Origin of the sequence: Streptomyces sp. NBC_01261, from assembly GCF_036226385.1 — a bacterium.
GTDB lineage: Bacteria > Actinomycetota > Actinomycetes > Streptomycetales > Streptomycetaceae > Streptomyces.
Map to the genome: position 1 here is coordinate 5,892,724 of NZ_CP108463.1, position 55,872 is coordinate 5,948,595.

Sequence of the window (55,872 nt, forward strand, 5' to 3'; positions counted from 1 at the left end):
TCACCAAGCCGTTCAGCCCCCGGGAACTCGTCCTGCGGGTGGAGTCCGTGCTGCGCCGGTCCCGGTCGCCCGTCGGGTCCGCCGTACCGGTGAGCGCCGGGGGACTGGGCGTGGACCCCGCCGCCCGCCGCGCCACCAAGGACGGCGTCGAACTCGCCCTCACCCACCGGGAGTTCGACCTTCTCGCCTTCTTCCTCCGGCATCCGGGGCGGGTGTACGGGCGGGAGGACCTGATGCGCGAGGTGTGGGGGTGGGACTTCGGTGATCTGTCGACCGTCACCGTCCATGTACGGCGGTTGCGCGGGAAGGTCGAGGACGATCCGGGCCGGCCGCAGTACATCCAGACGGTGTGGGGGATCGGGTACCGCTTCGATCCCACCGGCACCGAGGGGGACTGACCGCCCATGCGCGACGCCCTCCTCATCGCCCTGTTCGCCTTTCTCGGAGCCGCCGCCGCCGGAGTGCTCGGCGCCGGTGCCCTGTGGTTGCTGCGGCGGCGGTCGCTCACCGCTTCCGTGTCCGTCGTCGCAGCGGTCGCCGTGACCGCCATGCTCGCCGGGACGCTCGCCGTGGCACAGGCGATGTTCCTGTCCCGGCACGATCTGTCCGTGGTGACGACCGTGGTCGCGATGGCCGCCGTCGTCTCCCTGCTCACCGCCCTGCTGCTCGGCCGCTGGGTCGTCGCCCGCAGCCGTGAACTCGTGCTCGCCGCCCGCGACTTCGGCGACGGCGGCGACTACTCCGCCCCCGCCCGCCCCGGCAACGCCGAACTCGCCGACGTCAGCCGCGAGTTGGCCGCCACCAGCGCCAAGCTGGCCGAATCCCGCGACCGCGAGCGGGCGTTGGAGTCCTCGCGGCGCGAACTCGTCGCCTGGATCTCGCACGACCTGCGCACCCCGCTGGCCGGTCTGCGCGCCATGTCCGAGGCCCTGGAGGACGGGGTCGCCGCCGACCCCGGCCGCTACCTCCGCCAGATCCGCACCGAAGTGGAACGCCTCAACGACATGGTCGGCGACCTCTTCGAACTCTCCCGCATCCACGCCGGCTCACTCGCCCTCACCCGCTCCCGCATGTCCCTGTACGACCTCATCGGCGACGCCCTCGCCGGCGCGGACCCGCTCGCGCGCGAGCACGGCGTACGGCTGGTCGGCGACCGCATCGAACCGGTGCCCATCGAGGTCGACGGCAAGGAGATGAGCCGGGTGCTGGGGAACCTGCTGGTCAACGCGATCCGGCGGACGCCCGCCGACGGCACGGTGGCCATCGCCGCCGAGCGGTCCGCCGACGGGGTCGTGCTGTCCGTGACCGACGGCTGCGGGGGGATTCCCGAGGACGACCTGCCGCGCGTCTTCGACACCGGGTGGCGTGGCACCCACGCCCGGACCCCGCCTGCCGGGGCCGGATTGGGGCTCGCGATCGTGCGCGGGATCGTCGAGGCGCATCAGGGCCGGGCCGCCGTACGGAACGTGTCGGGCGGCTGCCGGTTCGAGGTGACGCTGCCCGCGGCGGAGGTGTGAGCCGACCCCAGGGCGAACCTGCACGGTGCACCCCCGCACCCGCGGACCCCTGGGTCAGGTCACACGTGGCCTATGCCGCCCCCGCCGAAGGAACCGCTCCTCCCGGGCAGCCAGCGCAGCCTGCTCTGGTCCTTTCCCGTTCTCGTCCCGGAGTGATGGAGCTGGTACGGCATCAGCCGTTCCTTCTCCTCCGAGGCGACGGGCATCTCGTCGGGTTCCCGCATCTCGCGCATCTCGTGGACGGCGCCGCCCGCGGGGAGGTGGGGCTGCTCCTCGGGGAGCGGCCGTGGAAGTTCCTGGTCCCGGATCTTCATACCGAAGTGGATGGCCCAGACCAGCGCGCCCGCGATCAGCAGGCCACCGAGAAAGGCGGCGCCCACGTCGAGGGTGTTGTGCGACGCGGCCAGCAGTTCGTACGTTGCCATGCTCATACTCCGAGTATCACTCTTTCGGGGTGAATGTGGTGATTCGGGTTAGATAGTCCGCCACTTCGACCGGGTCCCGGGTCAGCAGCGCTATGTGGTTGTCGGGGCGGACCAGGACGAGGGCGGGGGCGGAGGTCCGGATGCCGTACGCGCGTCGGGCGTGACCCTCGTGGTCCCGCAGGTCGCTGCCGCCGCCGTCCACCGTGAACGCCTGGAGCAGATCGTCGTGCTCGGCCCCCAACTTGCCCACCGCGCCCGCCACTTCGGCGCCGAAGTCGAGCAGGGTGAAGCGCGGGTCCGCGTACACCTCGAAGAGCCGGACCGGGTTGCCGGACGCGTCCAGGCAGGGGGCGTCGGGGGCACGGTCGCCGGGGCGCAGGACGGCGGGGTCGCCGGTGGCCGCGGGAGTGGCGGTGGCGGCGAGGGAGCTCCAGCGGTAACCGGTGCCCATCGGCGGCGGGGCCGCGGCCTCCACGCCGGTGCCGGGCTCTTTGACCGCCTCGCGGACCCGGGCGTACAGGTCGGTGCTGATGCCCAGGGTCCAGGCGGCCACCGGGAGGCGCTCCTCCTCGTAGGTGTCCAGGAGTCCGGGGCCCGCCTGCCCGGCGGTCGCCAGGGCGAGTTTCCAGCCCAGGTTGTAGGCGTCCTGGATGCCGGTGTTCATGCCGAGGCCGCCGGCGATCGGGTGGATGTGGGCGGCGTCCCCGGCCAGGAGGACCCGGCCGACGCGCATCCGGTCGACCATGCGGACGTTGACCCGCCAGAGGGAGAGCCAGGTCGGGTCGGTCAGCGTGATGCCGGGCACCTGTGCGTACCGGTCGAAGATCCGCTGGAAGCTCTCCAGTGACGGCGGCAACGGGTCGCCGCCCGCGTCGAGTTCGGGGCCGGCCTGGAACTGGAAGGAGTTCGTGCCGGGCATGGGGCAGAGCATCACTCCGCTGCCGTCCGACGCGAACCACTGGTGCCAGACGTCCCGGCTGATCCCCTCGGCCTCGACGTCACCGACGACCATCGACTGCGTCTCGTCCGTCGTGCCGTCGAAACGCACCCCCATCGCCTTGCGCACCCGGCTGCGCCCGCCGTCGCAGCCGACGAGATAGCCGGCCCTGACGCGCTCGCCGTCGGCGATGACGGCGGTGACACCGTCCTCGTCCTGCTCGAACCCGGTGACCTCCGTGCCGGCCTCGACGGCGATCCCGAACTCCGCGAGCCGTTCGCGCAGGAGTCTCTCCACCTGCCACTGCCCGATGAGGACCCCTCGCTCGTACGGCGCGTCGGGTGTGGGGCGGGCCTCCGCGAAGGGGTCGGTGTCGTTCACGTGCGCGCCGTCGAAGTACTTGCGGAACGGCAGCCGTGTCGTCCCGGCGGCGAGGGCGCGCCCGGTGACGCCGACATCCTCCAGAACCTCCAGGGTGCGCGGCTGCAGACCCTTGCCCCGGGACTCCCGGTGCGGGGCCGGGGCCGCGTCCACGATCCGCACCCCCGCACCGCGCCGGGCCAGCTCGATGGCGAGCGTGAGGCCGGTCGGTCCGGCGCCCGCGATCAGCACACCTTCGTTCCGTACAACGTCGTCGGTCATGAGGGTCCTCTCGTTGTCCCTGTCCATGGAACATCGGCCGACGAGAAAATGCAACCCGGTCTCAGAAGATTCTCGGTCTCATCCAATCCCGAGTCTCATTATTCTGGTAACGTCGACGGCATGGACGAACCCGCCGGTCTGCGCGAGCGCAAGAAGGAACGCACGCGGAACCTCATCGCTCAGGAAGCCCTGCGTCTCTTCCGCGCGCAGGGTTTCGACGAGGTGTCCGTCGTCGAGGTCGCGGCGGCGGCCGAGGTCTCCAAGGCCACGCTGTTCCGGTACTTCCCGACCAAGGAGGACCTGGTCCTGCACCGCTTCGCGGACCACCTCGGCGAGGCGGCCCGCGTGGTGCGGGAGCGCCCGGCAGGCCTGACCCCGACCGCGGCCCTGCGCGACCACTTCCTGGCCGGACTCGCCGCCCGGAACCCGATCACCGGCCTCAACGACCACCCCGAGGTGCTGTCCTTCCAGGACCTCGTCTACCGCACGCCCAGCCTCCACATCGGCATGAGACAGCGGTACACCAGCCAGGACATCGACGCGCTCGCGGACGCCCTGCCGTCCGGCGGCGGCTCCGGCTCCGGCGGTGCGCCACCGATCGTCAGACGCCTGGCCGCGGCCCATCTGATCGCCGTACAGCAGGAGTTGGGGCAGGAGAACTGGCGGACGATCACGTCGGGACGGACCGCCGACGAGGCGTACGGCGACGCGGTCCTGGCCGCGGAGGGGGCGTACGGGCAGCTCATGACGGGGCTGGACGCGGTGTAGCCGGCGAACACGCGAGCAGCCCCGCCCGGAGGACACACGGTCCTCGGAGCGGGGCTGGCCTGCACCCGGTGAACCCCAATGCCTGGGGAAACAGGTACTAGTTGGAGAAGTACAGGTACTTCCAGCCGGTGTACGTCGTCGAGTTGACGTTGTCGCCGGACGAACCGTTGACGTACGCGGCCCGGATGCGGGCCTTGATGCCGGACTCGCCGGGGGCGCCGAGGCTGACCGCGACCTTGCCGTTCGTGTTCAGGGCGAAGTACTCCGAGTCGGAGTCGTACCACTGGCCGTTGTAGTAGACCTGCAGGTCGAGCCGCTCCTCGCGGTTCTTGTAGTAGGTCATCGTGGTGGTGACGACCGGCGCCGAGTTCTTGTGGAACCAGTAGTACGACGTCGAGCCGATCTTCGCCTTCTTGTAGTGCTTGGTGATCGCGGTGGAGACCTTGACCTTGGCGTACGCCGTGACCTTCACCGTCTTGGACGCGTTGCGGGCGTCACCGGCGAAGACCGCGCTGACGGCGGTGTCGCGGCTCATGTCCACGGTCACCGTGATGTTGCCGCTGGAGTTGACCTTGCCGGTCTTGACCAGCTTCTTCGGCTTGTCGCCGCCGAAGGGGTCCGAGTAGATCGCGACCGTGCGGTTCTTGTACGTCTTGCCGAGGTGCGCGGTGAACTTCACGTCGGCGCCGTAGGAGTACAGCTTGCCGTTGTTGTTCAGGCTCAGGGTCGTGGCCGAGCGGGAGACGGCGACCTTGTCGGAGGCGCTGACCGCCGCGTGCCCGGCGTCGCCCGCGTAGGCCACCTTGTAGGTGACGGTGCCGCCGGCCGGCGGGGTGTCCGTGAAGGAGTAGGTGCCGTTCGCCTTCACCGTGACGGCGGGCAACGCCTTGCCCTTCGTGGACTCCAGGTCGGTGCGCGTGACCTGGAGCTTCGCACCGGCGGGCAGCGCGACCGTCGCCGAGAGCTTGCCGGTGACGGTGAGCTTCTTGGCACGGGGCGCGGAGGAGGGGGCGTTGACCGTGAGGGTCGGAAGGTTCTTCTCCGGGTCGGTCAGCGCCTTGAGGGTGTAGCCGCTGTCGGACGTTCCGGCCAGTACGAAGAGGCGCGACGAGTCGGGGGCCCAGGCCAGGCCGGCCGTGCCGTAGGAGCCGACGGTGTACGTGCGGATCGCCTTCGTGGCGCTCGGACGGTACGTCGTGACCGTGTTGCCGTTGGCCTGGGCGACGAACCCGTCCCGGGCGACGTCGGCCCGCTCGGCGCCCGGGAAGGGGCTGGTGGCCTGGGTGAACCCGCCGTCCGCGTACGCGTCCACCACATGGCCGTTGACCAGCACCCGGTCCGCGCCGGCGAGGAGGTCGATGTCGGCGATGCCGCTGTTCAGCGTGTAGTCGCCCCAGTACCAGGCGGTGAGCGCGGGCGTGCCGCTCGACACGTCGACCACGGCCATCGAGTCCGTGGAGTCGCCGCCGGTCTGGCCGATGGCCAGGACACCGGGCCGCAGCGGGTCGGTGTCCAGCAGGGCCGGCCCCCAGAGACCGAACGAGGTGCCCTCCGTCGGGAACTGCGCCAACGTCACGGGATCGGTGCCGCTCGCCGGGTCCACCGAGGGATCCACGGAGCCCAGGTCGCCGTCCCACTGGTCGCCGTAGGTGAACCAGAGCCTGCCCGCGGTGAAGGCGAGGTAGCGCGGGCCGGTGGTGGTGGCGACCGGATAGCGGGCCTTGACGTCGAGCGTGGCCGCGTCGAGCGCCACGATCTCGTGCGTGCCCTGGGCCGCCGCGTACACGGTCGCCCCGTCGTCGGACACGGCCAGGTCGGAGACCCCGCTGATGCCGCCCGCCGAGGCGAGGACCTTGCCCGAGTAGTCCGTGGCCGCGACCGTCCCGGCCGAACGGTCGCCGACGAACACCCGCTTGAGGGCGCCGTCCGCGACGAGACCGCCGGGCGTGATCACGTTGGCGGTCGCCGCCGAGGCCGTACCTGTCGCTACGACGCTGAGCGCCGCCGAACCGAGAAGGACCGCGAGCGCTGTCGCGGTCGAGATGCTGCGCATCCGCACGTGCTGTTCCCCCCACAAGGAAAACCGGTCAGGAGACCGGGAGTTGAGAGCGCCGCGCAACACCCGGACGTGACCGCGGATGAGAGACGCGGTGACGCGCGGGGCGCGGCTGCTGAGAGCAGCGTATGACATGGCTGTGACAGCTGGGAAAGGAGTTATGGGGTTGTCGTGTACGCGCGCTGTTCGGGGACGGCGACCCCGGGATCGCGCTGCCGGACGGCCTGTGCGGCAAGCCGCTGCGGGGCCCGCCCGGCAGTACCGCTCGACGGCCGCCGACGGCACCCGCGTCGACGTCACCGTCGAGGTGTCCACGGTGTACGACGCCGCGTACCGGCCCGGGGCGTGGTCGCCTCCACCACGTCCTGAGCCGGTCCTCCGACGTCGGCATACGTCAGTTCTGGTGGACGACGTTCCGCCCCGGCCCGCCCGACAGGACGTCCGTGCCCGCGCCGCCCCACAGGGTGTCGTTGCCGGAGTTGCCGTAGATCGTGTCGGCGCCCGCGTCGCCGTGGAGGACGTCGTTGCCCGTGCCGCCGTAGATGAAGTCGTTCCCGGAACCGCCGTGGATCCTGTCGTTCCCGGTGCCTCCGGTCAGGCTCTGGGCGCCCGCGCCACCGGTGATGACGTCGTTGCCGGCCCCGCCGTCGGCCGCGTCGCCCACGGTGGTGATCGTGTCGTTGCCGTTGCCGCCCTGGGCGATGGTGCCCGCGGCGGCCTTGAGGGTGTCGTCGCCGTCGTCGCCCCAGCCCACCGAGTACGCGCCCAGGGTGAGGGTGTCGTTGCCGGTGCCGCCCGCGATGTAGTCGCCGTCGACGCCGCCGTCGTCGGTGGCCTTGTCGTTGCCGGCGCCCAGGTCGACCGAGGCGAAGTTGTAGGTCTGGTCGGTCCTGTTGTGGTAGGCGAGGGTGTCGTCGCCGTTGCCGAGCGTCAACTGCAGGGTGGGGTACGGGTCTTGGCTGTCCAGGGTGGTGACCGTGCAGAGGACCTTGGTGTGGTCCGAAGCGCTGGGATACGTGCAGCCCGTGCCCGCCTTGACGGTGACCACGTCGTCGATGAGATACGTGATCTTCTCGGTGCCGGTCACCCTGGTCGCGGTGACGGCCACCTTGTTGGCCTGGCCCGCGGCGGCCGTGTAAACGACCTCCTGGCCACCGGAGTTGAGCGCGGCGGTGGCCGGTGCCGTGGCCGCGTCCGCCGTCCCGGCGAGGAACAGCGGGGCGGCCAGCGCGGTGCCGAGCGCGAGTGTCAGCGCCGAGGCGGAACGCGGCGTACGGCGACGGCAGGAACGAGAGGACATCGCACAACCTCCGTGGAGCGTAAGGGGAGTTGACGGAAATCGAGGTGCCCGAAACCGGTGGGTCCGGATCCCGGCACAGCGTCTGACCGCCCCTCCGCTTCCTTGGTTGTGCGTCCTTACACTCGGGTGCCGTATCCCCGTGAAGTGTCAGCCGTGATTCAGCGCGAGTTCACGAACTGGCCCGCCGATCCACCACAACCATCGCTACGGGCGCGCCAGTTCGGTCGCGTCGCGGCGGAACGCCCACCGCAACTCCGGTTCCATGGCGAAGCGGAAGACCCGCCGCACGGGCGGGGTGCACAGCGCGGTCACGACGACGGCGGCGACCACGGTCACCGTGACCTCGCCGAGGGGGCCCCGCATCCACGAAGGGTCGTACCAGCCCCAGGACTTGGCGCCCTGCGCGACGAACCCGTGCAGCAGATAGCCGTAGAGGGTGCCCGCGCCCAGGGCGGTGAACCAGGTGCGGCGGCGCGGCACCCAGGCGAGGAAGCAGGCGACCAGGAGCGTCGAGCAGGCGAACAGGGCCAGCGTCATGAGCGGCCCTTCCCAGTCGGGCGCGCCGAGTTGCTCCGCGCTCGCGTTGTGGAACAGCCAGGCGTAGTCGAAGCGCGGCACCGACCAGTACGCCGCCGCGAGCGCGACGACGAACACCGGCACCGCCAACTGCCGTACCTCCGGCCGTCGTACGAGCTGGAAGTGCTCCGGCTTCAGACACAGCCCGAGCACGAAGTACGGCAGGAACTGCAACACCCGTTGCAGATCGAGGTCGTTGCCGATGGAGGGGGAGAGCGTCGCCAGCATCGCGATGACCAGCGCCACCGGCAGCGGCCGGCGTACGTGCTTCCAGATCGGCGTGGTCAGCCGCCAGACGAGGAGCGCCGCGAGGAACCACGTCAGATACAGCGGGTCCAACAGGCTGATGGCGCGGTCGGGTTGGTGGTCCGTCCAGCGGGTGTAGAGCGTGTACGCCGTCTCGAACACGACGTACGGTACGACAACTCCCCCCAGCAGCCGCCTGATCTGCGACGGGGTCGCCCGGAAGCTGCGCGAGAAGTACCCGGAGACCACGATGAACGCCGGCATGTGCACGGCGTACACCAGCGTGTACAACGCGGTGACGCTACGGCTGCTCGACCGCAGCGGCTCCCAGGAGTGGCCGATCGCGACCAGCACGATCGCCAGGTACTTGGCGTTGTCGAAGAAGGGGTCGCGTTGCTTTCCGGGTGCGCGCTCCGACGCGGTGGGCTCCGCCGCGGGGGCGGTGGGGCTGGGGGACGGCCCGGTACGACCGTGGGCCGGGGTGGAGCCGGGGCTCCCGGCGGAGGCGGCGGAGGCGGTGGGAGAAGCACGCATCCGTCTCGCCTCACCGCTCCGAGGTGGTTCAAACATCCCGCACGCCTCTTTTTTCTCACCCTCTTCTCGCCCTCTCCTCGCCGGGAGGCCGAGGACACCGCCGACGTGACCACTTGGGCGGCCGGCCCTACCTGGCGGTCAGGAACCGACCGCCAGGACCTGGCGGTCAGGAACCGCCCGCCAGGACCGGACGGTCAGGGCGGAGCCGCTGGTCAGCCCTCCTTGGGACCCGCCTGCTGCACGACCTCGAACGTCCACAGCGTCGAGTCCGTCGCGGCGGGCCTCGGCCGCTCGCCCTGCGGGGCACCCTCGGCAGCCGCTCCCTGGGGCCCGCCCCGGTGCGCGGCCTGCCCCATCCCCGACATCCAGTTCTGGAAGTCCTCCTCCGCGCGCCAGCGCGTGTAGACGAGGTAGGTGTCGGTGCCCTCGACGGGGCGGAGCAGCTCGAACCACTCGAAGCCGTCCGAGCCGTCCACCGTCCCGGCCCGGTGCGCGAAGCGCTTCTCCAGGGTCTCGCGCTGCTCTTCGGGGACGGTGAGTACGTTGATCTTGACGATGCTCATGAGCCCATTCTTCAACAGGCGGAGCCTCAAGGCCGTAGGCCCTCCCGGAAGGTCCGCCGGTACGCCTCCGGCGGCACCCCCAGCACCCGGTTGAAGTGCCGCCGCAACGTCGCCCCGCTGCCCAACCCACAACTCGCGGCGACCTGGTCGATCCCGTGGTCGGTCCGTTCGAGCAACTCCTGGGCGCGGTTGACCCGTTGGACGAGGAGCCACTGGAGGGGGCTGGTGCCGGTGACCGCGTGGAAGTGGCGGGTGAGGTTGCGCGGGCTCATCGCCGCGTGCCGGGCGAGGTCGGTGACCGTGAGCGGTTGGTCGAGGCGGGCCGTCGCCCAGGACAGCAGTTCCGTGAGGGCGTGTTCCGTGCCGTGGTGCGTGCCGTGCGACACCGGTGCCGGGATGAACTGGGCCTGCCCGCCCAGCCGGTGGGGCGGTACGACCAGTGTGCGGGCGAGCGTGTTCGCCACCGCAGCGCCATGGTCGGTGCGTACGACGTGCAGGCACAGGTCCATCGCCGCCGACTTGCCCGCCGAGGTGAGCACGGTGCCCTCGTCGACGTAGAGCACGTCGGGTTCGACCTGGACCTCGGGATGGCGGGCGGCCAGGACGTCGGTGTGGGCCCAGTGGGTGGTGGCGCGGCGCCCGTCCAGCAGTCCGGCGGCGGCCAGCACGAAGGCACCCGTGCAGAGCGAGACGATCCGGGCGCCGGCCTCGTGGGCATTCCTGACTGCCTCTACCAGTGCGGGTGTTGGCTCCTCGTCCACGTCGTGGCAGGCCGGGACGATGACCGTGTCGGCGGTGGCGAGCGCGTCGAGGCCGTGGCGGGTGTCCGCCCGCAGCCAGCCCCCGACCCCGGCTGCGGCCGGACCGCACACGGTCAGCTCGTACCAGGGCTCGGCGATATCCCGGTCCACGCCGAACACCTCGTAGGCGGAGGCCAGTTCGAAGAGCGGGGTGCCGTCCGCGACGGCCAGGGCCACCCTGTGACCGGCCGGCTTGTCGTCTGTACCCATGTCCGAAACTGTACGGGCATCGTCATTCCAGCCACTGGAGCGCGGAGCGCCCGACCGCCACCCTTGATCCATGCCCACGGATCACCGCACCCAGCCGAGCACCACCCCCGCAACTCCCTTCCACGTCACAGTCATTGGCGCCTACGGCCACACCGGCCGCTTCGTCGTCGCGGAACTCCGGCGTCGTGGTCTCGTCCCGATCCTGTCCGGGCGCGACCCTCGACGACTCGCCGCGCTGGGGGAGTCGTACCCGGACCTGGAGACCCGCCCGGCCACGGTCGACGACCCCGCCTCCCTCGACCGCGCCCTCGCCGGTGCGGCAGCGGTGATCAACTGCGCGGGCCCGTTCGCCTCGACGGCGGCCCCGGTGATCGACGCGGCACTGCGCGCGGGAGTGCCGTATCTCGATGTCACGGCCGAGACGGAGGTGGTGCTCGACACGATCGCCGCCTACGGCGACCGTGCTCGCGAGGCCGGTGGCCTGGTCGTCCCGGCGGTGGCGTTCTACGGCGGTCTCGGCGACCTCCTCGCGACGGCGGCGATCGGCGACTGGAAGACCGTAGACGTAGACGTAGACGTAGACGTAGACGGGCATGGGCATGGGCACGGGCACGGGCACGGACACGGACACGGACACGCGGACAGGATCAGCATCGCCTATGCCCTCAGCGACTGGCGCCCCACCGACGGCACGCGCGTCACGGGCCAGGTGTCGTCGGGCCGTCGCTCCGGCGGCCGCATCCTCTACGCGGACGGTCGTCTCCAGACCCGGGCCGGTGACGCACCCCGCGCCGAGTGGACGTTCCCGGACCCCATCGGAACCCGGCCCGTGGTCGGCGAGTTCACGATGGCCGACAGTGCGACCATCCCAACTCACCTCTCCGTACCGGACATTGACACCTGCATGACGGTGTCCGCCGTGGAGGACCTGCGCTCCGCCGACACGTCCGGGCCCGTCGCCGTGGACGACTCCGGCCGTTCCGCGCAGACCTTCCTCGTCGAGGTCGTGGCGACGCGCGACGGGGAGACCCGCCGTGCCGTCGCCTCCGGCCAGGACATCTACGCGGTCACCGCACCCCTCGTCGTGGAGGCGACCCGCCGCGTGCTCGCCGACCCGCACCGGCCGTCCGGGGTGGTCACCGCCGGTGCCCTCGCGGACGCGCGCGGCTTCCTCAGCGCGCTGGCGCCGGGGCACTTGACGCTCGACTTCACGAACTGACAGGACCCCGGGGGCGGTTGTGCGTCGAACGGCCGCCTCCAACCGCCCTCTTTCGGGTGATCTGCGAGCCACATAACAGACGTAACGTTTCCTCACTTCGCTCGCTGAGCTGCGCTTTTGCGGAAATCGGGCCGAAACTGGTCACGTGTTCGAATCGCGTCACGGCCCCGCCCCGATCTTGATCCGATCTACAGTCATGGCGCTCGTCCAAGATCACTTCCCCATCGAGGCGTGTGTGACCTTCCGACTGCCCAGCGCAGCCCCGCTCTTGAGAACGCCGCAGACGGCCGTCCTTGAGGGCATCGCCGGTTTCGTCCCCCCGGACGCGGTGCCGAACCACGCCCTGCCCGCCGCGTGGGACGTCGACGACGCCTGGGTCCGCCGACGCACCGGCATCGGCGAACGCCGCCGCGCGGCACCGGGCGTGACCACCGGCGACCTCGCGCTGGAGGCGGCCGGCCGCGCGCTCGCGGTCGCCGGCGGACCCCTGGTCGACGCCGTGATCGTCGCCACCTCCACCCCCGACCGGCCGATGCCCGCCATGGCACCCCGACTGGTCACCCGCCTCGGCCTCGGCGAGATCGCCGCGTGGGACGTCTCCGCCGCGTGCAGCGGTTTCGTCTACGGCCTCGCCGCCGCCGTCGGCGCCCTGACCTCGGGGTGTGCCGACCGGGTCCTGCTGGTCGCGGCCGAGGTGTACTCGACGCTGCTGGACCCGCAGGATCGTTCCGCCGGAATCGTGTTCGGCGACGGCGCGGGGGCGGTGGTCCTACGGCGCGGTGAGCGCGACGAGCCGGGTGCCGTGCTGGCGCTGGACCTCGGCGGCGACGGTTCGGGCGAGGAGCTGATCCAGGTGCCCGGCGGTGGCGCGCGGGAGCGTGCCCGGCCCGGTGAATTCGGCCCGGGCGACCGTTACTTCCGTATGCGGGGGCGGGAGGTGTTCCAGCATGCGGTGACCCGTATGACCCAGTCCGCCCATGCCGTGCTCAAGCGCGCGGGCTGGGCGGTCGAGGATGTGGACCGGTTCTGCGCCCATCAGGCGAACGCCCGCATCCTGTCCGCCGTCGGCGACCGCATCCCGGTACCCGGCGAACGGCACGTCACCAACATCGCGCGCGTCGGCAACACCGGCGCCGCGTCCATCCCGTTGGCCCTGGCCGACGCCGCCGCGCGGGGTGAACTCCGCGCGGGCGAAAGGGTGTTGCTGACCGCGTTCGGCGCCGGACTCACCTGGGGCTCGGCGTCCCTGATGTGGCCGGAGCTACCGACCGTGCCGCACATCGACACGACCGACGCGAATGCCGGGGCCGTACCCGTCGCCGACCTGGCCGTAGCCGCTGCCAATCCGGCCGTACCCGTTGCCGATCCGGCCGTAGCCGCTGCCGATCCGGCCGTACCCGTTGCCGACCTGGCCGTAGCCGCTGCCGATCCGGCCGTACCCGTTGCCGACCTGGCCGTAGCCGCTGCCGATCCGGCCGTACCCGTTGCCGACCTGGCCGTAGCCGCTGCCGATCCGGCCGTAGCCGCCGCTGACCTGGCCGTAGCCGCTGCCGATCCGGCCGTACCCGTTGCCGACCTGGCCGTAGCCGCTGCCAATCCGGCCGTAGCCGCCGCTGACCCGGCCGTAGCCGCTGCCGACCCGGCCGTACCCGCTGCCAATCCGGCCGCATCCGCTGCCAATCCGGCCGCACCCGTCGCCGACCTGGCCGTACCCGTTGCCGACCTGGCCGTACCCGCCGCAGACCCGGTCGTACCCGCCGCAGACCCGGCCGTACCCGCCGCCGACCCGGCCGTACCCGCCGCCGACCCGGCCGTACCCGCTGCCGCCGACCCGGCCCTGCGGACCCAGATCGCTTGAGACCCGCCCTGCTTGAGACCCACCTCGCGTGAGACCCACCCCGCCTGAGATCAGCTGTGCCTGAGACCGACCTCACCTGAGACCCGCCCTCGCTGAGACCCAACCCGCTTGAGCCCGCACCTGCCTGAGCCCAACCCCGCCCGTCCCCGAACGTGCCCGTCCATCGGCGTCTGCCCTGCAAAAAACAGGTCGGATGCCTCGGTTCCGGAACTCCACTCGCCCCTGAGCCCCGCCCTCTCGTAGCTCCCCTCACTCCCCAGCTCTCCTCACCCCGAAGTACCCCCGCTCGCCCCGTCGAAAGGACCCCCATGTCCCCCGCCCAGACCGCCGTGACCGCCGTACTCACCGAGAAGTTCGAGGTCAGTGCCGAGAGCATCCGGCCGGAGGCCACCCTGGAGAGCCTCGATCTCGACTCGCTCGCGCTGGCCGAACTCGCTCTGGCGCTCCAGGAGCAGCTCGGGGTTCCGGTCGCGGAGGAAGAGGCCGCCAAGCACAGCACCGTGGGTGAGCTCGTCGCCGCGCTGAACGCCAAGCGGGAGCGATGAAGGCTGCGTCCGCGCCCGTGTCCGTCACCGGCCTGGGGCTCATCACCCCGGCCGGGGTCGGCCGCGAGGAGACCTGGAAGGGGGTCCTCGGCGGGCGGTCCGCCGGTGCCACGGACCCCGAACTCAAGGGCTGCGCGGTGGACTTGTCCTGCCGCATCCCGCTGATGACCCCGGAGCAGGCCCGGATCGGCGGCGGCAAGGCCTGGCGCATGGGCCGGTTCAGTCAGCTCGCCGTGCTCGCGGCGCGCGAGGCCGTCGCCGACGCCGGGCTCGACCCGGCCGGGTGGGACGGGGCGCGGGTCGCCGTGGTGATCGGTTCCGGGCTGGCCGGGGCCGCGCATCTGGAGGACCAGACGGTCCGCCATCACCAGGGCGGTCCCGAGCTGGTGTCGCCCGCGCTCGTGCCCATGCTGATCCCCAACATGGCTGCCGGGGAAGTGTCGTTGGACCTCGGTGCCCATGGTCCGTCCCTGGCGACCGAGACCGCGTGCGCTTCCGGGGCCAGCGCGCTGGCTGTCGCGCGGGGGCTGCTGCTCACCGGGCTGTGCGACATCGCGGTGGCGGGCGGCACGGAGGCGGCCGTCACCCCGGTGATCACGTCCGGCTTCCAGCGGATGGGCGCGCTGTCGTCCCGGGTCGACGAACCCGGCCTGGCCTCACGGCCGTTCGCGGCGGACCGGGACGGGTTCGTGATCTCCGAGGGCGCCGCGATCCTCGTCCTGGAACGGGAGGCGGACGCCCGCGCCCGTGGCCAGCGACGGTACGCCCGTCTCGCGGGCGCCGGTCAGACCTCCGACGCACATCACCCGACCGCCCCTGCCCCGGGGGGAGTTCACGCCGAGGCCGCGCTGCGGTCGGCGCTCGCGGAGGCGGGGCTCGGGCCTGCGGACGTCGATCACGTCAACGCGCACGGGACCTCGACCCCGCTCAACGACCTGACCGAGGCGGAGTTGATCGCGCGGGTGCTGCCGCATCGGCCAAGTGTCACCGCCGCCAAGGGAGTTCTGGGTCACAGTCTCGGCGCGGCCGGTGCGATCGAGGCGGCGCTCACCGCCCTGACCGTGCACCGGTCCACCGTCCCGCCGATCGCCAACCTCACCCCGGACAACCTCCCCTTCGACCTCGACTGCGTCACGGGCACGCCCCGCGAACAGCGCGTCCGGGCCGCCGTCAGCCACTCCTTCGGGTTCGGCGGGCACAACGTGGTGCTGCTCCTCACCGCCGAGGACTGAGCCGGACCGAAGAGAAGCCGGACCGAAGGGAAGCCGGACCGAAGGGAAGCCGGACCGAGGGAAGCCGGACCGCATCGAGGAGGGACCCATGACCGTTCACAGCAGCATCGTTCACGCCACCGTCCACATCCCCGAGGGACGCCAGACCGTGGCCGCCGTGGAGGACCGGTTCCGGGCGGGCAGCCCCGCCGTACCCCTCGCGCGCGGGGTGCTCCAGCGCATGTACGGGCTGGCCGAGCGCACCGTGGCCGACGACCTGGAGCAGCCCTCCGACCTGGCCGCGCACGCGGCCCGGCGCCTGTTCGAGGACACCGGCACCGAACCGGGCGACGTCGACCTGCTCCTCTACGCCGGCATCCTCGCCGACATGGAGGAGCCGGCCACCGCCCACGTCGTCGCCGACAAACTCGGCCTGGGCTGCCCGGTGTTCGACCTGAAGAACGCCTGCAACGGAGTCCTCAACGCGCTGGAGGTCGCCGACGCGTTCATCCGGAGCGGGCAGTACCGGCGGGTGCTGGTGACCACGGCGGAGGTCAGCACCCGGGAGAGCCGCTGGCAACTGGACGACCCCGCCGAGCTGTTGACCGCGCTGCCCAGCCTCAGCACCGGCGACATGGGCTCGGCCCTGCTGGTGGCGGCGGGTGACCGGCCCGGCATCCTCGGCTCCCGGTTCTTCGCCAACTCCTGGGGCTGGCGCGCGGCGACCCTGCCCAACCCGTACGCGCAGCACCGCACACTCGGCCATCTCCGCATCGACGCGGCTCAGTTGGTGGGGTCGTTCGAGGGGCTGCCGGGCAAAGTACGGGGCGCGCTGCGGGAGTTGGGCGTTGCGGGCGACGACCTCGACCTGGTCTGTGTGCACCAGCCGTCGGTGCCGTTCACCAAGGTCGTCTGCGACTGGGTGGGTGTGGACCCGGGCCGCGTCCTGGCCACCTTCCCCACCCACGGCAACGTGGCGACCAACACCATCCCTCTCCAGCTCGCCGCCGCCCTGGACAGCGGCCGTCTCCAACGCGGCGACCTGGTGGGCATGTTCGGCTTCGCGAGCGGGGCGAGTGCGGGGCTGGTCGTGTGCCGCTGGTGACCGCCACCGGCTTCCCACGACAACTCGCCAGCCCCCGAGACCGTACGAACGTGAAGGCACCATGACCCCGACCCGCACCCCCCACACCCCCCGCATTCCACCCCTTCCACCCGCCCAATGGCCCCCGGTCCTACGGTCGTTGCTCGCCGACTCCCGGCAGGACGGTCCCGGCCGGGAGAACCTGTTCGGTACCCTTGCCCACCATCCCGTCCTCGCCCACGCCTGGCTGTCCCTCGCCCGGGTCCTCACCCACGAGGGCACCCTCGGCCACCGCAGACGCGAGTTGATCGTGTTGCGGGTCGCGCACAGTCTCGACGCGCCCTACGTCCAGGGTCGGCACCGCACACGGGCCGAGGACGCGGGACTGACGGACGTGGAGATCGACGCGACGGCGGTCGACCTGGCCTTCCACCCCTGGCAGCCGGAGGACCGGGCCCTTCTGGAGGCGGCGGACCTGCTGGCCGTCAACTCCTCCATCCCCGAAGGACTTTGGGACCGGCTCGCCCGCGTTCTCAACCCCGAGCAACTCGTCGAACTCCTGGTCCTGGCCGGCCAGACGGCCACCATGTGTACGACGCTCAACACCCTCCGCACTCCCTCCGACCGGCGGCCCTCGCTCACGGTGCTCCTGGAACGGGACCGCTGTTGCAGCGCGGGTCAGTGCGTCGGCGTGGCGCCCGAGGTGTTCGAGCAGGACGAGTCGGACGGCCGGGTCGCGCTGCTCGTACCGGAGCCGGACGCGCGGTACGCCGACGAGGTGCGCTTCGCCGCCGACCTGTGCCCCAGCGGGGCCATCACGCTCGTCGACCACGAGGAGACAGCCCACCCGTGACCGCCACGACGCTCACCGTCCCCGCCCTCAACCTCCCGGCGCCCTACGGCGGTTGCCCCTTCTCCCCGCCTCCCGCCTACACCGCCGCCGCCCGCGAGGCCGCCGTCACCCGTGCCGCGCTGCCGGACGGCACCGCGTGCTGGCTGGTCACCGGGTACGACGAGGTACGGGCCGTGCTGGCCGACGCCCGGTTCAGCGCCGACGCGCGCACACCGGGGTTCCCGTTCCTGTCCGCCGGGCAGTGTGAACTGGCCACCGCCAAGCCGAGTTTCATCCGCATGGACGACCCCGAGCACGCCCGGCTGCGCCGGATGGTCACCAAGGACTTCCTGGTCAAGCGGGTCGAGGAACTGCGCCCGGGCATCCAGGACATCGTCGACCGGGCCGTGGACCGCATGACCGAGGGTCGCACCTCGGCCGACCTGGTGGCGGACTTCGCGCTGCCGGTCCCGTCGCTGGTCATCTGCCTGATGCTGGGGGTGCCGTACGAGGACCACGACCTGTTCCAGTCGCTCAGCCGGACTCTCCTCGACAACCGCACCACCCGCCCGGAGGCGGAGCGGGCCCACACTCAACTCACGGGCTATCTGGCGGAGTTGGCGGAGCGCAAGCGTCGGGAGCCCGCTGACGACATCCTCAGCCGGCTCGCCGCCCGCGAGGACCTGACCGACCAGGAGACGGCCTCGCTCGGCTTTCTGCTCCTGGTCACCGGGCACGAGTCCACCGCGAACATGACGGCCGTCAGCGTGCTCACCCTGCTGCGTCGCCCCGGCCAGGCGGAACTCCTGCGCGCGCAGCCGGAGTTGGTGCGCGGTGCCGTAGAAGAACTGCTGCGCCACCTCACGATCATCCACCTCGGTCTCGGCCGGGCGGCCACCGAGACCGTGCGGGTGGGCGAGGTGACGATCCCGGCGGGCGAGGGCGTGATCTGCATGCTGTCCACCGCCAACCGCGACGAGCGGCTCTTCGCGTCCGGCGCCGACTTCGACCTCACCCGCGACGCCCGCCGCCATGTCGCCTTCGGCTACGGCATCCACCAGTGCCTGGGCCAGACCCTGGCGCGCGTGGAACTCCAGATCATCCTCACGACCCTGCTGCGCCGCCTGCCCGCCCTGCGCCTCGCCGTGCCCGCGGATCAACTCACCTACAACCAGGACGCCATCGTGTACGGGCTGCGGGAACTCCCGGTGACCTGGGCCCAGTTCAGGTCAGAGGACCCGCCCGAGGTCCTGCCGCACGATCGTCCGCATGCTGTGTTCCGCGAGCGCGGCGATGGTCATGGACGGGTTGCAGGCGCCGGTGGAGCCCGGGATGCGGGCGCCGTCGAGGACGTAGAGACCCTTGTGGCCGAGGACACGGCCGTAGAGGTCGACGGCGTCTCCCATCGGGACGCCGCCCAACGAGTGCCAGGTGGACGGGGCCTGGGCGTTGGTGTCGATCATGAGGCCGCCGCCCGCGGTGGCGATGTCCTGCATCTTGCCGGCGATCAGCGCCTGCAACTCGGCGTCCGTGCCGGTCGGCCAGGTGAGGACGGCGTCGTCGGTGGCGGCGTCGTAGGCCCAGGTGCCCGCGCCGTCGACGATGCCGAAGCCGACCACGGTGAGGGCGGTAACTCCCGTCTGCTGTACGGGTGATCCTGCGTGCACGACCGTCAGCGGGATCGCGCTGCTCGGGTCCCGGCCTCCGACGCAGGCCGGGCCGCCCTGCTGGGTGCCCGCGTCGCCGGTCGGGTTGATCCAGGCCCAGATGCGGTCGCCGTTGTTGCCCCACCCGGTGCCGATGGCGTCGGGCAGGTCCGGAATCAGGTTCTTGGCACGGGACTTGACCAGGAGACGGGTGGTGCCGGGCGAGCCCGCGTTGAGGAAGACCGCGTCCGCGGTGATCCGGATCCGCTCCTGGACGGTGCCCGCGGTGTCGATGCGGTCGACGGACAGCACCCACTTCTTGTTCGCGTCCATCGCGAGGTCGCGGACGACGTGCAACGGCGCGACCTGCACGAGGCCGGTCGACTCCGCCTGCGCGAGGTAGGTGACGTCGATGGAGTGCTTGCCGCCGTTGTCGACGCCGAAGGCGATGTCGCTGGTGGTGTACGTCGGGTCGTACAGACCCTCCAACTCGCCCCGGACGTAAGCCCAGTCGATGGGCAGCGGCACCTTGAACGGGGTCAGGCCCGCCCTCGGTGCGACGTCCTGGAAGAGCCGGGACGACTTGTAGGGGTCGGAGGCGAGCACGTCGTAGGGGATGGTGGAGATGCCCAGCATCCGGGAGACGGTCGGGTAGGCCCAGAGGTTGAGATCGTCGTAGAGGCCCGCCGCCCGGGGGATGGAGGTCGCGAAGTCGGCCTTCGTCGGTTGCAGGGTCATGCCGTGGTACATGATCGATCCGCCGCCGACCGCGGCCCCGCACATGGCGGTCATGCCGTTGCCCACGACGGCTTCGAGCACGCCCGTGTAGGGGGTCCAGGTCTGGGTGCCGCCGCCGACGATGGCGTGGTCGGTGAGCCAGGCGGAGCGGTTGTCCATGTTCGCGAAGCGGCAGAACGTGGTCGCGTTCGGGCCGGTCGGCCAGCGCTTGCCGCGCTCCAACACCAGGGTGGAGACGCCGGCTTGGGCCAGTCGTAACGCGGTGACGCCGCCGCCGAAACCGGTGCCGACGACGACGGCCCGTTCGCGGAGTTCGGTGACGGCGGCCCGGGTCGAGGCGGCGGCCCGGGTCTGTCCGCCGGCGGCCAGGGCGACCGCGCCGAGGGTGGTCGCGCCGAGCAGGCCGCGGCGGCCGAGGGCGGGGCGTGGGGAGGTGTGTTCGGGCATGGGGGGACTCCGGCAACCGTAGGGGGAGTGCGAGTCGCCGGGAGCGTAGCGCGTTTGGACATGGCGCTGTCAACAAATGGAAATGCAATTCTCGGAAGGGAGAGTCACGCTATCGATCGCCTGTCCCCGAAACGTGTGGTGGTTCGGGGTGGGCCCCTTCGAAGTCCGGTGAATTCGATCAGAATCCGATCACCCCCAACTGCCCGGTCCGTACACTCCGTTGCGCCCGCCTGGACGACGATCGGGCCACACGACGGCTCATGGGCGAGGCGCGCAACGCGGGCCGGCTGCACCACCCGAACATCGTGGCCGTCTTCGACTACATCGACGAGGGCACCACCTGCTGGATCGTCATGGAGTACGCCCCCTCCCACAGCCTCGCCCAACTCATGCTGGAGCGCGGCCCGTTGGCGCCCGAGGAGGCCGGGTCGATCGGCTGCCAGATCGCGGACGCGCTGGTGAAGTCGCATCGCGCGGGCGTGGTGCACGGCGATGTGACCCCGGAGAACATCCTCGTCACGGACGAAGGCGTCGTCCGACTCACCGACTTCGGGATCTCCCGGGCCCTGGGCAACGACGCCACGCAGAGCACCACCGGCATCGTGCGCGGCAAACCCCGCTACCTGGCACCGGAGTTGGCGAAGGGGCAGCCCGCCGGCGAGAAGGCGGACGTGTTCTCCCTGGGCGCCTCGCTGTTCGCGGCGGTCGAGGGGCAGTCGCCGTACGGCGAGGCCGAGCACCTCATGACCTATCTGGCCCGGGCCGTCGAGGGACGCAGCGAGCCCACCCGCCGGGCCGGTCAACTCACCGATCCACTGGCCGCGTTGCTGGCGGTGGAGCCCCGGGACCGGCCCGACGCCGCGCACGCCCGGAAGCTGCTGACCCGCGCCGCACCACCGCCCGCGCACATCCAGGAACGGCTGGACGACCGCCGCACCCTGCACCTGGAGTCCTCGACACTCCGGCTGGGCCGGGCGTCCCGCCGCACCCGGGACGTCCTCACCCTCTCGCTGCCGCGCCGCGCACGACGCCGCCCCGTGGCGATCACGGCGGTGTCGCTGGTGACGGCCGCCGCCGTCGCGGGCGGCCTCGTCCTCTTCGGCCCATGGGACTCAGAAGGCGGGCACGACAAGGGTGTTGGCCTGGCCGACGCGAAGCCCGGTCTCAGGGCTGAACGGGCATGGACCAGCAGTTGGAGGTGGTGGCCCTGCCCGCGAGGCGGTCGGTGAGCCAGGAGATCGCGGCGCCCTGGTCGGTGAGCAGGGGCGCGAAGTGGTTGAGGAGCGCGCTGCCGACACTGGGCAGGACGACGGCCTTGTAGGTGACATCACCGCCCAACGCGCACCAGTCGAGGGCCAGTTGGCGGGCCTGCGCGTGCGGGACGAGGTTGTCGCTGACGCCGGTCGCGAGCCGGACGGGTCCGGACGGCTTCAGCGTCCCGATGCGCTGCTCGTCAAGGAACTCCTTCAACGCGGGAGTTGTGGCGATGATGTCGCTGATGGACGACCCGTCGGTGGTCCAACTGCTGCTCCGGGTATAGCCGTAGCCGAGCAACGCGTCCCCGACACACATGGTCGACAGATCGGTGAGCGCGGCCTTCCCGGCATCGTTGAGATGGGCCTCGGCGAGTGGCTTCAGATCCGGGTCGGACTGCAGGAACCCGTTGAGCGACCAGCCGAGCGCGCCCGCGAGTTCGCTGCCGTCGATGGCCTTGGTGACGGAGGTCAGATCGGCGGGCGGGGCACCGGCGTACGTCCCGGCGAGGGTGACGTCGGGGGCGTAGGAGGACTGGAGTTCGGCGGCGGCTGCGGTCGCTCCGCCGCCCTGGCTGTAGCCGTAGAGCCCGACGGGCGAGTCGGCGGTGACCGAGGTGCCGGTCACCGAACGGGCCGCGCGTACGGCGTCCAGCACCGCGTGCGCCTCGTCGATCCGGTTGACGTAGGTGTGCAGCCGGTCGGTGGCGCCGAGCCCGACGTAGTCGGTGACGACGACGGCGACGCCCTTGGCGAGGAGCCGGTAGATCGCCAGATCCTCGTAACCCACCGACACCGTCTGGCTGTTGAGGGACAGCGGATGCTCCAGCCCCATGGACGCGGAGCACTGGTCGCCCTGTCCCAGGGTGCCGGGGGCGACGGCGACGAGGGGGCGCGGGCCGGTGCCGGACCAGTCGGCGGACGGTTCGATGTACGCGCCGGTGACGGCGACGGGCTGCCCGTTCGAGTCCGTGGACTTGTACATCAGCCGGGTCGCGGTGCCGGGCAGGGTGCTGCCGTCGAGGCCGGGCAGGCTCAGGGCGAGGGGGAGGGGCTCGCTGCGGACGAGGGTGCCGTCGGCGGCGGGCAGGGTGCTGGGCGGGTTGTAGAACTCGGGGATGGTGACGCCTCGGGAGATGACCTCGTCCGAGGCGCTGGTTGAGGCGGTCGCGGGGCCGGCGGTCGTGAGGGCGAGGGCCTGGGCGGTGAGGCAGGCGGCCGCGGTGATCGCGGCGGCGAGCAAGTTTCGTTTGCGTGCGGGCATGCGTGCGGGCATGGCGAACCTCCTGTGGAGCGGCCGTCCGGAGAATGGTTCGCCTGGAACTTACCTGCGGGTAAGTTACTCGTGGTACCCGTCGGTAGGTTACGTTTCGGTAATGTGACTGACGGTCAGCCGATTCTGTGAATCGGTTGTCGGCCGGCCGTCATCCCGCCGCAGTCGCAGTCGCAGTCGCAGTCGCAGTCGCAGTCGCCACCGCCACCACCCGCTCAAGCAGCTCGGCCACGGCCTGCGGCTCGCTCACCATCAGATCGGGACCGGTGTCGATGTCCCACAACCGCCCGGCGGCGCGCGCCGGTTGAGGGTCCGCCGGGTCGCGGTACGGCAGCGTCGAGGTGCATACGATCTGGGACTGCGGAAGCGCCCGTACCCCCGCCTCGTCGTGGAGCCGCAGCGGCTGGTCGAAGCATGTCCACGGATGCGGCGTGATCTTCGGCGCCAGCCAGGCGATGTCGTCCGGATCGGTCAACCCGTAGTAGGGCATGGGCCCTTCACCGGGAAAGTTGACGAGCTCGACCCCGTCGACGACCCGCCCCATGGCCCGGGACGCGGCCATCAGCCCCGGTGCCGGTTCGGCGAGGGACTGTCCGTTCGCCGGGGTGGGGGCGCCCTGTCAGTGCCGTCCCATACGCTGCGCTCTTGATCAAGCAGTCCGGATGGAGATGGACGGGGGTAGTCGGGAATGGGCGGAAACCACTGGAGACACACGGGCCCGTATCAGCGCGATCTGGCGGCTGCGTTCCGCCAGGCCCAGGAAGACGAATTGGTTCGGGACAACCACGGCTTCGAGGGCCGGTCCGTCGAGGAGCTGTGGCTCAGCCCGGACTGGCACGAGTACATATTCACGGGCGGCACGGGATCCGTGCTCGACTTCCCCCTCATGATCGAGGCTGAGGACACCGACGACGGCCCGTTCGCGCGACCGCTGACCGATGGGGAGGTGCGTGCGTGGGCTCCCCACGGCCGGCCTACCTTCGAGGAGTGGGCAGCCGCTCTCGATTCCGGACGGTTGGACTTCCCGGGTCGTGCCCAGGGGAACTGCGTAGTGCTCCACCGCGACGGCATTCCCGCGGAGATCGGCTATTGGGGGGTCACCGCCGACTAGTTCTCCAGTTGCCTTCGCGATCGTGCTGCGGATCCGGCGTCGAACCGGTGCGGCCATCGCGTGATCACCAGTTGGTGTGGGGGCGAACGAAGATCGTGCGGCGGTCGCGGACCATTGCGTAGACCCGGCCCGCCGACTGGAGATGTTCGACCAGGCCATGGCCCGGATTGCCGTCCGCTTCAACCGAGTTGAGCCCCGGGCGAGAGCCCGCGCCCATCTGCGAGAACTCCGGGTCGGCGGAGGGGTATTGCGACGACTTCACGGTGGTGAAGGTGCCGTAGTACGGCTGGCCAACGCACAGCCGCATGGCCCTAGCCCCAGGCGTTGTGGCGTTGCGCGTCGAGGGGCGGGTCCGTTGTCAGTGCCTACGGCTATGTTCGCAAGCGCGCGGCCGGCTTCCGGGGGTTCCAGCTCCGTAGGGAATGGTTGCATCCCCGACCTGTCCGGGGGCGGCCCGGAGAGCACGTCCGGGACCCAACCGACGGTCGGGCCTAGCCGATGACCAAGCGGTGACCTGTCAGCGCCGGCCGCGCACGATTTACCTCAGGGGGTAGGTCCCTCACAGGTGTTGCTTGCCCCGGCTGACAAGTCGGCTGATGGCATCGCGAGTTCGCACCCTGAGAGCGTCGAACTCGTCCCTGCTGTCGGCCTTGGGCAGCACCGTGATGTCGGCGAGTACGTCCTCCGCGGCCCGGCCCAGTTCCTCGTCATCCGTAAGCATCTGCACCCGGAACAGGGCCTCTTGGGCGTTGGAGCGCAGGTCGTAGGCCCGGATGCGTACGGTGTCGGCATCCTCCGGCGGTGGTTGCTCGTGCTCACAGAACCAGAGGTGGACCAGGCAACGGCGGTAGTTGATCAGCGCACCGGCGTAGACGGAGTAGGCGTCCAGCCGTTCCTGCCGGAGCTTCTCGCGGCGCGCGAACTGGTGACTCCTGTCGGTGGTGCGCTGCTGGAACGCCAGAGTGATCCCCGAACCGAGCAGAGTCCCCAGGACGGCTATGCCACTGGCGATGATGGTCTCCACACACCAAGCTGATCACGCGGGGCCGTCCTTGGCACGTCGTATGCCCAACCTTGGGGACCTGGCCTCCCCATGCCGGCCAAATGCGTGAGTGGGAGGCCGAGTTATGGGTGAGCAGGGGTTTCACCTGGGCCGTGGGCGGCTGGTCACCCATCCCGCCTGGGTGATGTCAGTCCTTCGTGCCACCATCCTCGCGTGTTGAAGATCCCTGGATATGAAGGCGGACCTCTGGTCGAGGGTGGTGCCCACCTGGACGATGCGTTGTTCTGGCCTGTGCACCTTGGCAGTTGTCTGCGTGGCGAGGACGCGCAACGAGCCGCGTTCGGAGCTGACTGGGACGCGGCAACGCGGCTGTACCAGGTGCTCTCCGCCGAGCGGGAGTGGCCGACGTTCAGCGTGGCTCTCCAATCCGGCCACACCATCCACGTCGTCTACCGCAACTTCGACGGAGACCGGGGCGTGGACTACCTGATCCATCACCCGACCTGGCCGAGAGCGGAAACCCTCGCTGTGGACGACGGTCACTTCATGGGTCCCGGGCTGGCCTGGCCGGAGTTGCTGTGCGCCGCTCGCCAGCCGTCGACAAAGGGTGTCGGCGACCCCAACTCCCGGCTCCTGCTGCTCTTTCCCGCACTCGGCGACGCCCAGCTTCCCGACGACGCGGCTGTTGCCCTCACCACCGCGCTCAGCACGCTCACCTGGATCGAGGAACCCGCCGACGTAGCGGGGATGCTCCTTGAGAACCAGGGCCAATGGGCTCCGGCTCACTGGACGCTGACAGACAGCGTCTGGATCAATGACGGCGGGCACTCGTACCGGAACCCCGGCAACGCCTTCGCTCTGCCCGAGGGCCGCCTTCGAGAGATCAGCAACGCACTGAACGCCGGAGAAGCGAAGGACCACCAGACATCCTGCTGAGGCTCTCGGCTCGGGAAGTCGCGATCGGCTGCGGGAGTTCGGGTGCTGACCTTCGCCGGCGGCGGTAGCGATCGGTTCCTCGTCCACTGCCTCGAACGTAGCCTCCTCGACTGACGGTGTCGCCGGCCCAGGCATCCGCGGTAGCCAACACGCTTTCCCATTCGTCGTACGCGGGTTGGTAGTCCAGCGTCTGGATGCCGGGGCTCAACTGGCTGACGAGTTCACTCAGTTGTTCCCGATGGCCATCGCTCAAGGCGACCTCACCACACGACCGCTCTCGGACTGACGGGCCGCCCCTACGGGTGTCGGCGTCGGCGTTGCCATCGGTCGAGGGTACGGAGACCTCACGTCCGAGAGAGGTGACGGCCTGCGCGGAGCGTCACCATCCCCTCGATTCGTGCGCGGTCGAACGCAGTTGGGATGGCTGCCCTACGGCGACCGGCTCCACCTCATCGGTCCTGCTGCCGTCGACTACGGTGCACCCCCGCGGCGCCGGCGACGGCGACGAGGAAAGTGCCGCCTACTGTCATGGGGAGGTTGGAGGCGAAGGGTCTCAGAGGAGGGTGTTCAAGGACAGCCCGGACGAACGCAATTCCGATCAGGGCGGCTGTCAGGGTGATCGCCCACAAGATCAGTACGAGCAACCATGTGCTCCGGGTGCTCAGCCAAGACGTCATTGGGTCATCATGCACCCGGCACAACGCCGACCACGGTCCCTCCTCGCGAAGAAGTCACGCTCAACCCGGCCTCAGTTACGGCCTGTTGGGCACCCGCTCCCCTCAAGTGCGACCCGCCCCGGCTGGTCGGCACCCGCGAACGGCGCCTCGGAGCCTGCCCGGCGGGCGAGGCACGGCTCGGGGCCCATCACCAGTTACGGCAGCCACAGGGCCCAGGTCGATGACCCGGGCCCTGGCCGTACGTGGGGGCTGGAGCGACCTCAGTCCGTCTCCCCCGGCTTCACCACCGTGCTGACGAAGTTGCCGATCGCGCCCAGCGTCGCCCCCAGCGCCTCGATCTGGGGGAAGTGGGCCGCATCGGCGATCGGGGCGAAGTGGCCGTTGGGGAAGGCGTCGGCGTAGCCGCGGCCGTACTTGAGAGGGGCTATGCCGTCCTCCTCGCCCCAGACGACCAGGACCGGGACCGTGACTCGGTGCAGGCGGCCGCGGAGTTTCGGGTCGTAGGTGAGGTGGTCGCCGCCGTAGATCGCGAGGGTCTTCTGGTTGGCGCCGGCGGCGGCTCGCTGTCCGTCGGTGAAGGAGGCGAAGTCGGGGCGGAACTCGGCCTTGGCGAAGGACAGTTGGCTGATGTCGGAGGGGGCCATGGTGCGCACGTCGACTACGCGGTTCTCGACCATGTGGGCGTGGATGCCCACCGCGTTCAGCAGGGTGAGCGCGCCGATGCGGCCCTGGTTGTCGCGGAGGGCCATTTCCGCCGCGATCCAGCCGCCGATCGAGTTGCCGATCACCATGACGCCCTTGAGGTCCAGCGTGTCGAGCAGGTCCAGGTAGGCGATGGCCAGGTCGGCGACCGTGTCGAAGCGTTCCGGGCGGGGCGTGCCGTCGAAACCGGGGTGGGTCGGTGTCACGACGTACACGTGCTCGGAGAGGGCGGAGGAGATGCCCGCGACTGTCCGTGGGCCCGCGCCGCCGTGGAGCACCAGGACGCCGGTGCCCTCGGTGTTCTCCCCGAACTCCTGGATGGTGACGGTGAGTCCGCCGGGGAGGGCGACGGTGCGGGCGGGGGTGGGGGTGGAGGCAGGGGTGGTCATGGTGAGAGGTCCTTGTCGCTTGTTCCCGCTTGCTGAGAGCTGACTCTCATGAAGGTAGGGGGTCGACTCTCTTTATGCAAGTCCACTCTCATCAAGGTGTTCGCCCAGTGCTGGGCGGGGGTGTGCGAACGCTCTTGGGGTCCGATGACAAGTACTGGGTGAGACCGTCGTCCGGCGGTCGGAAACGGAGACTCGGTGAAACCGGAGCAACCAGATGAACCGGGTGGCCGGCGACGTGGCGCTCTCCACCGTCACCGCCGCCGCGACAGCGCCCAGCGCGACACCACCGCCGAACACGGCCCCGACGCCGAGCACGGCCACCAGGTCGGCTACGGCCGCGATGCCCAACACGGTGACAGCGAGGCTCAGTTGACGCGGTCGGCGCACGGCGACTCGGCGGCCTTCACCCACCTCGTGAAGTCTCATTCCTCCGCCCTGCACGGCTACTTCGCCCGGCGGATGCCCGCCGCGTCGGAGGATCTGCTCGCCGAGACCTGGTTGCAGGCGTTCGCCGCCCGGCGCACGTTCGACCCGGCGCGCGGTTCGGCGCGGGGCTGGCTGTTCGGGGTGGCCCACAACGTGCTCGCCCAGCACCTGCGGCGGGCGGGACGGACAGAGCCCGCGCCGGGTCCGGATGTCACCGACCCCTGGCAGGTGGTGGACCAGCGGCTGGACGCCGCCGCGATGGCCCCCGCGCTACGCCGGGCACTCGCCGAACTCCCTGCCGATGAGCGGGAGTTGCTGCTCCTGATCAGCTGGGAGCAGCTCACCCCGACCGAGGCCGCAGCTGTCGTGGGCATCCCGGCGGGCACCGCCCGTTCGCGGCTGCACCGGGCCCGCGGCCGACTGCGCGACCGCCTCACGCTGCCCCGCCCGGCGGGACGGAACCTGACCGCGACGGGAGACCTCGCATGACCACGTACGACGACACGGAGGCTGACGGTATGAACGAGCGAGGCGCACTGCTGGACTTCCCCGGTGCAGATGAACTGGCCACGGCGGGTCACGTCGAGCCGCTGTCCGAGCGGGCGTTGGCCAGGGTGCTGGCCGAGGTCGAGGCGGCCGTCGCGACGGAAGGGGCGGCCGTAACCACCGAGGGGGCCACCGGCGTTGTCGTCGCGATGCCGGAACGGCGGCTGCTCGGGCGGCAGTTCGGGCGTCGCCGGGCTCTGATCGGGCTGCTGACCACAGCCGCGGTCGCGACCGGCGTGGTGACCTACGCGAACCACGGCGCGACCTCGGCGGGTGCGCACAGCGAGGCCCGCGCGAACACCGCGTCCGTCTTCCTGGACGACATCTCCACGGTGGCCGCCAGCCAGTCGGCCGCCTCGGGGAAGTACTGGAAGATGCGGACGACGGTCGGCGACGAGTACATCTCGCAGTCCATGGACGAGTACGTCGTCAGCGGCGGCAAGGCCGCCAAGAAGGGGCAGCACCCCGACTGGCAGTTCGGGCCGAAGGACCTCGACTGGAACAGCCTGGACCAACTCACCACCGAACCGTCGCAGTTGCTCGCGCTGCTGCAGTCTCCGCCGCGGCCCAAGAGCATCTCGCCCTTCGACCAGGCGGCCAGCCTGCTCACCGAATCTCCGGCGGGCCCGAAACTGCGGGCCGGGGTCTTCAAGGCGATGGCCGGGCTGAAGGGCGTCAAGCTGGTCGGCCAGGTCAAGGACTCTACTGGGCGCGCTGGTACGGCAGTTGAGTTCGCGGAGGCCAAGAGCGTCGGCCGGGTGATCGTCGACCCGAAGACCAGCGCGATCCTGGAGTACACCTTCACGTGGACCGCCGGGCCCAGCAAGGGCAAGGTCACCCACCACACGGTCCTGTCGACGGGCTTCACCGACAAGATCGGCTGATCCGGAACAGGTGGGCGGGGGCATCCTGTCCTCGCCCACCCGTGTCGGCATGGCCATGCCGTTCCCGCCCGGCACCAGCCTCCGGCCATGCGCGGCGCCTCGGTCTCCTCGGGCAGGACCGCACGCCGACTGTTCGGCTCCGAGGGCTCAGCCGGTTCAGCCGGTTCAGCCGGTGAATTCGGCGACGCCGAGAGCGAAGTCCCAGTGGCCGACCCCGTTGCCGGCGAGGCCCACCGTGACCAGGCCCATTCCTTCCAGCCAGTGCGCCATTCCCAGGCCGCCGACGTCCAGCGGGCGTAGCCCGAGACTCTCGACGAATGCGGCCACGTCCGCCTTGGCCTGCGCACTGTCGCCGGCGATGAAGACGTCGGGCCGGCCCTTCTCCAGAACACTGCGGAAGATGGTGTTGAACCCCTTCACCACGGCGGCGCCGGCCGGGGCCACCTTGGCGACTTCCTGCGCGACCGAGGTCTCCTCGCTGTGGGCCAGTCCGTCGAACGTGGCGTTGAAGGGGTTGCTGATGTCGACGATGACCTTGCCCGCGAGAGCGTCTCCGTACTCGGCGACGACCGGCACGACACCGTCGTACAACAGGGCCGTGATGACGATGTCCCCGGCCGGGACGGCGCCCCACGTGCCCGTCGTCGTGCCGCCGCCCAGCGCCCTGGCCAGGTCGTCGGCCTTGGACCCGTCGCGTCCCATGACCTCGACGGTGTTGCCGCCCGCCACCGCGAGCGTGCCGATGGTACGGGCCATGTTCCCCGTACCGATGAGGGTGATGCTGCTCATGAGGTGTGCTCTCTTCCTGGTATCCGAATTGGGTATCTGAATTGGGTATCCGAATGAAATGACGAGTGTTCGGGACGGTGAGTCCGTGTCATTTACCGACTCGTCGCGATGCGGGGCCCGGCCGTCAGCCGGCGGGGAAGTAATGGCCGTTGTCCAAATCGGCGAGCAGGCCGGGCCGAGCGGGTTCCCAGCCGAGGGTCCGGCGGGTGATGAGATGGGACGCCGGGTAATTCTGCGTGACTATGTTCGCGAGGAACCCGAAATATCCCGGCACCATCAGTACGTCCGCGGGAACGCTTGCGACGGGCAGGCCGAGACGGCTGCCGATGGCCTCGGCGATCTCGCGGAACGGGATGCCCCCGTCCCCGACCGCGTGCCAGTATTTGCCGGCCGGCCCCGTCTCCAGCGCCAAGCGGAACAAGGAGGCGACATCGCGGGCGTGTACGGCGTTCCACAGGTTCGCGCCGTCTCCGGGGTAGCCGGCGAAACCCTTCTCCTTCGCGAGCGCGATCAGCGTGGGGAGGAAGCCGGCCCGATCGGTCGTACTGTGCGCGATGTTGGCGATCCGCACGACCGAGGACCGCACTCCCTGCTCGGCGAGGCCGACCACGGTGGTTTCCACGACGTTGCGAGCCCGCAGGGTGCCCTTGTACTCATCGCCGCCGGGAAGGGCCGGGTCGTCTTCGGTGACCGGCCGGCCCAGGTTTCCCGGCGAGCCTATGCTCCCCGCCGCTACCAGCGGCTTTCCGGTTCCCGCGAGTGCCTCGCCGTACGCGAGCATGATCGGGAGCTCCGCGGCGGCCACGGCGTCGAGCCCGCCGGAGGGAAGCAGGTCCTGCCGGTGCGCGACGTGGATGACGCCGTCGGAGTCCGCGGCTGCCTCCTTGAGCCCGTCGAGATCCTGGAGGTCGCCGCGACGCACCTTCGCGCCGAGCGCGGACACCGCCGCCGCGGCGGAGTCCGACCGGGCCAGGCCGGTGACCTCGTGTCCGGCGGCGATGAGCTCGGGGATGATGTACGAACCGGTATGGCCGGTCCCGCCAGTGACGAAAACACGCATGTTGCTGCTCCTTGTGGGTGCGCTCAGCCGAGGATGCTGACGCCGAGGAAGAAGTCGGTGTGGTGGACCCGGTGGGCGACGAGGCCCAGGCTCTCGACGAACACCGACACGCGGGCCTTTGCCGGCCTCTGAATTCTTGTGCCGAATTCGCTCGGCCCCATCAGGTACCTATTCAGGCTGCCACTGGCCCGAGTTGGTGTCCAAGACCTCTTTTGGTCGCGGTGATACCCTGAATGCATCACCGGACCGGGAGGCGCCATGGAACTGGATCTGGACCTGCGCAAACTGCGTTACTTCGTCGCCGTGGCCGACCGTTTGCACTTCGGCCGCGCCGCCGATGAGCTGCATATCGCGCAGCCGGTGCTCAGCCGGCAGATCCGCGCGCTGGAGCAGGATCTCGGCGCCTCGCTGTTCATCAGGGATCGCCACGGCGTAGCGCTGACCGACGCGGGCCGGCAACTGCTGGCCGACGCCGGTCCGCTGCTCGCCTCCACGCACGCGGTCCGCCGCCGGGTGACCGTGGCCGCCCGTGGCAGCCGACGGCTGATGGTCGGTTTCCGGGCCGGCATCCCGGTCATCCCGGCGTCGCGGGCCTTCGAGGCCCGGCACCCGGACGTGGTCGTGGACGTGCAGCGGATCGAAGGGGACGACCAGGCCCCGATGCTGCTCGACGGCCGCATCGACGTCGCCTATGTGCGGCTGCCCATCGACGAGGCCGGGCTGCGCGTCACCCCGCTGTACACCGAGCCGCGGGTGGCGGTGCTGCCCACCGGTCATCGGTTGGCCGGCAAGGAGGAGGTCACCGAGGCCGACCTGGCCGGCGAACCGCTGGTCTGGCATGCCGACCCGAGCACGCAGCCCACCAGGCGCCCGCACCCCAACGCCGGGTACCTGGTGCGCGGGGTGGACGAGACGCTTGAGCATGTCGCGGCCGGCCGGGGCATCTCGTTCCTGGCCCGTTCGGCGACCGTGTTCTCCTCACATCCGGACGTCGTCTACGTGCCCATCCCGGAGCTGGCGCCCGACCAGGTGTGCCTCGCGGTGGCGGCGTCGCGCACCTCGCCGGTGGTCGATGACTTCGTCGCAGCGGCTCAGGCGGCGGCCGAGATCACGGCGGAATGCGGGAACTATGAAATGTGGCAGCTGGGAGGCGATGCCGTTTCCTAGTACTGGGCGTCTTCCTGGTCTGGGCGTCAGGTCATCGTGCCAGGCGTCGGGGAGCGAAGCCGCCAGATCCTCTCAGGTCCCGTGCACGTCCTCCCCGACCATCCCGAACTGCGTGATGACAGCGACGCATCGCCCGTCCTCGTCGTCGAGTTCGAGCGCCGAGGTCGGACCGTGGGCCGCCGCGGAACGCACGACGTGGCACGCCCGGACGGCCGCCAGGTCGATCTCCACCGACCTCTCCGCGAGCGCCGCGAACACCCGCCCGCCTACGGTCCGATCGGTGACGTGGACCCGGCCGGCGCACGCCTGCATGACCGCCGGGGCGAACACCACGACCCCGATGGGCAGTCCGACGGAACAGACGTGGTCGAGGACCGACGCCACCACGTCCACCTCGACCGGCCGGTGCTCGCCGCCGCGACAGCGGTCGAAGGCCGCACGCCGGGCGAGTCCGCCGTCCGCCAACACCGCGTCCAGCTGGGCCAGTTGGCCACCGCGCTCCCACGCCGGAACCTCGGAAGGGCTGACGCTACGGCTGCCCGCGTGCCGGCGTTGACCGTGGGCGCCAGGCCGACCAGCGGCCGGTCCCCCTCTGACAGGAGCCGTCCCTGGTGCACGGTCCGGCCCGCCGCGTCGAGCAGGCGCAACGCGACCGCGCCCGTGCCCTCGTCCCGCGCGATCACCGCCGTGTCGATCCCGTCGCCGTCGAGCCGCAGCGCGATCGAACCCGGCCGGACGGCGAACGTCTCGCCGGGCAGGCTCGGTTGGGCGTAGCCGCCCGCCTGGTCGATCCGGGCGACCGGGCCTCCGGTCACCGCCTGGACGTACTGGAAGAGCGTCGACAGGGTCAGCAGAGTGGCGATGATCACGACCACGACGAGGAACCCGCGCAGGGGGCGCTCTCCCGGTGTTCATCCGGCGGGTGACTTCGAAGCTATGAGTCGGACCGGCCGGATCTCTGGGCCCGAGGCGGCACTTCGCCGTGCTCACCGGTGCTGAGGTACCGGTGACTCTCATCCTCAGGGGCACCTCGGTCCGGGTCGGGCACTGGCTCCGCGGGGCGGGTGAGGGGGCGAAGCCGGGCGCCTGCCGCGCTGAGCACACCGGGCGGGATCGGCTACTTCCGTGCGTCCGCGCAGAGTTCGTTGTCGATCAACGCGTTCTGCGCCATCTCCGTGGACAGGTCGGACGCGCCGTCGCCCGTCGCCTCCATGACCACGGTCCGGCGGCCGTCCGCGCTGACGCCGTCGCGGGTGGTGTAGCCCATCAGGTCGCCGGCGTGGCTGTAGTAGACGCCACCGCAGGTCAGGGGGATCTCCATCAGGCCCAGACCGTAGCGGGCGCCGGGCCAGACGGGGTCGAGGGAGGTGGCTCGTACCGTCGTCTTCATCTCGGCCAGTTGGGCCGGGTGCAGCAGCCTGCCGCCCAGGAGGGCGGAGAAGAAGCGGGTGAGGTCGCTGGTCGTGCTGATCATCGCGCCGGCCGAACCGGCGACCGTCGGGTTGAGGTCGGTGACGTCGATGGTCGGGCCGGATCCGCCGAAGTCCGAGTAACCGTGCAGGTGTTGGCCGGGGATGCGGGACGACGTGTCGGGGGCGGAGGTGTCGCGCAGGCCCAGCGGGCGGATGATGCGCCGGGTGACCTCCTGCTGCCAGGTGTGACCGGTGGCCTTCTGGATGATCATTCCGGCGACGATGTAGTTCGTGTTGGAGTACTCCCAGTCGGTGCCGGGCGCGAAGTCCGGGGCGTGCCGCATGGCGATGCCCACCAGCTGCTGCGGGGTCCAGGTGGTGTACCGGTCGGCCTCGAAGCCGGCCACGGTGGCGATCGCGGGGAAGTCGGCGGTGTAGTTGAAGAGGCCGCTGGTGTGGTTCAGCAACTGCCTTACGGTGATGGCGTTTCCGTCGTTCCCGTTCCCGGACACCGTGTCGGGCAGCCAGTGTTCGACCGTGTCGTCCAGCGACACCCGTCCCTCGCCGACCAGTTGGAGCATCACCGTCGACACGAAGGCCTTGGTGCTGCTCGCCATCCGGAACCTGTCGGTCACGCGGGCCGCCCGGCCCGTGGCGGTGTCGGAGACTCCGGTGGTGGCGGAACGCCGCCCGTCCGGACCCGTCGACTGGGCTACGACGGCGACGGTGCCCGTCCTCTGGATCGCGTCCACGCTCTGCTGGAGCGTGGTGCGCTGCCGGGACTTCGTCGCGCTGGTGCTGTCCTTCGCGCTTGCCGCGGGCGCCGCCAGGCCGAGGCCGAGTGCGGCCAGTGCGGCCACGACGGTGAGGTGACGTGTCGTCAACATGGGCTGTCTCCAGGGGAGTTGGTGGTCCGGCACACCGGACTCGCGGTGTGTTCGGGTGTGTTCACCAACCTAGGGAGACGGCACACGGTGATCGATCCAGCGCGCGGGCCGGTCCGGCGTACAGCCTGCTGTACCAACGCCCGCTCACGGACGGGGTGTTACGCCAGCCGTCGTAGGTCCTCCAAGTAGCGCAGGACGGCTGCCACCCGGCGGTCCACCTGGTCCGTCGGGGACAGGTCGAGCTTGGCGAAGATGCTGCGGATGTGTTTGTGGACGGCGCCGTCGGTGACGACGAGTTTCCCGGCGATGGCGGAGTTGCCCAACCCCTCTGCCATCAGGGCGAGTACGTCCCGTTCGCGGGGGCTGAGCCGGTCGAGACGGGTGTCCTGGCGGGAACGGGTGAAGAGCTGGGCGACGACCTCCGGGTCGATCGCGGTGCCGCCGGCCGCCACGCGGTGCAGCGCGGCGAGGAACTCCTCGACCCGGCCCACCCGTTCCTTGAGCAGATAGCCCAACCCGCTCACCCCGCCGCCGAGCAGCTCCGTCGCGAAGCTCTGCTCCACGTACGCGGACAGCACCAGCACCGCCAGGTCGGGGCGTCGGCGCCGGGCCTCGACCGCGGCGACGATGCCCTCGTCGGTGTGGGTCGGCGGCATCCGTACGTCGAGGATGGCGACGTCCGGTTTGTGGACGTCGATGGCGTCCAGCGCCTCGTCGGGGGTGCCGGCCGTGGCCACCACGTCGAGCCCCTCCGCCCGCAGCAGCAGGGCGAGCCCCTCGCGCAGCAACGCGTCGTCCTCGGCGATCACGATCCGCATGGCGGTCACGCTCCACAGCTCAGGTGGCTCAAGTAGCTCAAGTTCCGCATCGCAGACTCCCGTTGCTCGTCATGGTCCCCAGCTCACCGGCCACAAGGGAGATCCGCGGTCAGGACGGTCGGGCCCCCGGGCGGGCTGGTCAGGGTGAGGTCGCCGTCGTGTGCGGCGATACGGCGGCGGATGCCGGTGAGGCCCGAGCCGCCCTCGGCGTCGGCACCGCCCCGGCCGTCGTCCTCGACGCGCAGGACGAGGCGGTCGCCGGTGCCGCGTGCCGTGATCGTGGCGTGCGCGGCGCCGCTGTGCTTGGCGATGTTGGTCAGGGCCTCGGCGACGACGAAGTAGGCCGTCGCCTCGACGGAGGCCGCGCAGCGTGCGGGTACGTCCACGTCGATCCGGCACGGCACCGCGCAGTCCGCCGCGAGGCCGGAGAGCGCGCCCGCGAGCCCCCGGTCGGCCAGTACCGGCGGCAGGATGCCGCGCGCGACCGTGCGGAGTTCGGCCAGCGCCATCTCGGCGGCGGACTGGGCGCGTTCGAGGAGTTCGTCGGCGCCGGCCGGGTCCCGGGCCACCATGCGGCGGGCGGCCCCGATCAACACGGCCACGGAGACGAGCCTGTTCTGCGCGCCGTCGTGCAACGAGCGTTCGATACGCCGGAGTTCGGTGGCGTGGGCGTCGAGGGCGGCGGCGCGGGTCGCGGTCAACTCCGCCACGCGCAGGGAGAGATCGACGTCGGGACCGGCCGCGAGGAGCCGCCGTCCAGGACCAGACTGGAGCCGGGCCATGCCGGGCGTCAGTCCCAGGATGATCGCGATCCAGCCCACGCCCAGCAGCGCCACGGCGAGGGCGTCCGGCCAGGTGTGCGCGTTGCCGATGCCGAGCGACGTGGCCGTCGTGTTCTCCGGCATGAACGTCCAGTACAGCGGGAACGCGCTGTCCCGCACGGCCGAGATCGGCAGCAGGACACCGAGCAGCCCGAGCAGCAGTCCCAGGGTGGAGTGCCGTAGCAGCCACCGCAGTTCGCGGTGGGTGGTGGGGTCTACGAGGGCGGCCCGCAGCCGGGTGGGCGGGGGCTGCGGGGCTACGACCTCGGGGCCCCAGCGGGCGAGCCGGGCACGTTCCCGACCGGCCAGGGCGTGCAGGGCGCGCAGTGACGCGGGGGCCGCCAGCAGCCCCACCCCGACCACGCTCGTCACGGCGGTGAGGGCCAGCCGGAGCAGCAACAGGGCGGCGAGCAGGGCTGTGTTGAGGCCGGAGGCGAGCTGGGCGACGGCCCGGCCCGCGGTGCTCAGGGCCCGTAGCGCGATCTCTTTGAAGCTCTCGCGCCGGGCGGTCGCTCCATCATCCGCCCCACCACTCGCCTCGCTCGTGCTCGCTGTCATGCGAAGGACCCTATGCCGTGCGGGAGTTCTTCGTGGTGGAGGAAGAGAGGAGTACAGCCTGCTGTACCCCGAACCGGGCGGGCTGCGGGATCGGCCGCGAGGGGTGCTGATCCATAGCGTCGATGACGACAGCCGGACCCCCCGGAACGCACCGTTCAGCACCACGGGAGCAGCCCCCATGCCGCAGCCGACGACCCACCCGACGACCGAGTCGACGACCACCGAACCCGACCGCCTCAGCCCCGGGGACATCGCCCGCACCCTGCTCTGGATCGTGGTCGTGGCCAGCGCGCTCACCAACATGGCGGTCTCCTTCGGCGGTGCCGACACCTGGGTGCACCTGGTGTGCGGCGCGGTCACCGTCCTGTGCGCGGGCACCCTCGTCGTACGCAACCTGCGGGGCCGGCGATGAACACCACAGCCACCGCCACGACCACCGCCGCCATCGCCCTGGAGGGCGTCAGCAAGGCCTACCCCGGAGGCGTACGCGCCCTGGACGACGTGTCGTTGACCGTGGAACGCGGCACCTTCCTCGCGGTGATGGGCCCCTCCGGCTCCGGCAAGAGCACGCTGATGCACTGCGCCGCCGGGCTCGACTCCCCGACCTCGGGCAGTGTCCGTATCGACGGTCACGAGATCGCCGGGCTGAACGAGACCAGGCGCACCCAACTCCGGCGCGAGCGCGTCGGGTTCGTGTTCCAGGCGTACAACCTGATCCCCTCCCTCTCCATCGAGGACAACATCACGCTGCCGCTCCGGCTGGCGGGCCGCACCGCCGACCGCGACTGGCTGCGCACGCTGGTGGAGCGCGTCGGGCTGGCGGACCGGCTGAGCCACCGCCCGGCCGAGCTGTCCGGCGGGCAACAGCAACGTGCGGCCGTCGTGCGGGCGTTGGTGGCCCGCCCGGCGGTCGTGTTCGCCGACGAACCCACCGGCGCGCTCGATCTGCGCAGCGCCCACGAGGTTCTCGACCTCCTCCGCGACCTCGTGAACGACCTGCACCAGACGGTCGTGATGGTCACCCACGACCCGGCCGCCGCCGCCCGCGCCCACCACGTGCTGGTGATGGCCGACGGCCGCGTGGTCGACGCCCTCAAGGCGCCGACCGCCGATGAACTGGCCGCCCGCCTGGTCGAGTTGGGGAGGGTCTGAACCATGTTCCGTCTCGCGATACAGATGGTCGGCCACCGTGTCAGCGCGCTGATCGCCGTGGCCTGCGCGGTCCTTGGCGGCGCGGCGCTGGTCACCGCCACCGGTGTCCTGGCCGAGTCCGGCCTCCGTTCCCACCTGCCCGCCGGGCGCCTCGCCGGAGCGTCCGTCGTGGTCGCGGCCGACCAGGAGTTCCACCCGCCCGGCGACCTCCCGCTCGCGCTCCCGGAACGCCGAAGGATCCCGGCCCAACTGGTCCGCGAACTGGGTGAGTTGCCTGGGGTGACCCTGTCCGTCGGCGACGTCGGCTTCCCGGCCGCTCTCGTCGACGCGCACGGTCGGGTCGTGGCGTCGTCGTCCGGAGATCCTCAGGTGTCGGGGCACGGTTGGTCCTCGACGAAGCTGCTGGCGGGGGCGCGGGTCACCGGCAGCGCGCCGACCGCCTCGGACGAGGTCGCGGTGGACAGCGCCAGCGCCGCGGCGGCCGGTGTCGAGCCGGGCGACCGTGTCCAGGTCGTCGTCAACTCCCGCCCCGCGAGCGACTATCGGATATCGGCGGTAGTCAACACGCCGGACGTCGGCGTCTACTTCGCCGATAGGACGGCCGTAGGTCTGTCCGGTCGGTCCGGCCGTGTCGACCTGGTCGGCCTCCGTACCGCGCCCGGTGCCGAGGCGCGGGTCGCCGCCGAGGTCCGTACGAAGCTGAAGGGCACCGGGCTCCTGACCGTCACCGGGGCCGAGCGGGGGGACACGGCCGCACCCGGCGCCGGAGCCTCGCGCTCGCTGCTCGTGCTGCTCGCCGGGTCGCTGTCCGGGATCGTGCTGCTGATCACCGGGTTCGTGATGGCGAGTGCGCTGGCCGTGGCGATCGGTGGGCAGCGACGGGACCTGGCGTTGATGCGGGCCGTCGGAGCGACTCCGAAGCAGATTCGGCGGTTGGCCGCCGCGCAGTCCACCGTCGTGGCCGCCGTTGCCGTGGCACCAGGGGTGGGGCTCGGGTATCTGCTGGCCGGACAGTTCCGCGGACTGCTCGCGGACCGGGGCGTCATCCCGTCCCAACTCCCCCTGACCTACAGCCCGTTGCCCGCGCTCGCGGCGATCGTGCTGATGCTTCTCGCCGTCCAGGTGTCGGCCCGTTGCTCGGCGTGGCGGACCTCGCGGATGCCGGCCACCGAGGCGGTCGCCGAGTCGCGGAGCGAGCCGCGCGAACCGTCGCGGATCCGGACCCGTGTCGGCGTGGCCGTCATCGTCGTGGCGACGGTGATGTCGGCCCTGCCGCTGTTCTCCCGCACGGTCATCGGCGCCACGGCCACGTCGCTCGCCGGCATCATCGGGGCGATCGGGCTGGCCATGACGGGACCGGCGCTGGTGCGCGGCATCGGCGGTGCGGCGGCGCGCATGACGAGGTCGGGGGCGTCCGCGCCGACCTGGCTGGCGATGGCCAACCTGCGCGCGTACGCCCTGCGCAACGCGGGGATCGTCTCCACGCTGGCCATGGCGGTCGTGTTCGTGCTGACGTACACCTTCACCCAGACCACCGTGCTGGCCGCGACCGCGCAGGACACGAGCGTCGGGACTCTGGCCCAACTACGCCTGAGTGCAGCGGGGTTGGGGGGACTGCCCGAGGACACGCTCGCCGCCGTACGGAAGACGTCCGGGGTGAAGGCCGCCGCGCCCGTCGGGACGACCACGGTGGTGTGGGAGTACAAGGAGTTCGGGGACCCGGCGGTCGACTCGGGTGCCGCGACGATCCTCACGCCGGACGCGGCGGGCGTCCTCGACCTCGACGTACGGGACGGCAGTCTGAGCCGGCTCACCGGCGCGACGGTCGCCGTCAGCGGTGATGTGGCGCGTACGCGTTCCGCGGGGGTGGGGCACACGGTGGATCTGGTGCTCGGGGACGGTACGCGCGTCGACGCCAAGGTCGTCGCCGTGTACGGGCGGGGGCTCGGCTTCGGCACGGTGGTGCTGTCCCACGACCTGGCCGCCGGGCACACGACCACGGCGCTCGACCAGTCCCTCCTGATCCGTACGGACGGCACGGCGAAGGCGCGGCAGAACCTCACGGCCCTCGCCGCCGCCCGCCCCGGCCTGACCCTCGGACCGGCCGACTCCCCTTCCACGGGCGGCCTCAAGGACGCTCCGCCCGAGGTGTGGATCAACCTCGCGACGATCGTGGTGCTCCTCGTCTACCTGCTGCTGAGCATCGCCAACAAGCTGGTCGCGGCCACGGCCCAGCGCCGGGTGGAGCTGGGTGCCCTCCGGCTCAACGGCACGACCCCGCGCCAGATCCGCGCGATGATGCGCCGCGAGGCCGCGATGACGGCGGCCACGGCGCTCACCACGGCTCTGCTGCTCTCCGCGATCCCGCTGGCGCTGCTGGGCCAGGGTTTCCTCGGCCGCCCCTGGCCGGCGGGGCCGGTCTGGCTGCTGCCGGGGCTTGCGCTGACGGTCACGGTGACGGCTTTCCTGACCATCGAACTGCCTACGCGGCAGGCGTTGCGGACACCGCCCGCGGATGCGATCCGCGCGTACTGAGCCGGATACGGGAGACAGCGGAAGGCCCGGGTCGACGACCCGGGCCTTCGCGAGGGAACCAGAAGGCTCACGCGACGGACTTGTACCCCTGCCAGCCCGACGCGATCTTCGTACGGCCGCCGAACGACCCCTTGCCGTTGCCACTGTTGCGCCACACGTTGCCACCGGTGTCGCGCGAGACCAGATCGGCCTTCCCGTCCCCGGTGATGTCGCCGACCCCGACGACCGCGTTGTACGACCCGCCCCAGGCGGAGAACACCTTCACCCGCGCGCCGAACGTCCCTTTGCCGGTGCCGTTGTAGCGGTACAGGTTGTTCGCCTTGTCCTGGACGAGCAGGTCGCCGATGCCGTCACCGTTGAGGTCGCCGGCGCCGACGACCTTCTTGTACGTCTTCCAGTCCGCGTACAGCTTCACGCGCGCCGACAACGTCCCGGTGCTGGTGCCCTTGTACAGGTAGACGGTCCCGGTCGCCGTGTTGCGCGCGATCAGGTCCGGCCGGCCGTCCTTGGTCACGTCACCGGTCGAGGTCAGCACGTCGTACTGGTTCCAGCCGGAAGTGCCGAGCGAGGTGTACCGGGTCGTCGGCGTCGGCGCCTTGCCGCAGGCGGGGTGGTAGGCACGCAGCGCGCCGCTGCTCAGCCGGACCAGGATGTCGTTGCACCGGTCGCCGTCGAGATCGCCGTACGGCACGGACTTCGCGCTCGTCGGCCAGCTGTTACCGGACACCTTGCTGCCCAACGTGCCTTTGCCGGTGCCGCGTTGGACGGTGAGGGTGCCGGAGGAGCTGAGGGTGACGAGGTCACCGACGCCGTCGTTGCCCGCGTAATCGCGCGGTGCCGCCGCTCCCGCCGTCACCGTGAGGCTGCCGGAACGGGTGAGGGCGGCGCCCTTGCCGTCGGCGGGCCGGGCGGTGAGCGTCCAGGTGTAGGTGCCGTTGGAGACGAGGCGGCCTGCGGAGTCCTTGCCGTCCCAGGCGGCCTTCAGCAGCCCGCGGGCGTCGGCGCCGGACAAGGTGCGCACGGTGGTTCCGGCCGTGTCGCGGACCGCCACCTGCCATGCGGCGGCGGGCTTCGACAGCCACCAAGTACCGGACCAGCTCGCGGTGTTGGCGGTGACCGTGGAGTCGATTGAGGTCAGCGCGGACGCCGCGAAACCGGCCGGCACGACATGGACGCGCTGCTCGGTGTCGGTGTACGCGACGCCGCCGCCGAAGCGGTCCACGGTCCAGTCGGTGCCGATCCGGCCCTTGTCCTTGCCGATCTCGGTCCAGTCGGCCACCTTGCGGCTCGGCAGATCGGTGTAGGCGCCGCTCGACGGCAGTCCGCCGTGCAGGTCGAAGAGCGTCAGCCCGCCGGTCGCCCCGGTGCCGGCGAGATGCTGGACGAAGTAGCCGTCGCCGAGCAGGACCCCGCCCTGGGGAGCGGTCGACGTCTTCTTGGTCGTACGGTCGTAGACGCCCGCGCCTCGGGAGACGCCTCCGAAGTCCTCGCAGGTCCAGTACACCCAGCGGCCCACGGCCTGGAGGTCGGCCGGGGTGCAGCCGTTGCGGGTGGTGAAGGACTCTCCCGCGCTGCCGGACGGGAGCCCGGTGGCGGTGATCGTGCTCCCGGTGGCGGTCCCGCTCCACAGGGTGTCGCCCCACACGGCGGCGGCGACCCGGTCGCGCTTCTGGAGGACCTTCGGCGCCGTCCCGTCCACGGGGAACTCGGCGACGTACTGCTGACCGGAGGATGCTCCGTCGACGATCGCGTACCGCCCGGAGAGACCCTTCAACTGCGGGGAGTCGTCGCCGGTGTCGAGGGTGGGGCCCCAGCCGGTGGCGCCGTTGGCGTACAGCATGGTCAGGCCGGACTCGGTGGAGTCCACGCGGCCGTGCCGGCCGGTGCCGTCGGCCAGCAGCTCATTGCCGTCCCGGCCGTTGACCAGGGCGTCCACACTCGACGTGACCACGCCGGGGGTGGTGCCGGTGGCGAGCCAGGTGCTGCGATACGCGCCCTCGACCGTGGACGGCTCGTACAGCGTGCTGTTGCCGGCCGTGGTGAGGACGCCGCTGCCGAGCGCGAGTCCGTTCACCGTCGCGGGCATCGGCGCCACGGCGGTCACACGGCTGCGGGTGACCGAGCCGTCGGCGCCCTTGACAATCCGGTACACGCCCCAGTCGAGCTCGCCCCGCTCGACGTACGTGTCGGCCCCCGCCACGAGGACGGAACCGTCCGGAGCCTGGACGATCTGGTGGGCGGCCGGGTCCATGACCTTGGCCATGGACGTGTCCGTGCCGTCGGAGCTCAGGGCCCACAGGGGCTGGCCCCGGTACAGGTTGTCGCCGGGAGACACCGGTTCCACGCCGAGCAGCTTGTCGCCGACGATCCCGTACGTGGCCTGGTAGCTGAGGGAGCTGGTGTCGAACGTGCGCGGTGCGGCGGACAGGTCGGCACGGTCGTACACGTCGGCCTTGCTGCGCCCGCTCCGCACCCGCACCACCGAGTCGGCGCTCAGCCGGAAGCCGCTCACCTCCCAGCCGTTGTCGGCGTCGACGCGGTCTGGCAGCGCGCTGAGGACGCCGGTGGAGAGGTCGACGAGGCCCCAGTGGCTGTAGCCGTCCCCGTCGGCGCCGGTGTCGTAGCGGAGGATGACGGATCGCGCGTCGCCGTCCTCGACCTGGATGTTGGCGGCGCTGTCGGGCAGCCCGGTGACGGCGGTCTGAGCGGCCTGGCCCCCGTCCTGGACGCGCCACAACTGATAGGCGTTCGGGTTGCCGTCGGCGGCGTCGGTGCTGGTGAGAACCGTGTCACCGAAGGTGCCCTGGTAGGTGGCGCCCTCGGGAAGCGGCACCACGCCGGTGCCGCCCGAGGTGCCCGCGCCCTTGAGGAGGGCGACCCGGCCGTCCGCCGCCGAGTAGAGGGCGACGGTGTCCGAACCGTCCCCGTAATAACCGGTCTTGAAGGAGGCGGCGTGGGTGAAGTAGCCGGTGTCGATGTCGTACGCGAGCGGGGCGTCGAGCCGTTGCTCCAGCGCGGTGGTGGTGCCGGAGGCGTAGTCCGTCCACAGGAGCCGGTCGTCGCCCTCCTGGGCCCAGAGGAAGCCGCTGGTCCCCGCGTCGAGGATCTGCGTGGCCCTGGGAACGGCACGGGGCGCGGCGTCCACCACCACCTCTCCGGCCACGGTGGCGAAGGCCGGGGACGGCAGGGCTGCAAGGGGAAGGCTGAGCGTCAGTGCCGCCGCCAGGACGGCCGCGACACGCGCCGGTGGCGGGACGAGGCGCGCCTGACCCGCCCCGAAAGAGGGTCTCTGTCTGTGCCGACGCCGGCCGAGTCGAGCCACGATTCCTCCAGAGGGCAAAGAAGAAGGCATGGCGGACGTACGGCAACGTCCTGGCATTTTCCCCCGGCCCCCGACGGCTCCCCCATGCGCGTAAGGGAAGCGAGCTTAACAGCATGGGCATGACCAAGCAGGTACGAGGTTCAGGCCGTCGGACGAGAGGCCGCGGGTTCGTCAGTGGTGGTCGTCATCGGCGCCCGCGCGGCCGTCCCCGCCGACGAAGAAGCTCGACACGGCCGTGACGGTCGAGGTGACGGCGAGCCGCAGGGCCCATGCGGCGATAGACGCCCTCAGGCCGTGGCTCGGGGTCCTGACCGCGCGGCTGGCCCGTCGTCGAACGCCTGTCGGGTCGGTCGGGTGTTGCGGCCGAACACCGGTCCGATCGAGTGGACTCGCAGGGACGCGTACCGCAGGACGGCCTCCCGCCGGACTCCGGATGGTGGCGTTGCACCCCTCAGCCCCGAACCGGAAGAAGCGCCCCCACATGCGACGCACTCCGTCCCGACGCCTGTTCGCAGCTGTGCTGCTGGTGGCGTCCGTACTGACCCCGACGATGGCGGCTTCCGCCACCGCCGCGACTCCCGCCGCCACCGCGGTCCACCTCACGAGTGTCGATCGGCACAACCACGACGACTGCCCGTCGCACGGCCTCGGCCGCGACCTGACCGCCCGCCTCGACAAGGCCATCGCGGATGTGCGCCGGACCGCCGCCATCCCCGGTGTAGCCGTCGGCCTGTGGATGCCGGGCAAGGGGTGTTACGTCCGGGCGACCGGTGTCGCCGACAAGGTCACGCGGCAGCCGATGAGCACCGACTTCTCCTCGCGGATCGGCAGTGAGACCAAGACCTTCACGGTCACCGCGCTGCTCCAGCTCGTCGACGAGCGGCGGATCGGGCTGGACGACCCGATCTCGCGCTACGTCCACGGCGTGCCGAACGGCCGCCACATCACCCTGCGCCACCTGGCCGAGATGCGCAGCGGGCTGTTCCCGTACAGCGCCGACGCCGACTTCGCGCACGACCTGCTGAGCGACCCGACCCGCACGTTCACCCCGCGTGAGCTGCTCGCGTACGGCTACAAGCATCGCAACACCGCCGCGCCGGGCAAGGCGTTCGTCTACAACAACAGCAACCTCGTCCTGCTCGGCCTGGTGATCGAGAAGGTCACCGGGCACCACATCGCCGACGTCATCGACCGGCGGGTGCTGCGCCCGGCCCACCTGGACCAGACGCTGTTCCCCGACGGCCCGAACGTCCGTGAGTTCCCCGAGCCGCACGCGCACGGCTACACCAACCAGACCCTGACCGGCGCGGTCGCCGACTCCACCGACTGGAACCCGAGCTGGGCCTGGTCGGCCGGCGCGATGATCTCGACCATGCACGATCTGCGCAGCTGGGCGAAGACCGTCGCCACCGGGGAACTGCTCAGCCCCGAGACCCAGAAGCAGCGGCTGAAGGTGCTGCCGACCGGATTCCCCGGCCTCGACTACGGCCTCGGCATCTTCGAGACCGGCGGCTGGATCGGCCACAACGGCTCCATCCCGGGCTACGAGTCCGTGACCGTCTACCTCCCCGCCCTCAAGGCGACCCTGGTCGTGCTGATCAACACCGACATCACCACCGGGGGCCAGGAGCCGTCCACCCTGCTCGCCCGCGCGATCACCCAGATCGCCACACCCGGCCACGTCTACGACGGCTCGACCCCCACGCGCTAGAGCCGTCCCGCCCGCTCGACACCACGCCCCCGGGTCTCCGACCTGGGGGTTTCGGGTCGGGCCTGGCAGCCCCACCAGCTGTTTCGCCATTCGGCCAATCCGCCGCCCGACCTGATCCGGATTACGCGTGAACCCCTGATCGACGGGAGGACACGTGACGGAGATGGCGATGGAGCGGACAGCGCGGGACGGGCGCCGGACCGCCGTGATCGGGTCCGGGGTGGCGGGGCTGACCGCCGCGTACATCCTGGGCGGCGCCGGTCACGTCACCCTGTACGAGGCCGACGACCGGCTCGGCGGGCACGCGCACACCCATGAGCTGACGTCGGCGCACGACGGGCGGGTGCACCGCGTCGACTCCGGGTTCATCGTGCACAACCGGCGCACCTACCCACGCCTGCTGCGGCTCTTCGACGAACTCGGCGTCCCCACGCAGGAGTCGGAGATGAGCATGTCCGTGCGCTGTGAGGGGTGCGGGCTGGAGTACGCCGGTGCGCGCGGCCCGGCCGGGCTCTTCGCCCAGCCCCGCAACCTGCTGCGCCCCCGCTATCTGCGGCTGCTCGCCGAGGTGCCCCTCTTCCACCGCGCGGCCCGCCGGTTGCTGGCCCGGGGCGGTGAAGAGGCTCTCACCCTGGGGGAGTTCCTCGACCGGGAGGGCTACTCCGCCTATTTCCGCGCCCACTTCGTCACGCCGATGGTGTCGGCCGTGTGGTCCTGCGACGCCGTCACCGCCCAGCGCTACCCGGCCGCCTATCTGTTCCGCTTCCTGGAACACCACGGCATGCTCTCGGTGAGCGGATCACCGGTGTGGCGCACGGTCACCGGCGGTTCGGGCACCTACGTCGACCGGATCGCCAAGCACATCGGCGAGATCCGGACCAGCACCCCCGTGCGGTCCGTACGGCGTCACGCCGACCGCGCGGACGTCACCGCCGAAGACGGCAGCACCGAGTCCTACGACGCCGTCGTGATCGCCGTCCACCCGGACCAGGCGCTCAAGCTGCTCGCCGAACCGACCGAGCTGGAACGGGAGTTGCTGGGCGCGTTCCCGTACTCACGCAACACCACGCTCCTGCACACCGACACCCGGCTGCTGCCCCGCGCCCCGGGTGCCCGCGCCTCCTGGAACCACCTGATGCCGTCCTGCACAGCCGACTCGGGGCAGGTGCAGGTCAGTTACGACATGAACCGGCTCCAACGCCTCGACGCCACCGAGACGTTCGTGGTCACCCTCGGCGGCCAGGACCGCGTCGACCCCACGCGGGTGCTGGCCCGCATGGTCTACGAACACCCCGTCTACACCCCCGAGTCGGTGGCCGCGCAGCAGCGGCTGCCCGAACTCGCCGGTGACGTCTGCGTGTTCGCGGGCGCCTACCACGGCTGGGGTTTCCACGAGGACGGCTGCCGGTCGGGTGTCGAGGCCGCGGCCGCGCTGGGGGTGCGCTGGTGAACGCCGTACCCGAGCCGGTGAGTGCCGTTCCGGCGCTGTACTCCTGCGACATCGCGCACGTGCGGACCACCCCGCGGCGGTACGCGCTGCGGCACCGCACGTACATGTGGCTCATAGATCCCGACCACCCGCCCCAAATCCCGCGAGTGCTGCGCCCCTTGGCCCGGTTCGACCCGCGCGACCACTTCACCGGCGGCGACCTGCCCTCGATCCGGGCCGGTCTCGACGCCTTCCTCGCCGAGCACGGCGTCCACCTGGACGGCGGCCGGGTGGTGATGCTCACCCACGCCCGGGTGTTCGGCTACGTCTTCAACCCGCTGACCCTGTACTGGTGTTACGGCCCCGACGCGCAGCCGCGCTGTGTCGTCGCCGAGGTGCACAACACCTACGGCGGCCGGCACTGCTATCTGCTGCACCCGGACGCCTCCGGCACCGCACGCGCCGAGAAGAAGCTGTACGTCTCGCCGTTCTTCCCCGTCGACGGCGGCTACCGCATGCGGCTGCCGCCGCCCGGCGCCCAGCTCTCCCTGACCGTCCACCTGGACCGTGAGGGCGGCCGTGCCTTCACCGCGACGGTACGGGGCACCCGGCGCGCGGCGAGCGCCGCGCGGCTGCTGCGGCTGGCGCTGCGCCACCCCTGGTCCACCCTCGCCGTGTCGGCCGCGATCCGCTTCCACGGCATACGGCTCTACCTGCGGGGACTGCCGGTGCAGCCCCGTCGCCCCGAACCCCGCACTCCGGAGAAAGCGACATGACGACAGCAGAACGCCGGATCACCACCACCGACGCGCCCGATGCCGAGGCCGGCGCCGCGAGCCGGGCCGTCCGGCGTACCGGGCCCGTGGGTCCGAGCTCCGTCGACCCCGCCCACTGGCCCGACATCGCCGCCGTACCGCCCGCCTCCCGCGTCCGTACCGCGATCACCGCGGCCCTCGTCCGACGGGCCCTCGGCCAACTGCCGCTACGGGCCCGGTTCGCGGGGTCCCCGGACCTCGGCAAGGGCGGCCCGCTGATCGACGTCCGCGACCCAGCCGCGTTCCACGCCCGCATCGGCACCCACGGCCTGGTCGGGTTCGGCGAGTCGTACATGGCCGGTGAGTGGGACGCCCCCGACCTGGTGGCCGCCCTGACCGTACTGGCCGGGCACGCGGCCGAGTTGATCCCGGACCCGCTGCAACGGCTGCGCGCGCTGTGGGCGCCGCGCCACCCGCACGCCGAGCGCAACACACCCGACGGCTCCCGCGCCAACATCAGCCGTCACTACGACCTGTCCAACGACCTCTTCGCCCTCTTCCTCGACGACACCCTCACCTACTCCTCAGCCGTATTCCGGGGCTTCCCCGCGAGCCACGACCGCCTCGCGGCGGCCCAACACCGCAAGATCGACCGGCTGTTGGACCTCGCCGACGTGGGCGAGGGCACCCGGCTCCTGGAGATCGGCACCGGCTGGGGCGAACTCGCCCTGCGGGCCGCCGCCCGGGGCGCCCGCGTCACCTCCCTCACCCTCTCCCGCGAACAACGGGACCTGGCCGTCGAACGGGTGCGCGCCGCCGGTCTCGGCGAGCGCGTCTCCGTCGAACTGTGCGACTACCGCGAGGCGGCCGGGACGTACGACGCCGTCGTCAGCGTGGAGATGATCGAGGCGGTCGGCGCCGAGTTCTGGCCGGTGTACTTCCGCGCCATCGACCAACGGCTCGCGCCCGGCGGCCGGTTGGCGCTCCAGGCCATCACCATGCCGCACGACCGGATGCTCGCCTCCCAGGACACCTTCACCTGGATCCACAAGTACGTCTTCCCCGGCGGCCTCATCCCCTCCACCGAGGCGATCGAGGAGACCGCCCGCGACCACACCGGCCTGCGCCTCGCCCGCCGCGACGCCTTCGGCGCGCACTACGCCGAGACCCTGCGCCTGTGGCGCGAACGGTTCACCGAGCGGGCCGGAGAGGCGGCGGCGCTCGGTTTCGACGAGGTCTTCCACAGGCTGTGGACCTTCTACCTCGGCTACTCCGAGGCGGGTTTCCGCTCCGGCTACCTCGACGTCCAGCAGTACCTGTTCACCAAGCCGAACTCCGCCGAGGGTGTGGCAACGCCGTGAACGGCTTCCCCTGGGGCGCGTTCGCGCTCAACCTCGCCTGGTCCGCCGCCGCGGCCCTCGCCGTCATGCTCGCCACCTTCGCCGTAGCGGTGCGGGTGGGCCTGCACCGGATCGTCGACATCGCCTGGGGCCTCGGCTTCACGGCGGTGGCCGCCGTGACCTTCGCCGTCTCCGCCGGTGAGGGCGATCCCGTACGACGACTGCTGGTGACGGCGCTGACGGCGGCCTGGGGGCTGCGGCTGGCGGTCCACATCGCCCGCCGGGGCCGGGGGCACGGCGAAGACCCGCGCTACGAGCGGATGTTGGCCAAGGCGCCCGGCAACCGGAACGCGTACGCCCTGCGCATGGTCTACCTCCTCCAGGGCGGGCTCGTCTGGCTGGTGTCCCTGCCCGTGCAGGCCGCGCAGTACGTGCCCGGCCGGCCTTCGCTACTCACCTACGCGGCCGGTACGGCTCTTTGGGCGGTCGGCATCGGGTTCGAGGCGGTCGGGGACGCCCAACTGGCCCGTTTCCGCGCCGACTCCGCGAACCGGGGCCGGATCATGGACCGGGGGCTGTGGTCCTGGACCCGGCACCCGAACTACTTCGGCGACTTCTGCGTGTGGTGGGGCCTGTTCCTGCTCACCTGCGACTCCCCGGCGGCGGCCGTCGTGTCCGTCGTATCGCCGCTGGTGATGAGCCTGTTGCTGACCCGGGGCAGCGGCCAACGGCTGCTGGAACGGCACATGGCCGACCGGCCGGGGTACGCCGAGTACCGTGCCCGCACCAGCGGTTTCCTCCCACGTCCGCCGAGGCCGGAGTGAGCAAGGAGCACCTCATCGAGCCACAGCACGACACCACCCAACACGCCGATCAGCGGGCTCCGTTGACGGTGCGCCGGCGTCCGGCGCACCCCCGGGCCGCCGTCCTCGTCCTGCACGGCGGCCAGGAGACGAGCGAACGGGCCGCCCGGCCCTGGCAGTTGGCCGCGCTGCGCATGAAGCCCGTCGTCCGCGCGGTGACCGCCGAACTGCCGTATCAGGACGTCCTGGTGGCGCAGGTCCGTTACCGCCTCCGCGGCTGGAACGGTGACCGCGCGGACGCGGCCCGCGACACCCTGCGCGCACTGGACGCCCTGGCCGAACTCACCGGCCCCGTACCGACCGTGCTGCTCGGCCACTCCATGGGCGGCCGGGCCGCCCTGCGCGCCGCCGGTCATCCGCTGGTGACGGGCGTGGTCGCCCTCGCCCCGTGGTGGCCGCGGGGGGAACCCGTCGAGCAGACGGCGGGGCGTCACGTCGTCGCCCTGCACGGCGAAGACGACCACGTCACCTCGCCCACAGAGACGGCGGACTGCGTACGCCGGGCACGGGAGGCGGGGGCGACGCGGGCGGGCCTGGCGTTCATCGCCGACGGCGACCACGGGATGCTCCGCCGCCACGGCCTCTGGCATCACACGACGGCCGCACTGGTCGCCCATCTGCTCGACCCGGCGGCTGTCCCGGACCCCTTGCCCGCGGGGGGCTACGGGGTGGGGGAGATTCCGGTGCTCTGAGCGGTGTTCCCGACGAGCCGTCGCACCGGACGCGGACCGGAATACCCTTCGCCACCGGGCAGGCCGGACCATAGGATCATGTCCATGACTGAGGCAACGCCGCCCGGCTCGGGCGGGCCCGGCGTGATCGACTCCACGACGCACATCCGTGTCGCCCGCCCCTCCCGGGACCTCGCCGCGGCGGAACGCTTCTACGTGGACGGGCTCGGGCTCGACGTCCTGTGGCGGACCACCGAGCGCGTCCGGGGTGAGCACGATCTCGTGATGGTCGGACCGCCCGGCGCGTCCTGGCACTTCGAGCTGACCCACGACCCCGAGCATCCCCTGGAACCGGCCCCGACCGAGGACGACCTCTTCGTGGTCTACCTGGGCACGCCCGTGGACGAGTCCCTGGTCGAGCGTCTGGTGGCCACCGGCGGCACCCGGGTCCCCGCGCACAACCCGTACTGGGACGAGCACGGAGTCACGGTCGCCGACCCGGACGGCTACCGCCTCGTCCTGTGCTCCCGCACCTGGGGCTAGTACTACAGCCGGACTTCTGCGTTTTTGCAGGTCAGGGCCGTTCTGGGAAGCCGGTCGGACTGATGGAGTGTCAGTTCGTGGCGGTCTCGCACGGCGCTCACCTGGCAGGATGTCGGCGTGCCGCCTGTCGCCGCGCGTATCTTCGGTGACGGCCGTGGCGAAGTCCGGCCCTAGTCACGCCTCGCGGGTCTTCGACAGCTCCGCCGCGAACTGGGCTCCGCTGAGCAGCGCGAGGTTCGACAGCCACAGCCAGATCAGGAAGACGACACTGCCCGAGAGCGAGCCGTAGAGCCTGCTGTAGGCGCCGAGCGTCGTGGCGTACGTCGAGAAGCCGGCGGAGACGATCAGCCAGAGGGCGGCGGCCAGTACGCCGCCGGGCAGGCTGTGGCTACGGCGGCGGGCGCCCACCGGGCCGGTGTGGAAGACGACCACGACCAGGAGCGCGACCAGACACAGCAGGACCGGCCAGCGCAGCAGGTCCCAGGCCCAGGCCGCGGTCTCGTCCACGCCGGCCATCCGCCCGACCGCCTCCGCGAGCGGGCCGGTCAGCAGCAGCGTGAGCGAACCGACGAGGAGCAGGCCCAGCAGCACCAGCGCGGTGAGCACGATGCGGGGCGCCTTGCGCCAGGGCGAGCGCCGGTCCTGGGTGCCGTGCATACGGTGCAGGGCCCGGCGGAACACCGCGAGGTAGCTCGTGGACGACCACAGCGCGCTGACGCTGCCCGCCACCAGCAGGGGCCATGCCGTCCGGTCGGTGCGCAGGACGTGGGTCAGGGCCGCGTGCAGTTCCGTACCGGAGTCGGCGGGGGCGTACGCCGTGACGTGGGTGACGAACTCCTCGGCCGTGTCCGGGCTGATCATGCCGAACGCGATGACCGTGGCCAGCATGGCGGGAAGTACCGCGAGGATCGCGTAGTACGTCAGCGCCGCCGCGTAGTCCGAGATGTCGTCGTTCCACAGGGACACCGGGGTGCGGCGCAGCGCCGGCCACCAGGCCGCCGGCGGCCGGAACCCGGCGATCCTGCGGACCCGGCCGACGTACGACTCAGCGGACATGGGGCGCCCGGTGCGAGGCGGTACTCAGCCGGAGCCGGGTGCGGGTCGTGTACGGGGCCGCCGCGCCCTCGGCCTCCGCCGTCACCGCGCGCAGGGCGGGCAGCACGGCGTCCGGGGAGGTGTCCGGGTCCAGCCAGACCCGCAGCTCCAGCTCCAGGCGGCGCCCGCGCCGGGGCAGCACCCGGGCATGCGTGCGGGCGACACCGGGGACGGCCGTCGCCCGCGCCGTCACCGCCTCGGCCAGCGCCTGCGGACGTACCGTGCAGCCGGGAGAGGGCAGTGCCATCCGCCGCCCCGACCCCGAACGCAGCTGCCCGAGAGCCCAGTACGCGAACAGCAGGGTCAGCCCGATCGACGCGGCCATGACCGTGGGCGTCCACCAGCCCTCGCTCCGCAGCTGCGCCAGCCGGCCCGGCTCCAACAGCACGTTATTCGTACGGGAGTCGGGCCACCAGGCCGGCAACCGGCGCGCGACGGTCCGGTCCGTGGCGGCGAGCAGGGCACCGGCGAGGAGGAGGACAAGTCCGCCCGTGCCGAGGGCGGTTCGGTTGACGGCCGTGCGGGCGGTGCGCATCACTGGTCAACTTCCTCGGCCGCAGGGGTGGTTGTGGGTACGGGGGGTGTCTTGGGTGGTTGCCACACCGGTTCCGGGGTGACGGTGACGCGTACCCGGGGTGCGCGGCGCAGCCGACAGGAGGATACGGCGGCGCGGGCGGCTGCCGTGACCGCGGTGTGCGCCCCGGCCCGGTCGCCGAAGGCGAGTCGCGCCCGTACGGTGATCCGCCGGCGGCGCACCCGGACCCGTACCGCCGTGATGCCGGGCACGTCGCCCACCGAGTCACGGACCAGGGACCCGATCGCCGAGCGGTCCACGGCGGCGTCGACGCGCCCGTCCGCCGTGCGGACGGTGGACCGGTGACGCAGACCCGGGGTGAGGGCGAGCACGATCATCCAGACGCCGAGCAGGGCCGTGAGCCCGCCCGCGATCACGACGGCCGGGTCGCCGGGCCCGTGCCCGGACAGCCAGTGCACCGCCGAGACCCGCCAGGCCGCCGCCGCCCGGTGCGCGGTGTGCACCTGGATCAGATCCAGGGCGAGCGCACCGCAGGCCAGGGCGGCCACCGAGGTGAGCAGGGCGACCGGGGTCCGGCGCGCGGACCACCAACGCCGGGGTGTGCCGGGGGAGTTGGTCTCCTCGGCCGGGAACACCGGAGCGCGGGAGTACCTCGGCGGTGCGAGCGAGGTGACGCCGACACGCGCGGTCGCCACGTCCAGACCCGTCAACTCCCGCGTACGTTCCAGCACATGGCGCTGGACGTCCCGGGCGCCGTCGGCCAGCGGGGCCGGATAGGGGAGCGTCACCCCGAGGGACACCTCGGCCCTTCCGCCCCGTACGGTCGCCGCCGCCCTGGCCGTACGGCCGGGCAGCGCCTCGGCGGTCGCCCGCTCGGCGATCCTGCGCACCGCCCGCTCCGAGACGGTGGTGGTGCCCCGTTGCGCGGCGGGTGCGGGTGCGGGGACGGCTGCGGGTACGGCCTCGGCTGGGGCGCTGGTCATCGACGGCTCCGGTCGAACGCGTCCCGTACGTCCTGGACGGTGCCGCCGCGGTCGAACCACCGGCCCACCGCCCAGCCCAGGCCGCCGAGCGCGGCCACGAGCAGGAAGGCGCCGAAGCCGCCGAACCAGCCGGCGAACGCCAGGGCCATGCCCGCGATCATCCCGACGAACGCTGTGCTCATGCCCGTCCACCTCCACCTGTCACCCGATCCACCACTCCTGCCCGTGCCCTCGACCGGCCGCCCTACTCCACCCGGGCCTCGCCGGTGCGCGCGGGCTCGTCGTCGTCGGGCAGATGGACGTCGTTGACGGTGACGTTCACCTCGACGACCTCAAGACCGGTGATGCGCTCCACCGCGGAGATCACGTTCTCCCGCACGTCCTGGGCCACGTCCATCACGGACACCCCGTACTCGACGACCAGGTCCAGATCGATCGCCGTCTGCCGCTCGCCCACCTCGACCTTGACCCCGCGCCCCACGTTGGGCCGGCCGCCGGGTACGCGGTCGCGCACGGCACCGATGCTCCGCGAGAGGCCGCCGCCCATGTCGTGGACGCCGGGGATCTCCCGGGCGGCGATACCCGCCACCTTCACCACGACGACATCGGCGATCGACGTACGACCGCGGTCGGCCGCGGGCTGGTCGGCGCCGGTGGTTCCGCCGGAGACGGCGGTGGTGGCCGGGTCCTTGCCGGTACGGCCGGTGCCGGTCCGGTCGTCGGTGGCTAGCGGTGCTGTCTGAGTGGTCATGGTGTGCCCTCTCTTCGCTGCTTCTTCTGTCGCGTTCGCCGGTTCGTGGTTGCCGATGTGCTCTCACTTCTTCAGACCCGTGCCCGCCGCGTCTGTGACGCGGCGGGCACGGGAAATCCTTCGGGCCGTCGGCCGACCGTCAGCTGGTGGGCATCAGCACCGTGTCGATGATGTAGACGTTGGCGTTGGCGGTCTTGACGTTGCCGCAGACGACCTTCGCGGAGTCGTTGACGGTGTACGACTCGCCGGAGCCGGAGGTGGTGAGCTTCGACTTCTCCAGGGTGTCGAAGGAGCCCTTCTCCAGGTTCGTGGGCGTGAGCTTCTGCCCGACCACGTGGTACGTGAGGATCTTCGTCAGCTGGGCCTTGTCGGCGAGGACCTTGTCCAGGGTGGCCTTCGGGATCTTCGCGAAGGCGTCGTTGGTCGGCGCGAACACCGTGATGCCCTGGGCGTTGTTGAGGGTGTCGACCAGCCCGGCCTTCTTCACCGCGGCGACCAGGGTGGACAGCGCCGGGTTGTTGGACGCGGCGGTGGCCACCGGGTCCTGCGCCATGCCGTCGAAGGAACCGGAACCGCTCTTCGGGACGGCCGCGCAGCCGGTGCCGAAGGGCTGGTCGGCCGTGGTGGCGTCGGAACCGCTCATGCTGTTGTCGGTGGCGGACGCCTTGGTGGAGGCGTCGGACTTCGCGGAGTCGCTGCCGCTGTCGGAGCAGGCGCTCAGGGCCACCGGCAGCACGGCCGCGGCGGCGAGGACGACGGCGGTACGGCGGATACGGGTGTTCATGCGGGTACTCCTTGCGATCGGTACGACGACGGGCGCCGGTACGCGGGGGTGGAAAGGGTGGGTGGACGGTGAGGTCAGTCGACGGTCACGACCACGGAGTGCCATCCGCTCGCGCCGTCGGGGATGGTCTTGGTCCGTCTGTCGGTCTGCACCACGCCCGTGCGGTCGGTGGCGCGGACGGTGAGGGTGTGGCCGCCCTTGGTCGCCTGCCAGGGGAAGGACCACTGGCGCCACGTGTCGCGGGTGTCCTCGGCGGCCAGCCGGGCCTCCTGCCAGGGGCCGTCGTCGACGCGGACCTCGACCTTGTCGACGCCGCGGTGCTGGGCCCAGGCGACCCCGGCCACCATCACCGTCCCCGTTTTCGGCCGGGCGAACGGCTTCGGGGTGTCGATCCGCGACTCGGTCTTGATCGGCGCCCGGCGGGCCCAGCCGCGCTTGACCCAGTAGGGGTCGTAGGCGTCGAAGGTGGTGAGCTCGATGTCCTTGATCCATTTGCAGGCCGAGACGAAGCCGTACAGGCCGGGCACGACCATGCGG

Annotated in this window: 53 protein-coding genes and 2 pseudogenes (2 of these 55 cut by a window edge); 27 read left to right on the top strand and 28 right to left on the bottom strand. The window is 71.3% G+C overall.

Features of this window, described 5'->3' with window-relative positions:
- Together OG226_RS26015 and OG226_RS26020 are read left to right on the top strand one after the other, a co-directional pair.
- Positions 1 to 398 carry the 3' portion of a response regulator transcription factor gene (locus OG226_RS26015; protein ID WP_329350174.1) on the top strand. The gene continues 340 nt to the left of window position 1, outside the view, so the window shows 398 of its 738 coding nt (coding positions 341–738); its start codon lies beyond the left edge, outside the window; it ends in the stop codon at positions 396 to 398.
- A 6-nt stretch (positions 399 to 404) separates the two neighbouring features.
- Entirely contained in the window at positions 405 to 1,517 is a 1,113-nt protein-coding gene (locus OG226_RS26020) for a sensor histidine kinase (protein WP_328681131.1), read from the top strand.
- Between the two features lie 59 nt (positions 1,518 to 1,576).
- Here the strand turns inward: OG226_RS26020 and OG226_RS26025 are convergent, their stop codons facing one another.
- Positions 1,577 to 1,948 (bottom strand): DUF6479 family protein, encoded by a 372-nt coding sequence (locus OG226_RS26025; RefSeq protein ID WP_328681129.1) that lies wholly within the window; start codon positions 1,946 to 1,948, stop codon positions 1,577 to 1,579.
- A gap of 10 nt (positions 1,949 to 1,958) precedes the next feature.
- Positions 1,959 to 3,521: an FAD-dependent monooxygenase gene (locus OG226_RS26030; protein WP_329350176.1), complete on the bottom strand. Its 1,563-nt coding sequence runs from the start codon at positions 3,519 to 3,521 to the stop codon at positions 1,959 to 1,961.
- A gap of 120 nt (positions 3,522 to 3,641) precedes the next feature.
- On the opposite strand from OG226_RS26030, the gene OG226_RS26035 reads away from it, so the two are divergent.
- Positions 3,642 to 4,289 (top strand): TetR family transcriptional regulator, encoded by a 648-nt coding sequence (locus OG226_RS26035; protein ID WP_328681124.1) that lies wholly within the window; start codon positions 3,642 to 3,644, stop codon positions 4,287 to 4,289.
- A 97-nt stretch (positions 4,290 to 4,386) separates the two neighbouring features.
- Here the strand turns inward: OG226_RS26035 and OG226_RS26040 are convergent, their stop codons facing one another.
- From OG226_RS26040 to OG226_RS26060, 5 genes are all read right to left on the bottom strand, one after another.
- Positions 4,387 to 6,342 carry a YncE family protein gene (locus tag OG226_RS26040; protein ID WP_328681122.1) on the bottom strand — a complete coding sequence of 652 codons (1,956 nt, stop codon included), beginning with the start codon at positions 6,340 to 6,342 and terminating at the stop codon, positions 4,387 to 4,389.
- 397 nt (positions 6,343 to 6,739) lie between these two features.
- A complete protein-coding gene (locus OG226_RS26045) occupies positions 6,740 to 7,645 on the bottom strand; it encodes a calcium-binding protein (protein ID WP_328681121.1) in 906 nt (301 codons plus the stop codon).
- A gap of 204 nt (positions 7,646 to 7,849) precedes the next feature.
- The gene (locus tag OG226_RS26050) at positions 7,850 to 9,001 is read right to left on the bottom strand and encodes an acyltransferase family protein (protein WP_328681119.1); all 1,152 of its coding nucleotides are present in this window, start codon (positions 8,999 to 9,001) and stop codon (positions 7,850 to 7,852) included.
- Positions 9,002 to 9,213: 212 nt separating this feature from the next.
- Entirely contained in the window at positions 9,214 to 9,564 is a 351-nt protein-coding gene (locus OG226_RS26055) for an antibiotic biosynthesis monooxygenase family protein (RefSeq protein ID WP_328681116.1), read from the bottom strand.
- Between the two features lie 26 nt (positions 9,565 to 9,590).
- Positions 9,591 to 10,574 (bottom strand): helix-turn-helix domain-containing protein, encoded by a 984-nt coding sequence (locus tag OG226_RS26060; protein WP_328681114.1) that lies wholly within the window; start codon positions 10,572 to 10,574, stop codon positions 9,591 to 9,593.
- 70 nt (positions 10,575 to 10,644) lie between these two features.
- On the opposite strand from OG226_RS26060, the gene OG226_RS26065 reads away from it, so the two are divergent.
- The 7 genes and pseudogenes from OG226_RS26065 to OG226_RS26095 form a co-directional block, all read left to right on the top strand.
- On the top strand, positions 10,645 to 11,793 hold the full coding sequence (locus tag OG226_RS26065) for a saccharopine dehydrogenase family protein (protein ID WP_329350178.1): 1,149 nt from the start codon (positions 10,645 to 10,647) through the stop codon (positions 11,791 to 11,793).
- Between the two features lie 235 nt (positions 11,794 to 12,028).
- Positions 12,029 to 13,087: pseudogene (locus tag OG226_RS26070) on the top strand (beta-ketoacyl-ACP synthase III); the annotation flags it as partial.
- 872 nt (positions 13,088 to 13,959) lie between these two features.
- Positions 13,960 to 14,196, top strand: coding sequence for a phosphopantetheine-binding protein (locus tag OG226_RS26075; RefSeq protein ID WP_033284078.1), 237 nt, complete (start codon positions 13,960 to 13,962; stop codon positions 14,194 to 14,196).
- Entirely contained in the window at positions 14,193 to 15,428 is a 1,236-nt protein-coding gene (locus OG226_RS26080) for a beta-ketoacyl-[acyl-carrier-protein] synthase family protein (RefSeq protein ID WP_329350180.1), read from the top strand. The genes OG226_RS26075 and OG226_RS26080 overlap by 4 nt, the downstream gene beginning before the upstream one ends.
- A gap of 88 nt (positions 15,429 to 15,516) precedes the next feature.
- On the top strand, positions 15,517 to 16,512 hold the full coding sequence (locus tag OG226_RS26085) for a 3-oxoacyl-ACP synthase III family protein (RefSeq protein ID WP_328681107.1): 996 nt from the start codon (positions 15,517 to 15,519) through the stop codon (positions 16,510 to 16,512).
- Positions 16,513 to 16,573: 61 nt separating this feature from the next.
- On the top strand, positions 16,574 to 17,344 hold the full coding sequence (locus OG226_RS26090) for a carboxymuconolactone decarboxylase family protein (RefSeq protein WP_328681105.1): 771 nt from the start codon (positions 16,574 to 16,576) through the stop codon (positions 17,342 to 17,344).
- A pseudogene (locus OG226_RS26095) lies at positions 17,341 to 18,540 on the top strand (cytochrome P450); the annotation flags it as partial. The gene OG226_RS26090 and the pseudogene OG226_RS26095, both read left to right, overlap by 4 nt.
- A gap of 12 nt (positions 18,541 to 18,552) precedes the next feature.
- Here OG226_RS26095 and OG226_RS26100 read toward each other — a convergent pair.
- Complete coding sequence (locus tag OG226_RS26100; protein ID WP_328681103.1) at positions 18,553 to 20,154, bottom strand: GMC oxidoreductase; 1,602 nt, start codon at positions 20,152 to 20,154, stop codon at positions 18,553 to 18,555.
- On the opposite strand from OG226_RS26100, the gene OG226_RS26105 reads away from it, so the two are divergent.
- Entirely contained in the window at positions 20,133 to 21,383 is a 1,251-nt protein-coding gene (locus OG226_RS26105; RefSeq protein ID WP_328681101.1) for a serine/threonine-protein kinase, read from the top strand. The genes OG226_RS26100 and OG226_RS26105 overlap by 22 nt on opposite strands.
- Here the strand turns inward: OG226_RS26105 and OG226_RS26110 are convergent.
- Together OG226_RS26110 and OG226_RS26115 are read right to left on the bottom strand one after the other, a co-directional pair.
- Complete coding sequence (locus OG226_RS26110) at positions 21,319 to 22,671, bottom strand: lipase family protein (RefSeq protein ID WP_329353517.1); 1,353 nt, start codon at positions 22,669 to 22,671, stop codon at positions 21,319 to 21,321. The genes OG226_RS26105 and OG226_RS26110 overlap by 65 nt on opposite strands.
- Before the next feature lie 160 nt (positions 22,672 to 22,831).
- Entirely contained in the window at positions 22,832 to 23,242 is a 411-nt protein-coding gene (locus tag OG226_RS26115) for a hypothetical protein (RefSeq protein ID WP_329350182.1), read from the bottom strand.
- A gap of 207 nt (positions 23,243 to 23,449) precedes the next feature.
- On the opposite strand from OG226_RS26115, the gene OG226_RS26120 reads away from it, so the two are divergent.
- Positions 23,450 to 23,791 carry a hypothetical protein gene (locus OG226_RS26120; protein WP_328681097.1) on the top strand — a complete coding sequence of 114 codons (342 nt, stop codon included), beginning with the start codon at positions 23,450 to 23,452 and terminating at the stop codon, positions 23,789 to 23,791.
- Between the two features lie 64 nt (positions 23,792 to 23,855).
- Here the strand turns inward: OG226_RS26120 and OG226_RS26125 are convergent, their stop codons facing one another.
- Together OG226_RS26125 and OG226_RS26130 are read right to left on the bottom strand one after the other, a co-directional pair.
- A complete protein-coding gene (locus OG226_RS26125; protein ID WP_328681095.1) occupies positions 23,856 to 24,098 on the bottom strand; it encodes a hypothetical protein in 243 nt (80 codons plus the stop codon).
- 252 nt (positions 24,099 to 24,350) lie between these two features.
- Positions 24,351 to 24,815 (bottom strand): hypothetical protein, encoded by a 465-nt coding sequence (locus tag OG226_RS26130; protein WP_329350183.1) that lies wholly within the window; start codon positions 24,813 to 24,815, stop codon positions 24,351 to 24,353.
- Positions 24,816 to 25,007: 192 nt separating this feature from the next.
- Between OG226_RS26130 and OG226_RS26135 the strand changes: the two genes are divergently transcribed.
- Positions 25,008 to 25,730, top strand: a complete 723-nt coding sequence (locus OG226_RS26135) for a hypothetical protein (RefSeq protein ID WP_329350184.1) — start codon at positions 25,008 to 25,010, stop codon at positions 25,728 to 25,730.
- Between the two features lie 937 nt (positions 25,731 to 26,667).
- On the opposite strand, the gene OG226_RS26140 is transcribed toward OG226_RS26135, so the two are convergent.
- Positions 26,668 to 27,498, bottom strand: coding sequence for an alpha/beta fold hydrolase (locus tag OG226_RS26140; RefSeq protein WP_329350185.1), 831 nt, complete (start codon positions 27,496 to 27,498; stop codon positions 26,668 to 26,670).
- Between the two features lie 195 nt (positions 27,499 to 27,693).
- On the opposite strand from OG226_RS26140, the gene OG226_RS26145 reads away from it, so the two are divergent.
- Both OG226_RS26145 and OG226_RS26150 read left to right on the top strand, forming a co-directional pair.
- Positions 27,694 to 28,413: an RNA polymerase sigma factor gene (locus OG226_RS26145; protein WP_328681088.1), complete on the top strand. Its 720-nt coding sequence runs from the start codon at positions 27,694 to 27,696 to the stop codon at positions 28,411 to 28,413.
- On the top strand, positions 28,410 to 29,354 hold the full coding sequence (locus OG226_RS26150) for a hypothetical protein (protein ID WP_328681086.1): 945 nt from the start codon (positions 28,410 to 28,412) through the stop codon (positions 29,352 to 29,354). The genes OG226_RS26145 and OG226_RS26150 overlap by 4 nt, the downstream gene beginning before the upstream one ends.
- 165 nt (positions 29,355 to 29,519) lie before the next feature.
- Here OG226_RS26150 and OG226_RS26155 read toward each other — a convergent pair whose 3' ends face one another.
- From OG226_RS26155 to OG226_RS26165, 3 genes are all read right to left on the bottom strand, one after another.
- The gene (locus tag OG226_RS26155) at positions 29,520 to 30,143 is read right to left on the bottom strand and encodes an NADPH-dependent F420 reductase (RefSeq protein WP_328681084.1); all 624 of its coding nucleotides are present in this window, start codon (positions 30,141 to 30,143) and stop codon (positions 29,520 to 29,522) included.
- Positions 30,144 to 30,267: 124 nt separating this feature from the next.
- On the bottom strand, positions 30,268 to 31,203 hold the full coding sequence (locus OG226_RS26160; protein WP_329350187.1) for an SDR family oxidoreductase: 936 nt from the start codon (positions 31,201 to 31,203) through the stop codon (positions 30,268 to 30,270).
- A 23-nt stretch (positions 31,204 to 31,226) separates the two neighbouring features.
- Positions 31,227 to 31,364, bottom strand: coding sequence for a hypothetical protein (locus OG226_RS26165; protein WP_328681081.1), 138 nt, complete (start codon positions 31,362 to 31,364; stop codon positions 31,227 to 31,229).
- 103 nt (positions 31,365 to 31,467) lie between these two features.
- Between OG226_RS26165 and OG226_RS26170 the strand changes: the two genes are divergently transcribed.
- Positions 31,468 to 32,370, top strand: a complete 903-nt coding sequence (locus tag OG226_RS26170) for a LysR family transcriptional regulator (protein ID WP_328686411.1) — start codon at positions 31,468 to 31,470, stop codon at positions 32,368 to 32,370.
- 72 nt (positions 32,371 to 32,442) lie between these two features.
- Here the strand turns inward: OG226_RS26170 and OG226_RS26175 are convergent, their stop codons facing one another.
- The gene (locus OG226_RS26175) at positions 32,443 to 32,835 is read right to left on the bottom strand and encodes a hypothetical protein (RefSeq protein ID WP_329350188.1); all 393 of its coding nucleotides are present in this window, start codon (positions 32,833 to 32,835) and stop codon (positions 32,443 to 32,445) included.
- A gap of 146 nt (positions 32,836 to 32,981) precedes the next feature.
- Here OG226_RS26175 and OG226_RS26180 point away from each other — a divergent pair, with 146 nt between their 5' ends.
- A complete protein-coding gene (locus OG226_RS26180; protein WP_329350189.1) occupies positions 32,982 to 33,296 on the top strand; it encodes a hypothetical protein in 315 nt (104 codons plus the stop codon).
- 191 nt (positions 33,297 to 33,487) lie between these two features.
- Here OG226_RS26180 and OG226_RS26185 read toward each other — a convergent pair whose 3' ends face one another.
- From OG226_RS26185 to OG226_RS26195, 3 genes are all read right to left on the bottom strand, one after another.
- Complete coding sequence (locus OG226_RS26185; RefSeq protein WP_329350190.1) at positions 33,488 to 34,669, bottom strand: serine hydrolase domain-containing protein; 1,182 nt, start codon at positions 34,667 to 34,669, stop codon at positions 33,488 to 33,490.
- 158 nt (positions 34,670 to 34,827) lie between these two features.
- Entirely contained in the window at positions 34,828 to 35,487 is a 660-nt protein-coding gene (locus OG226_RS26190) for a response regulator transcription factor (protein WP_328681074.1), read from the bottom strand.
- Between the two features lie 83 nt (positions 35,488 to 35,570).
- Positions 35,571 to 36,866 carry a sensor histidine kinase gene (locus tag OG226_RS26195; protein ID WP_329350191.1) on the bottom strand — a complete coding sequence of 432 codons (1,296 nt, stop codon included), beginning with the start codon at positions 36,864 to 36,866 and terminating at the stop codon, positions 35,571 to 35,573.
- Positions 36,867 to 37,044: 178 nt separating this feature from the next.
- Here OG226_RS26195 and OG226_RS26200 point away from each other — a divergent pair, with 178 nt between their 5' ends.
- The 3 genes from OG226_RS26200 to OG226_RS26210 are packed head-to-tail and all read left to right on the top strand — an operon-like array spanning position 37,045 to position 40,553.
- A complete protein-coding gene (locus OG226_RS26200) occupies positions 37,045 to 37,278 on the top strand; it encodes a hypothetical protein (RefSeq protein ID WP_328681070.1) in 234 nt (77 codons plus the stop codon).
- Positions 37,275 to 38,018, top strand: a complete 744-nt coding sequence (locus OG226_RS26205) for an ABC transporter ATP-binding protein (protein ID WP_328681069.1) — start codon at positions 37,275 to 37,277, stop codon at positions 38,016 to 38,018. Before OG226_RS26200 ends, OG226_RS26205 begins: the two co-directional genes overlap by 4 nt.
- 3 nt (positions 38,019 to 38,021) lie before the next feature.
- Positions 38,022 to 40,553 carry an ABC transporter permease gene (locus tag OG226_RS26210; RefSeq protein ID WP_329350192.1) on the top strand — a complete coding sequence of 844 codons (2,532 nt, stop codon included), beginning with the start codon at positions 38,022 to 38,024 and terminating at the stop codon, positions 40,551 to 40,553.
- Positions 40,554 to 40,620: 67 nt separating this feature from the next.
- On the opposite strand, the gene OG226_RS26215 is transcribed toward OG226_RS26210, so the two are convergent.
- Positions 40,621 to 43,875, bottom strand: a complete 3,255-nt coding sequence (locus OG226_RS26215; RefSeq protein ID WP_328681066.1) for an FG-GAP-like repeat-containing protein — start codon at positions 43,873 to 43,875, stop codon at positions 40,621 to 40,623.
- Positions 43,876 to 44,356: 481 nt separating this feature from the next.
- Between OG226_RS26215 and OG226_RS26220 the strand changes: the two genes are divergently transcribed.
- From OG226_RS26220 to OG226_RS26250, 7 genes are all read left to right on the top strand, one after another.
- Positions 44,357 to 45,586 (top strand): serine hydrolase domain-containing protein, encoded by a 1,230-nt coding sequence (locus tag OG226_RS26220; RefSeq protein ID WP_328681064.1) that lies wholly within the window; start codon positions 44,357 to 44,359, stop codon positions 45,584 to 45,586.
- 163 nt (positions 45,587 to 45,749) lie between these two features.
- Complete coding sequence (locus tag OG226_RS26225) at positions 45,750 to 47,036, top strand: NAD(P)/FAD-dependent oxidoreductase (RefSeq protein ID WP_329353518.1); 1,287 nt, start codon at positions 45,750 to 45,752, stop codon at positions 47,034 to 47,036.
- Positions 47,033 to 47,791 (top strand): DUF1365 domain-containing protein, encoded by a 759-nt coding sequence (locus OG226_RS26230; protein ID WP_328681062.1) that lies wholly within the window; start codon positions 47,033 to 47,035, stop codon positions 47,789 to 47,791. Before OG226_RS26225 ends, OG226_RS26230 begins: the two co-directional genes overlap by 4 nt.
- On the top strand, positions 47,788 to 49,131 hold the full coding sequence (locus OG226_RS26235; protein WP_329350193.1) for a class I SAM-dependent methyltransferase: 1,344 nt from the start codon (positions 47,788 to 47,790) through the stop codon (positions 49,129 to 49,131). The genes OG226_RS26230 and OG226_RS26235 overlap by 4 nt, the downstream gene beginning before the upstream one ends.
- Entirely contained in the window at positions 49,128 to 49,934 is an 807-nt protein-coding gene (locus OG226_RS26240; protein ID WP_329350194.1) for a DUF1295 domain-containing protein, read from the top strand. The genes OG226_RS26235 and OG226_RS26240 overlap by 4 nt, the downstream gene beginning before the upstream one ends.
- A gap of 62 nt (positions 49,935 to 49,996) precedes the next feature.
- Positions 49,997 to 50,665 (top strand): alpha/beta hydrolase, encoded by a 669-nt coding sequence (locus tag OG226_RS26245; RefSeq protein WP_329353519.1) that lies wholly within the window; start codon positions 49,997 to 49,999, stop codon positions 50,663 to 50,665.
- 84 nt (positions 50,666 to 50,749) lie between these two features.
- Positions 50,750 to 51,187 (top strand): VOC family protein, encoded by a 438-nt coding sequence (locus OG226_RS26250; RefSeq protein WP_328681056.1) that lies wholly within the window; start codon positions 50,750 to 50,752, stop codon positions 51,185 to 51,187.
- A 174-nt stretch (positions 51,188 to 51,361) separates the two neighbouring features.
- Here the strand turns inward: OG226_RS26250 and OG226_RS26255 are convergent, their stop codons facing one another.
- The 7 genes from OG226_RS26255 to OG226_RS26285 all read right to left on the bottom strand — a co-directional run.
- Positions 51,362 to 52,243 carry a YihY/virulence factor BrkB family protein gene (locus tag OG226_RS26255; protein ID WP_328681055.1) on the bottom strand — a complete coding sequence of 294 codons (882 nt, stop codon included), beginning with the start codon at positions 52,241 to 52,243 and terminating at the stop codon, positions 51,362 to 51,364.
- Positions 52,233 to 52,817 carry a hypothetical protein gene (locus OG226_RS26260; protein ID WP_329350195.1) on the bottom strand — a complete coding sequence of 195 codons (585 nt, stop codon included), beginning with the start codon at positions 52,815 to 52,817 and terminating at the stop codon, positions 52,233 to 52,235. The genes OG226_RS26255 and OG226_RS26260 overlap by 11 nt, the downstream gene beginning before the upstream one ends.
- Positions 52,817 to 53,800, bottom strand: a complete 984-nt coding sequence (locus OG226_RS26265; RefSeq protein WP_329350196.1) for a DUF6286 domain-containing Asp23/Gls24 family envelope stress response protein — start codon at positions 53,798 to 53,800, stop codon at positions 52,817 to 52,819. Before OG226_RS26265 ends, OG226_RS26260 begins: the two co-directional genes overlap by 1 nt.
- Positions 53,797 to 53,982: a hypothetical protein gene (locus tag OG226_RS26270; RefSeq protein WP_328681052.1), complete on the bottom strand. Its 186-nt coding sequence runs from the start codon at positions 53,980 to 53,982 to the stop codon at positions 53,797 to 53,799. Before OG226_RS26270 ends, OG226_RS26265 begins: the two co-directional genes overlap by 4 nt.
- A 62-nt stretch (positions 53,983 to 54,044) precedes the next feature.
- Positions 54,045 to 54,551, bottom strand: coding sequence for an Asp23/Gls24 family envelope stress response protein (locus tag OG226_RS26275; RefSeq protein ID WP_329350197.1), 507 nt, complete (start codon positions 54,549 to 54,551; stop codon positions 54,045 to 54,047).
- 139 nt (positions 54,552 to 54,690) lie between these two features.
- Positions 54,691 to 55,335 carry a fasciclin domain-containing protein gene (locus OG226_RS26280; RefSeq protein ID WP_329350198.1) on the bottom strand — a complete coding sequence of 215 codons (645 nt, stop codon included), beginning with the start codon at positions 55,333 to 55,335 and terminating at the stop codon, positions 54,691 to 54,693.
- Between the two features lie 74 nt (positions 55,336 to 55,409).
- Positions 55,410 to 55,872: the final stretch of a molybdopterin-dependent oxidoreductase gene (locus OG226_RS26285; RefSeq protein ID WP_328681049.1), read on the bottom strand. 1,130 nt of this gene lie beyond the right edge of the window; only the last 463 of its 1,593 coding nucleotides appear in the window; the start codon falls outside the window, past its right edge; it ends in the stop codon at positions 55,410 to 55,412.

Excerpts from the sequence above, each read along its gene's own strand:
- OG226_RS26020 (WP_328681131.1), top strand. The coding sequence starts at position 405 with ATGCGCGACGCCCTCCTCATCGCCCTGTTCGCCTTTCTCGGAGCCGCC.
- OG226_RS26025 (WP_328681129.1), bottom strand. The coding sequence starts at position 1,948 with ATGAGCATGGCAACGTACGAACTGCTGGCCGCGTCGCACAACACCCTC.
- OG226_RS26030 (WP_329350176.1), bottom strand. The coding sequence starts at position 3,521 with ATGACCGACGACGTTGTACGGAACGAAGGTGTGCTGATCGCGGGCGCC.
- OG226_RS26035 (WP_328681124.1), top strand. The coding sequence starts at position 3,642 with ATGGACGAACCCGCCGGTCTGCGCGAGCGCAAGAAGGAACGCACGCGG.
- OG226_RS26040 (WP_328681122.1), bottom strand. The coding sequence starts at position 6,342 with ATGCGCAGCATCTCGACCGCGACAGCGCTCGCGGTCCTTCTCGGTTCG.
- OG226_RS26045 (WP_328681121.1), bottom strand. The coding sequence starts at position 7,645 with ATGTCCTCTCGTTCCTGCCGTCGCCGTACGCCGCGTTCCGCCTCGGCG.
- OG226_RS26050 (WP_328681119.1), bottom strand. The coding sequence starts at position 9,001 with ATGCGTGCTTCTCCCACCGCCTCCGCCGCCTCCGCCGGGAGCCCCGGC.
- OG226_RS26055 (WP_328681116.1), bottom strand. The coding sequence starts at position 9,564 with ATGAGCATCGTCAAGATCAACGTACTCACCGTCCCCGAAGAGCAGCGC.
- OG226_RS26060 (WP_328681114.1), bottom strand. The coding sequence starts at position 10,574 with ATGGGTACAGACGACAAGCCGGCCGGTCACAGGGTGGCCCTGGCCGTC.
- OG226_RS26065 (WP_329350178.1), top strand. The coding sequence starts at position 10,645 with ATGCCCACGGATCACCGCACCCAGCCGAGCACCACCCCCGCAACTCCC.
- OG226_RS26075 (WP_033284078.1), top strand. The coding sequence starts at position 13,960 with ATGTCCCCCGCCCAGACCGCCGTGACCGCCGTACTCACCGAGAAGTTC.
- OG226_RS26080 (WP_329350180.1), top strand. The coding sequence starts at position 14,193 with ATGAAGGCTGCGTCCGCGCCCGTGTCCGTCACCGGCCTGGGGCTCATC.
- OG226_RS26085 (WP_328681107.1), top strand. The coding sequence starts at position 15,517 with ATGACCGTTCACAGCAGCATCGTTCACGCCACCGTCCACATCCCCGAG.
- OG226_RS26090 (WP_328681105.1), top strand. The coding sequence starts at position 16,574 with ATGACCCCGACCCGCACCCCCCACACCCCCCGCATTCCACCCCTTCCA.
- OG226_RS26100 (WP_328681103.1), bottom strand. The coding sequence starts at position 20,154 with ATGCCCGAACACACCTCCCCACGCCCCGCCCTCGGCCGCCGCGGCCTG.
- OG226_RS26110 (WP_329353517.1), bottom strand. The coding sequence starts at position 22,671 with ATGCCCGCACGCAAACGAAACTTGCTCGCCGCCGCGATCACCGCGGCC.
- OG226_RS26115 (WP_329350182.1), bottom strand. The coding sequence starts at position 23,242 with ATGGCCGCGTCCCGGGCCATGGGGCGGGTCGTCGACGGGGTCGAGCTC.
- OG226_RS26125 (WP_328681095.1), bottom strand. The coding sequence starts at position 24,098 with ATGCGGCTGTGCGTTGGCCAGCCGTACTACGGCACCTTCACCACCGTG.
- OG226_RS26140 (WP_329350185.1), bottom strand. The coding sequence starts at position 27,498 with ATGACCACCCCTGCCTCCACCCCCACCCCCGCCCGCACCGTCGCCCTC.
- OG226_RS26150 (WP_328681086.1), top strand. The coding sequence starts at position 28,410 with ATGACCACGTACGACGACACGGAGGCTGACGGTATGAACGAGCGAGGC.
- OG226_RS26155 (WP_328681084.1), bottom strand. The coding sequence starts at position 30,143 with ATGAGCAGCATCACCCTCATCGGTACGGGGAACATGGCCCGTACCATC.
- OG226_RS26160 (WP_329350187.1), bottom strand. The coding sequence starts at position 31,203 with ATGCGTGTTTTCGTCACTGGCGGGACCGGCCATACCGGTTCGTACATC.
- OG226_RS26165 (WP_328681081.1), bottom strand. The coding sequence starts at position 31,364 with ATGGGGCCGAGCGAATTCGGCACAAGAATTCAGAGGCCGGCAAAGGCC.
- OG226_RS26185 (WP_329350190.1), bottom strand. The coding sequence starts at position 34,669 with ATGTTGACGACACGTCACCTCACCGTCGTGGCCGCACTGGCCGCACTC.
- OG226_RS26190 (WP_328681074.1), bottom strand. The coding sequence starts at position 35,487 with ATGCGGATCGTGATCGCCGAGGACGACGCGTTGCTGCGCGAGGGGCTC.
- OG226_RS26195 (WP_329350191.1), bottom strand. The coding sequence starts at position 36,866 with ATGACAGCGAGCACGAGCGAGGCGAGTGGTGGGGCGGATGATGGAGCG.
- OG226_RS26200 (WP_328681070.1), top strand. The coding sequence starts at position 37,045 with ATGCCGCAGCCGACGACCCACCCGACGACCGAGTCGACGACCACCGAA.
- OG226_RS26205 (WP_328681069.1), top strand. The coding sequence starts at position 37,275 with ATGAACACCACAGCCACCGCCACGACCACCGCCGCCATCGCCCTGGAG.
- OG226_RS26210 (WP_329350192.1), top strand. The coding sequence starts at position 38,022 with ATGTTCCGTCTCGCGATACAGATGGTCGGCCACCGTGTCAGCGCGCTG.
- OG226_RS26220 (WP_328681064.1), top strand. The coding sequence starts at position 44,357 with ATGCGACGCACTCCGTCCCGACGCCTGTTCGCAGCTGTGCTGCTGGTG.
- OG226_RS26225 (WP_329353518.1), top strand. The coding sequence starts at position 45,750 with ATGGCGATGGAGCGGACAGCGCGGGACGGGCGCCGGACCGCCGTGATC.
- OG226_RS26235 (WP_329350193.1), top strand. The coding sequence starts at position 47,788 with ATGACGACAGCAGAACGCCGGATCACCACCACCGACGCGCCCGATGCC.
- OG226_RS26250 (WP_328681056.1), top strand. The coding sequence starts at position 50,750 with ATGACTGAGGCAACGCCGCCCGGCTCGGGCGGGCCCGGCGTGATCGAC.
- OG226_RS26255 (WP_328681055.1), bottom strand. The coding sequence starts at position 52,243 with ATGTCCGCTGAGTCGTACGTCGGCCGGGTCCGCAGGATCGCCGGGTTC.
- OG226_RS26260 (WP_329350195.1), bottom strand. The coding sequence starts at position 52,817 with ATGCGCACCGCCCGCACGGCCGTCAACCGAACCGCCCTCGGCACGGGC.
- OG226_RS26265 (WP_329350196.1), bottom strand. The coding sequence starts at position 53,800 with ATGACCAGCGCCCCAGCCGAGGCCGTACCCGCAGCCGTCCCCGCACCC.
- OG226_RS26270 (WP_328681052.1), bottom strand. The coding sequence starts at position 53,982 with ATGAGCACAGCGTTCGTCGGGATGATCGCGGGCATGGCCCTGGCGTTC.
- OG226_RS26275 (WP_329350197.1), bottom strand. The coding sequence starts at position 54,551 with ATGACCACTCAGACAGCACCGCTAGCCACCGACGACCGGACCGGCACC.
- OG226_RS26280 (WP_329350198.1), bottom strand. The coding sequence starts at position 55,335 with ATGAACACCCGTATCCGCCGTACCGCCGTCGTCCTCGCCGCCGCGGCC.